A 57,671-nucleotide genomic window follows, 5' to 3' on the forward strand; every position below is an offset into this window, starting at 1 on the left:
CACCTCGTCACGACGGCCGCGATCCAGGCCCTTGGTCGGCTCGTCGGCGATCACGATCGGGGCGTTACCGGTTCTCGCCGCAGCGAAGGCGGCACGCTGGGCCATGCCTCCCGACATCTGCATCGGCAGCCGCGCGTAGCTGTCCTCAAGCCCCAGATGGGCAAGATCTCGACGCGTGGCCTGCTCAGCCTCGACGGTCGTAAGTCCGCCGACGAGCCGATGGCCTTCACCGATCTGCTCGCCAATCGCCATGATCGGATCCAGCGCACTCCAGGGCTCCTGGGGCAGCATGGCTAGCCGACGCCCCCACCAGCGACGCCGCTCGGACAGTGGCAGGCTCAGGACATCCTGCTGATCCACCCACACCTCTCCCGACACCTCGAGACTGCCCGGCAGGTTACCCATCAAGGCCTGGGCCAGCAGGCTCTTGCCTGAACCGGTCTGGCCGATCAAGGTCAATGGCTCGCCGGCCTTCAGCGCAAACGAGATCGGCTCGAGCAGCACTTCCGGGGCATCCCCAGCGGTGGTGACGCACAGCTCCTTGACCGTCATCATGGTGCTCATTTCGGCTCCTCCCCTGCCAGCAGAATGAACCCCAGCACCATCAGGAACAGCGCCAGTACCGGCTGAGCCAGGGCCCAGGGCGCTTCCTGGTAGTACGGAAAGAGCTCGGTCATCATCAGCCCCAGCTCCGCCGTGGGTGGCCGCAGCCCGATGCTGACAAACCCCAGAGACGACACCGCCAGGATCGCGGTGGCAGCACCAAAGGCAGCCAGCGTCATGACCTGAGGCCGCAGTGCAGGCCACAGGTGACGACGGAACAGATACACCCGGCCGAACCCGAGCAGCCGCGAGGCCTGCACCTGCGGCGAGGCCATCAGGCCCTGGGTCACGCTGCGCACCAGGCGAAACACCTCGACCCACAGCACCAGTGAGATCCCCAGGTAAAGGGTCCAGAAGCTGCCAGGAGCAATGGCCGCCAGCATCAGCACCAGCAGCAGGCCAGGCAAGGCCAGCACACAGTCAGCCAGGGCGCCGAGCAGACGATCGCCCCAGCCCCGGCGCCAGCCGGCGGCCACGCCAAGCACCAGCCCAATCGTGACCGCGCTGGCCACGCTCAGAAACGCCAGGCCCAGCGACAGGCGAACCGCCTCGGCCGTGCGTGCCAGCAAGCTTCGCCCAAGGTGGTCCGTACCCAGCGGATGCAGAGCTCCCGGGGCCTCGAGAGTGTGCATCAAATCCTGAGCATAGGGATCAGCACCGCCCAGCAGCGGGACGCCCCAACCGAACAGCATCAGCCCGACCAGCAGGCACAACCCCAACATCCGCGACGCCGGCAAACGACGGCGGAGCGCCAGCAAAGGAGTCATGGGACCTTGTCTCGTCAATGTCTTCATGCCAGCCGCCTCCTCGGGTCCAGCAACAAGGTGGCGATATCCACCAGCGTGTTGAGCAGCACAAAGCCCAGGCCCAGCACCAGAGCGGTACCTTGAATCATCGGCACATCGCGAGCGACCACGGCATGGACCAGCGCATGACCGATGCCGGGCCAGGCAAACAGTGACTCGATCACCACCACGCCTTCGATCAGATACACCAGTTGCACGCCGAGAAACGCCACCACAGGGACACTCAGATTGCGCAGGCCATGCCGGCGCAGGGTCTGCCACCCGGTGAGTCCCTTCAGTCGTGAAAACGCGTAGTAGTCGGAGCCAGCGACATCGGCCATCGCGTTGCGCGCCACCCGGCTCGATACCGCGGCGAGGCCAAGCCCTAGCGCCAACGACGGCAGCCACAGGTGGCTAAGGCTGCCGTGGCCAGCAGCGGGCAACCAGTGCAGGGTCAACGAGAACAGCACCACCAGTGCAATGCCGACGACAAAGGGCGGTAGCGAGCGCAGGCCAAGCGCCAGCGCCAGGCTGACTCGATCGAGCCAGCGCCCGGGGCGCAACCCGCTGGCCAGCCCCAGCGGCAGGCCCAGCACCAACGCCATGACCACCGCCGTCAGGGCTAGGGACAGGGAGTGGCCAAGCTGGTGAGACAGTTCCTGCACAACCGTTTCACCGCTGACCAGAGAGCGGCCAAGATCGAAGGAGGCAAGATCCATGAGCCACTGGAGATAGGCGGCCAGCGGTGACTGATCAAGGCCCAGCTCCTGCTGAACGGCCGCCGCGGCCTCGGCGTTGACCTGCTCATAGCCGTAGCGTCCTGCGGCAATCCGAAAGCTCATGTCGCCAGGCAGAGCCCGCGTCAACAGGTACGTCAGGCTCCCTACGACCCAGGCCACCAGCCCTGCTTGTACCAGTCGCTGTCCCAGCAGCGAGAGAATCGCTCTGCCCATCAAGCACCTCCCCGCAGTGGCCCAGCGAAGCGTATTGGATCGGCGAAGCGTGTCGGTTCGGCGAAGATCGAGACCGGGCCCAGCGACACGGCGGGCAGGTCAAGCGGTTTACTCACTATCACTGCGCCCACTCCAACTCGCTGATGCGATAGCTACGATCAAACGGATCCAGCTCGAACCCTTCAAGAGCTGCGTTGACGGCGGCGGTCTGCACGTACCAGGCGATCGGAATCACTGGCAGCTCCCGATGCAGTACCTCAGCCGCCTGACCGGCAAGCGCTTCCCAGGTAGCGCCATCGGTGGCCGCCTGCATCTCGCCGAGCAGCACGTCAAGGGTACGACTGGACCAATTCATCGCCCCCCAGTCTCCGCCGACTTGGCCTGAACTGTAGTCCTGGAGCATGATGGGCAAGGGATCGGGCACCAGACCGAAGTTGCGTGCCATCAGCCCCATGTCGAGACTGCCGTCATGGTGGCGGGAAGGAATCTCGCTGGAATTGGCGACATCCACGGTCACCTCGATCCCCACCTCTGCGAGCTGAGCCTGCAGCGCCGTAGCGATCAAGGGCAGCTCCGGGCGATCGGAGAAGGTCGTCAGCGTCAGCGCCAGCCTCTCGCCGTCTCGGGTCAGAACGCCATCCTGACCTGGTGTCCAGCCATCCTCCGCCAGCAGCCGTCGCGCCTCGTCCAGGTCCTGCGTCAAGGGGGCAAGTCCGTCCAGATGCCAGCCCGCCACGCCCGGCGGCATCATCTGATTGGCCATGGCATCGTCACTGCGCAGAATGCCCCGAGCAATGCCCTCACGCTGGATCGCCATGCTGACGGCCCGCCGCACCTGCGGGGAATCCAGGCCAGGACGCGCAGCGTTGAGCTTCAACAAAACGGTGCGAGGAATCGGCACCGCCATGACCTCGACGTTGGGCGCACGGCTCAGCCTCGCCTGACTGGCAGCATCCAGGGTCAGCACGATATCCGCGTCGCCCGACTGTGCCATCAGCGAGCGTGTTTCACCTCGTGGCGCCGCCAGATAGCTGGCTTCGGCGATGCTCGGTGGTTCTCCCCAGTACGCGTCAAAGCGAGTCGTGGTCAGGCGCTGTGGTGTCTCGACGGTCGCTACCTGGTAGGGGCCAGTGGCCACGTAGGCCACCACCCGCCCGTCCTGGTCATAGGCAGATGGCGCAAGAATCTGGGTGGAGTAATGACTCAGCAGGGCAGGTAGCGCGCCGTAAGGGGCATCCAACGTCAATACCAGCTCGTCTTCGTCGACAGCCACCTGGCTGATGCTCGCCTGAGACAGCACCCCCGGCTCACCGAGAGTGCGCTCAAGGGACTGGGCCACGGTCTCCGGCGTCATGGGACTGCCATCGTGAAACTCCACCCCCTGGCGCAGACGGAAGCGCCACTCGAGGCCGCTGTCATCGACCTGCCAGTCGGTGGCAAGGCCAGCGATCAACTCACCGTCAAGGGCAACATCAACCAGCGTCTCGCCCACCTCCATGCGGCCAAAGATGTGGCCCGACTGGGTCGGCTCGATGCTGCCCACTTCCCAGGGGGCTACTACATCCACCCGGCCATCGGCCGCTTGAGCCGTGCTCAGCGCAGCCGCAGACAGGCTGGCAGCGAGCAAGCCTGAGGCCTTTCCGGCACCAGCCAGCATCTTGAGAACAGGCGTTCGCCCCTCCTTCGATCGTGAACTCCGCAGCATGAATGCGTCCTCTTCGTGTTTGCAGGCCAAAAATTTTCGCGATGTTATAACATCAAGAGGGTTGGCAGAAGGCCACGGTGACATTTGTCCAAGGGTACATAGCGTCCAACTCAGCAGACGCCCCCTGGCGAACGCCCGAAGCAGCACAAGACACCGCATAGCAAGGCGTCTCGGGGAGCGCTAGGCTGAGGCACTACCCTCAACCATGACGGATAGCACATGAACCCCGGCCAGTTTCCACTGGATCAGTACCTCGACCGAGTGGGACTGGCAGCCAGCGCTTCCCCCACGGAAGACTTCCTGGCCGACATCCAGCGTGCCCAGGTGACCCACCTGCCCTTTGAAAACTTCGATATCTGCCTGGGCCGTGGCGTCGACGTCAGCGCGGACGCCATCGTCCGCAAGCTGGTGCATCAGCCACGGGGAGGTTACTGCTTCGAGCTCAACGGCCTGCTGCTGATGGCACTTCACGCCTGCGGTTTCCGCGCCCGAGCGATACTGGCGCGAGTCCACCTGTCAGGGACTCCGACAGGGCGCAGCCACCAGTTGGCCCTGGTCTCGCTGGGCAAGCAGCAATGGCTGGTGGATACCGGCTTTGGCGCCAACACCCCCAGAGCGCCCATCCGCCTGGAGCCTGGCCTGACCCAACAGCACGGTGACCAGTCTCTGCGCCTGCTTGAGGACCCCCAGTTTGGAGTGATGCTGCAGTCACAGCTCGATGGCCAGTGGGTGGACCTCTACAGTAGCGACCTGTCGACCGTCTGCGCCGGCGATATTCAGATCGCTAATCACTTCACCTCGACCTGGCCGGGACTGCATTTCACCACCTCACGGATGGCGTCCCTTGTCACCCAGGAGGGCTTGGTCACCCTGTCGAACTTCAACCTGCGAGAACATCGACACGGCATCCTTCACGAATCCACCGTGGCGGCTGGCGAGGACTACCTGTCCGCCTTGAGCCAACACTTTGGTATCGAGCTGGACGCTGAATACGAGGCCTTGGCACCGTTACAGCCCTGAACCGACGCTGCCCATGTCCAGCAGGTGCGGTGGCACCCGGCCAAACCTCGCTGTCGTTTCCAACACATTGTCCTTTATTCGGCGCACCTCCCTGTTTTTCATCACGCTGCCCCCTCGCAGCAGTCGCCAACGGGGGGCATTCCGTGTTGAACTATGCCCCGACCCTTTGTTTGCCAATGGATTTGGAAAGGAGCCTGCCTTCTATGTTCAATCGCCTCGCGTCCGGACTGCGTACCGCCGGTGCCCTCAGCCTGATGGCCCTGTCTCCCCTGGCCGCGGCCCAGAGCACCGGTAACGCCGGACCCGCCGTCAACACCGAGACGTTTCAGTCCTGGGAAGTCAATTGCCCGGTCAACCGTGCTGACGGCGCCTGCTCCATGACCCAGCTGGTCGATGGCGCCGACGGGGAGCCCGTCCTGCGCGTTGTTGTGGGTAACCCTGCGCAGCTGGATAGCTCCGCCATGACCTTCCTGGTGCCCCTGGGCGTGCGTCTGGCCCCCGGTCTGCAGCTCCAGGTCGACTCCAACCAGCCCGTTGGCATGCCGTATCAGGTCTGCGTGCCGCAGGGCTGCCGCGCCGATATTCCTCTCCAGCCGCAGCTGCTTAACCAGCTCAAGGCCGGTAACTCGGCGACCGTCAGCATCGTCAACCCGCGTGGACAGCGCCAGGATCTGAACGTGTCGCTGATGGGCTTCAGCGCCGCCAAGGACCGCGTCGACCAGAACTGATTGCCCGCCCCGATCTATGGGGCCAATCGATCGACACGGCACATCACTCTGGTGTCAGGGTGATGTGCCGGGCCACCTTCCCCGCTCGATCACCCCGTCCCGCTACGTCCGCCGCTGAGCGCATGCTTTTCCCCGCCTTGCTCTGACCCCGTCGCGCGCTCGCCTTGCCATCTTCATGGCCCCTCCGCGCCCAGGCTCGTCGAACTTTCCTGAACACGGCGGTCATTGCGCCCTTCTTTTGAGCGAAAGTGGCACAAAACATCAGCGGAATCTTGCCTATCCTGTTCCTCTGGAGGCGTTGTCTGATCCCCTCCGTGACGCCTTAAAGAGGCGCCATTACAAGACGCCATAACAAGACGCCGAGGAGAAGACCGTGATTACCCTGACCATCAATGACGAGCAACACTCGCTGGATCTTCCTGAACAGATGCCTTTGCTGTGGGCGCTGCGCGATGTGGTCGCACTGACCGGCACCAGGTTCGGCTGCGGCATGGGCCTGTGCGGCGCCTGCACCGTACACCTGGATGGGGTGGCGGTGCGCTCCTGCGTCACCCCGTTGTCTGCTGCGGTGGACAAGCAGGTCACCACCATCGAAGCCATGGCCACCGATCCGGTCGGTCGCGAGGTACAGAAGGCATGGCTGGACGCAGGCGTCGCCCAGTGCGGCTATTGTCAGGCAGGCCAGATCATGAGCGCCACCGCGCTGCTCAAGGACAACGCCAGCCCCTCAGACGACGAGATCATCAGCGCCATGGGCGGCAATATCTGTCGTTGCGGTACCTATAACCGCATTCGCACGGCCATTCACCGGGCCGCCGACAGCGGCTCCCCTCAACAAGCAGCCAAGGCGTCTCGCAACGAGAGGGGGCAGGCATGAACCAGACCGCCGCGACCCTGCTACTGGCCAACGTCTCGCGCCGCCGCTTTCTGCAAGGGCTGTCGGCAGGCACCGCCCTGGTACTGGCGGCTCGCTGGGACCTTGCCCTGTCCGCCGACGAGCAGCAGTACGGCGCCGCCGCGATGCCCTACGGCTGGGTCGACAATCCCAATGTGTTTATCCAGATCGATGACGATGGCAGTGTCAGCGTGACCAACCACCGCGCCGAAATGGGACAGGGCATCCGCACCAGCCTGGTGATGGTGGCCGCCGACGAGCTGGGCGCCGACTGGCGCCGGGTCAAGGCCTTGCAGGCCCCGGGGGACTCCGAGCGATTTGGCAACCAGGACACCGACGGCTCGCGGAGCATGCGCCATTGGTTCGACCCCATGCGCCGGGCTGCAGCAGCGGCACGCACCATGCTCGAACAGGCCGCGGCAGCACGCTGGGACGTTCCCCCGGACGAGTGCCGAGCAGGCGTCCATGTCGTGATCCACAGGCCCAGCGGTCGCGAACTTGGCTTCGGCGAGCTGGCCGCCGCCGCCCGCGAGCTGGACATTCCCGCGCGGGATAGCCTCACCCTCAAGCCTGCCAGCGAGTGGCGATGGATAGGCAAGTCGATGGGGCCGAGCCACGATGGTGACCCTGACCAGCTCGAGCGCGCCCCCGCCGTTGACGGAGAAGACATCGTGACCGGCAAGGCCATCTACGGCGGCGATGTCCGGCTGCCCGACATGGCCTATGCGGTGATCGCCCGGCCCGCCGTGCTGGGCGCCAGGGTCGCCAGCGTCGACGACAGCGCCACCCTGGAGATCCCGGGTGTGATCAAGACCGTCACCCTCGACGGTACGTCACAGCCATCGGCCTTCCATCCCCTGGGCGGGGTCGGCGTCATTGCCAGCAACACCTGGGCCGCCATCGAAGGACGCAAGGCGCTCAAGATCGAGTGGGACACCGACGGCGTCGAGGCTAACGCCGGCTACGATACCGATCGCTATCGCGAGATGCTCGAGGAACGAGCCGACTCCCCCGGCAAGGTGCTCAGGGCCAGCGGTGATATCGAGACGGCGCTGACCGACGCCGAGTCGCGCCACACTGCCACCTACTTCATGCCACACCTGGCCCACGCCACCATGGAGCCACCGGTGGCCATCGCCCGGGTCGTCGATGGAGCGGTCGATACCTGGGCTCCGGTACAGGATCCCCAGAGCGCCAGGGACGAAGTGGCCAGGCAGCTCGGCATCGACGGCGCCAACGTCAGTGTGCATCAGACGCTTCTGGGCGGCGGTTTTGGACGCAAGGCAAAGCCAGACTTCGTGGTCGAGGCCGCCCACCTGAGCCGCGCCCTCGACGGCCGCCCGGTGCAGCTCCAGTGGACCCGCGAGGACGATCTGCACCATACCTACTTCCACGCCCTGTCCATCGACCGGCTTGAGGCCGGATTGGACGCCGACGGCAAGGTTCAGGGCTGGCGCCATCGCACGCTGGCGCCAACCATCATGTCGATCTTCAAGGAAGACCCCAAGTACAAGGCGACCTACGAGCTCGGCATGGGCTTGACCCCGCTGCCCTTCGACATCCCCCACCTGTCACTGGAAAACGGTGAAGCGCCGGCCCACAAGCGCATCGGCTGGTTCCGCTCGGTGGTCAACCTGCCCCACGCCTTCGCCATCCAGAGTTTCGTCGCTGAACTGGCCGCCAGTGCGGGTCGTGACCATCGCGATTACCTGCTGGAGTTGCTGGGCCCGGCACGCCAGATCGATCCCATGTCGGTCGGCGCCAGCTGGAACTATGGAGAGGACCCGGAACGCTACACCATCGACGTGGGACGCCTGCGTGGGGTCATTGAACGAGTGACAGAGGAAGCCGATTGGGGCAAGTCACTGCCCGAGGGACGCGGCCAGGGCCTAGCGGTGCACCACAGTTTCTGCTCCTACACGGCCATCGTGCTGGAGGTGGAGGTCAGCGAACAGGGCAGCGTCATCATTCATCAGGCCGACGTGGCCTTCGACTGTGGCCCCAGGGTCAACCCGGAGCGTATCCGCGCCCAGATGGAGGGTTCGGTGGTCATGGGGATAGGCATTGGCCTGCTCAACGAGATCAGCGCCAGGGACGGGCGCATCGAGCAGGACAACTTCCACCAGTATCTGCTGCCGCGCCAGTCCAACGCGCCGCGGGACGTTCGAGTACATCTGGTGGACAACCCCGATGCGCCCATGGGCGGAGTGGGCGAGCCAGGCCTCCCACCGGTGGCTCCGGCGTTGACCAACGCCATCTTCGCCGCCAGCGGAAAGCGCATCAGGACCCTGCCCGTGGGCAACCAGTTGAAGGGCTGACAGCAACCTGGAGCGAGCCCCTTGCGCGGAAACTTCCAGAAAAAAGCGAGCGGCCAGACTACCTTGAAAGGGTCGCCTGGCCGCCTGCTTGCCGTCAACGCCCACCGGATGAAGGAGCGTCTGGATGTCGATCGACTTCCTGCTTACCAGTCTTGTCGTAGTGCTTGTCCCCGGCACAGGGGTCATCTATACCCTGGCGACCGGTCTCGAGCGGGGTGAGAAGGCTAGCCTGGCAGCAGCGCTTGGGTGCACACTCGGCATTGTGCCATCCCTGGTTGCTGCTATCACCGGCGTTGCCGCCATCCTGCATACCAGCGCCCTGGCCTTTTCCGTGCTCAAGATCCTCGGCGTGATCTACCTGCTCTACATGGCCCTTTGCCTGGTGAAACAGGGGGGTGCCCTGGAACTCTCCGGCCAGTCCCCGTGCCAGCTATCGCTTGTCAGAATCGGTATCATCGGTGCCGTGATCAATGTCCTCAACCCCAAACTGTCGGTCTTCTTCCTGGCCTTTCTGCCGCAGTTCATCACCGCTGGAGAGAGGGTGTTCGAACAGATGCTTGGCCTCGGAGGCATCTTCATGCTGATGACCCTTATGGTCTTTTCAGCCTACGGGCTGGGGGCCGCCTGGATCAGACACCATGTCGAGCAACGTCCTGGAGTAATGACCGCCTTTCGGCGGTTGTTCGCGGGGACCTTCGTTGCCTTGAGTGCCAAGCTGGCTCTGGTGGAAAGATAACGGAGAGGCAGCTGCCGCCGCCCTCGCGACTTTTGCCGGAACTGTGTCCCAGGGCTGCCACGAGGGCATCAAGGCCAGGCAGTAGCAAGAGGGCTGTACAGGAGGCGGCGCCCCAGACGTTCTGGGCGCTAGCCTCCTCCATGTCCGAACCGAGCAATCGACGAGCGCAGGCGCTTGCAGGCAGCTCCTCAGAAATACCTCAGCGCGAGCGCACTTCGGTCCATAGCTGTTGCAGCATCGTCAGTGCCTCGCCCTCGATCAAGGGGGTGGTCACGAGGTGGTCGCTGGCCGTCGCATCCAGCTGGGACACCTCGCGCAGCGCTTCATCCACCATCGGCAGCGCGGCTTCATTTGGCGTCCTGTAGTACGCGTAGTTGGCTGCCTTGGCGGCGTTTTCCGGACGCATCATAAAGCTGATGAAGTCCTCGGCAAGCTCGGGATGTGGGGCTCGTGCGGGTACCACGAAGGTATCCACGCCAAGCTGAGCGCCTTCTTCCGGTGCGAAGAAGGCCAGGTCGCCGTAGATCTCGGGGGAGTCCGCCTTGCGGTAATCCACATCCCCACTGTAGGTCACCGCAATGGCGCTGACGCCGCGAGCGACCTGCTCCACTGCCGCCGTGCTATCGACAAAGCCCGTGAAGTTGTCACGCTCAAGGGTCTGACCGGCGAGCTTGGCGGCGTCGATCCAGGCCTCCTTGCCGGTACAGTCAAAACCGGCACCCTGGTAGGCACAGACCATGCCCAACGACACCTGAGGATCGCCGCCCAGCAGGGCGAAAGGCTGATCCGGGTTGACCGCCGGGTCGAACAGCACGCTCCAGGACGTCGGCAGCTCCTCGAACACTCGAGTGTCATAGACGATCCCTGTGACGCCCCACAGGTAGGGCACACTGTAGCGCTCGTCGGGGTCATAGGAGGGGTGACGGAAGGCCTCCATCAAGTGCTCACGTCCCTGGATGCGCTCGTCATCCAACTCCCGCACCAGTCCCGCATCGATCAGTCGCGTCACGTAATAGTCGGTCGGCACCACCACGTCATACTGAGCGTCACCGCCAGCGGCCAGCTTGGAGAACATCTCGGCATTGGAGGTGAAGTAGTTCTGCACGACCTCGACCTCGAACTCCTGCTCAAAGGCCTCGATCAGGGCCGGATCCATGTACTCCGTCCAGTTGAACAGGTACAGCTTGTCATTGTCCTGCGCCATCACTCCAGTACTTGCCAGGCCCAAGGCCGCCAGTGCTATCCATCGCTGCATGATATTGCCTCGTTGTTATTCAAGGTGAGGTGTACAGATCAAGGTGTGGCAGATGGCAGCGTCGAAGATCGAGGACGTCGCCTCATCTCCACTGCATCGTCAACGTTATACTGCACCGCCGACCCCCTGCGGTATATCAGTCTTCATGAATTCTCTGATAACGACAACGGTACTCGGGCACTGGCCTCTCCTTCCCTCTCCTTGCCCGGCCGGATTCGGCCCCTGCTACGCAGCTACATTCAGCAGCTACACTCAGATGGCGGTTGCCGCACGCGGCTGGGCGGCGCTCTCGCGAATGGGCCAGTGCAACGCCATGGCGACAAGGCTCATGGCCACACCACTCCACCACAAGCCTGCATAGCTTCCGGTCGTCTCGTACAGCCACCCGCCCAGCCATACTCCCGAGAAGCTGCCGACCTGATGACCGAGAAAGACCACTCCATACAAGGTAGCCATATATCGGGTACCGAACATGGTCGCCACCAGGCCCGTGGTGGGAGGCACCGTGGCTAGCCACAACAGTCCCATGACGCAGCTGAACACCCACACCGACCCCAAGCTGAGCGGCAGCAGCATAAACGCCGTGATTGCCACCGCTCGACCTGCGTAGATGGCGATCAGCACGCCGCGCATGGTGAACCTGCCCGACAACATGCCCGAGGCCAGCGATCCCACCACATTGCAAAGGCCAATCAGGCCAATGGACCAGGCAGCCACCTCAGGTGCGAAGCCTGCATCGGTCAGGAACGCCGGCATGTGTACCGTAATAAAGGCAACATGGTAGCCGCAGACAAAGAAGCCGATGGTCAGCAACCAGTAGGAAAGGTGGCCCCGCGCCAGCCCCAGGGTGGCGCGGAAGTCACGCTCGGCAAGCTCTGGGCTGACCTGGGCGGCAGCGGACGTGGCCCGGGACGAGGCCAGAGGCATGGCCAGCACCGCCATGGCCAGGGCCATCAGCGCCATGACATGCAGCGCCCCAGCCCAGCCAAAGGCACCGATCAACTGCTGGGCCACCGGTACCAGCAAGAACTGTCCCATGGACCCTGCTGCGGTACCGACGCCCAGCACCAGCTGACGCTGATGGGGAGCCACCGCTCTTGCCAAGGCAGGCAGCACGATACCGAAGGCGGTGCCTGCCACTCCAGCGCCTACCAGCAGCCCGGTACCCGTGTGCAGCGCCCACACCTCGGATACGCCGGCGGTCATCCACATGCCCGCGGCATACAACACGCTGCCGCCGATCAGCACCTTGACGTTGCCAAAACGGTCGGCCAGCCCGCCGGCCAGCACCGCGATGACACCCCAGGCAAGATTCTGAATCGCCAGGGCCAACCCCAGGGTATCTCGGCCCCAACCGTTGGCCTCGGTGATCGGCGAGACGAAGAGTCCAAAACTAGAGCGCAGCCCAAAGGACATCATCAGCAAGACACAGCCGCTGACAATCAACCACAGGCTGGAGGCAGGCAGACGTGGGAAAGACATGAAACAGGACTCGTCGACGGGTGAACCCAGATCATTACCCGTCTAACAAGTCACTGCAATACACCTTTTGCCGAGCCCCGAGAAACGTGGAAACACGCCCAAGGGGCCGGCAACAGACGATGTGTGCGCAGGGCCGCTACAGCACCACCGGAGCATCGAGTGCCGTGACCACTGCACGATCACGATTATAGATATCGGGCCTGAAGGCCAGGTGGCCATCGGCCTCCGGCTGCACGGTCCAGTAATTAAGCACCACGGGAATACGTCGCTGTAACGACACATTGCGGGTCTTGCCATCGCCGATCAGGCGGCTGACGCTAGCCGACGTATTGGAGTCATCAAACAACAGCTGGGCGAGCTCAGCCACCCCTTCCACCCGAATACAGCCGGAGCTCAAGGCCCGCTGGGTACGGTTGAACAGCCCCCGTGAAGGGGTGTCGTGAAGGTAGACCAGATGGTCATTGGGGAAGCGAATCACCACCCGACCCAACGGATTGCGTGGTCCAGCTCCCTGGCGCAGCATCACTCCACCGGGGCTCGACCAGTTCACTGAATAGGGATCAAGGCGCTGGCCGGAGGAAGACAGGGCCACCATGTCCCGGCTCGCCAGATAACCTGGGTCGCGCCGCACCTTGGGCAGGATATCCTCACGATAGATGGTGGGAGGCACTGTCCAGGTCGGATTGAGGGTCAGGTGAGTGATCTCGGAGCGCAGGGTCGGCGTCCGACGATAGGGCTGACCCACGACGATGCGAGATCGCCAGACGTTGCCATCGGGACGAAAGTAACTCAGCCGATACCCAGCGATATCCACCAGCACGAAGGACTCAGGCAAGCCATGCAGCAGCCAGCGTGCCCGTTCCAGGTTGGCGCGAATCTGGTCAATGCGGGTGCCCACGGTCATGTTGAGCGCGGCCTGGGTATTCGGTCCGACCACCCCGTCATCGGTCAGCAGATGACGCCGCTGGAAGCGACGCACCGCTGCGGCCAGGGGCTCATCGTAGACTTCCGCCTCGGGCGCTTGCAGATCAAGCTGCGGGTAGTGGGCAGTATCTGCCGCCATCACTTCCAGTTCACCGATCATGGCCAGGCGCTGCCTCAACAGCGCCACATCGGCGTCCCGGTCTCCCGGACGCAGCGGCGTTTCCCGTGCAGGCAAGAGCGGCCAGCCTCCCAAGCGCTCGATGTTGCGGTAGCGCGCCAGAGCCGAGCGCAGCTGGCGATAGGGCTCGAACGGAGGGCGTGCCATCTCGAGGGCGGCAGCAACATCGCCACGGTCCAGCTCACGGGAAAGCCTCACCAGGTCAAAGGCAGGGGGATCGACGTCCACTTCCCAGTCGTTATCGATCCTCAGCGGATCGACCTTGCCTCGCTGCAGGTGTGCCATGGCTGCCAGCAGCGTCTCGGTTGCCTTGACCTCAAAAGCCCCCGGAGTCGACAGGTCACTGGACTGAGCCTGGCTCAACAATGCCGCCGGCGCATAATCCTGCGGCGTCAGGCCGTCGTCATCCAGGTCTTCCAGCGCCGCGACCAGGGCATCTACCCGCTCCATATCCGTCCACACAGCGCGCTGGCCACGCAGTCCATAGAAGCGCTGGGCCATCTCGGATGCGCCGATCAGGCGGCCCGCAAGTGGGCCTGGCACTACGCCGCCGACATCTTGCAACGCTTCCTCGACGCTTCCCCCTTCCGCCGTGGAGGATGCCGACGAAAGTCCCGTCGCGGCAGGACCCGTCTCGCCGGTGCCATCATCACCGTCTACTGCCGCCCACGCCGGAGACACCAGCATGGCGTAACAAAGTGCTGCGGCAATGCCCTTCCCTGGCATTAGCCGCCGTACCACATTTGGGTTAAACATGACCTGAACTCCCTGCAACTTGACGTCAATACTGGCCATCCCGGGCGGTATTGTCATAATAGAGTCGTCGGTACGGTATTCCACCGACCCGACCTGTTTTACAGCATGTGTCACGACGACAGCGTATCGTCATAAAGTTAAGCGTACCGCTTACACGACCTTACGTCATGACACCTTGCGACGCTGCGACAGCGATGGCGTGTCGCCTTGAGATAGCGCAATGCACCGAGGCCATGGCCGGCCACCGCAGCCTTTGTCTCTTGGCTCCTGTCACGACGCCTGCAGCAGAACAGCGAGCTACGATCACCACCGACGCCACTGTATGTCCTCGGAGCCTTGATGAGCATGTCGACCCATTGTTCAGCCCCCTACCATCGCATGAAGACACGTCTCACCCATGCTCTAGTATTGACCCTGTGCGCCATTTTTGCGGCTCCTGCCAGCGCTCAGGATTTTATTCGCGACGCCACCCGGGAGGACCACTGGAACCACAACTCCCTCGAGCAGACCCTGGCGCGCCTGGCACCCAAGGCCAACCCGGGGGTTCTAAGTCTCGCCGCTCGCGCCATCAACTGCGCTGATCCTGATGCAGAGCGCCTGGCCGTGATCGATTTCTCGCTGCCGTCCACCGAACGCCGACTATGGGTCTTCGACCTGAAGCAGCCCCGCCTGATCTTTCGCGAATGGGTGAGCCACGGCAAGAACTCTGGCGACGCCGTGGCCAGCATGTTCTCGAACATTCCCGAAAGCTATCAGTCGAGCATCGGACTGTTTCGCACCATGAACAGCTATGTCGGCAGCAATGGCTATTCCCTGCGCCTGGAAGGACTGGAGCCGGGGGTCAACGACAACGCCTACGACCGCGCCATCGTCATGCACGGTGCCGACTACGTCAGCCAGGAATTCATTGAGCGAACCGGTCGAATCGGTCGCAGCCACGGCTGCCCGGCAGTCCGCAACGAGGTCGCCGTGCCGCTGATCAACAGTATTCGCGACAACCAGTATCTGTTCACCTACTATCCGGACCAGCGTTGGCTGAACAGCTCCGCCTACCTGCGCTGCCCACGTCAAGATCAGCAAGTCGCTGCGCTGTCGCGCTGATGACGCCTGCCCAGGATGCCAACGGCACGGAGTTTCCGTGCCGTGGCTCTCGATGGCGCACAGGCCCACTTGTCCCGCGTGACACCCACCTCGATCTGAAGCGCTATGCCTCTTCAGCCCTCCCTTCCCTAGCCTCCTTTTCCTCTTCCTTCTCCTTCTCTTCCCCTGCTCTACCTGTTCTACCTCCTCTACCCCACTGCAGCCAACAGCGACCATGGCATCTCGCCGAGCAACATCCACGTCATGGCGAGTGCGGTATAGGCTCGTCTCAAGGCGCCCAGCATCCCGCTGGGGGCACCCGCAAGGCGCACTCCGACCATGCATGGCGGCTAATGATGCACCGCATCGATGCACCGCGGGTCGCCACCCCCTGCACGCCAGCAGCGCAAAAAATCACAAACGACTGATTAGGCTGCGCTTATCCTTCACCGGCATTTCACTTGCTTCGCATCAACCAGTGTGTGCCGGACGTGGACCAGACCCCTCGGGGGTACGAGTGCGTCGGACCCGACCTTCAATGGCGAAGGCCAAACAAGTTCGCGTGTTCGTCCACCCTGGAGGACTGTTCCATGAATCTGCGCCACAAGGCCAACAGGATCCGCCTGTTTTCCTTCTCGACTCCGCAAATGCGAGCCTTCCACTTTTCCTGGTTCGCGTTCCACCTCTGCTTTTTCGGCTGGTTTGGTATCGCCCCGCTGATGGCGGTGGTCAGAGACGACCTCGGCCTGACCAAGACCCAGATAGGCAATACGATCATTGCCTCGGTCGCCATCACGGTCATTGTCCGGCTGGCCATTGGCGTTCTGTGTGATCGCATTGGCCCTAGGCTGGCCTACACCTGGCTGCTATGCCTTGGCGCCCTGCCAGTGATGAGCATTGGTTTCGCCGACAGCTTTGAATCCTTTCTGCTGGCACGACTGGCCATTGGCGCCATCGGCGCCTCCTTTGTCATCACCCAGTACCACACGTCGGTGATGTTCGCTCCCAACGTGGTCGGCACCGCCAATGCCACCTCTGCCGGATGGGGCAACCTGGGGGGCGGCACCACCCAGATCCTGATGCCGCTGATCTTCTCTGGGCTGTTGATGCTGGGGGTCAGCGAGACCCTGGGCTGGCGATTGGCCATGGTCGTTCCCGGGGTAGTGATGTTTATCGCTGGACTCTGCTACTACCGCTTTACCCAGGATGCCCCCGACGGCAATTTCAAGGAGCTGCGTGCCCGCGGTGAACTGGAGGAAGCGTCGGGAGAAGGCAGCATGGCCAGCACCTTCGGCGCCGCCGCTCGAGACATTCGCGTATGGGCACTGTTCGTCGTCTACGCGGCCTGCTTCGGCGTGGAGCTGACCATCAACAACATCGCCGCCATCTACTTCTTCGATAACTTCGACCTGACGCTGGCCACCGCCGGCATGATCGCCGGTCTGTTCGGCTTGATGAACCTGTTCGCACGTACCATGGGCGGTATCTTCTCGGATCTGTTTGCGCGTAACGCTGGCCTCAAGGGCCGCGTTCGCTGGCTTTTCATCGCGCTGCTGTGCGAGGGTGTGGCGCTGATGTTCTTCTCCCAGATGCACGTGCTGGCACTGGCCATCGGCATGATGCTGGTGTTCAGCCTGTTCGTGCAGATGGCCGAGGGTGCCACCTTCGGCGTGGTGCCTTTCATCAATCGGCGTGCTCTTGGCGCAGTGGCGGGGATCGTCGGTGCCGGTGGTAATGCGGGCGCCGTGGCCGCGGGATTCCTGTTTCGCTCCGAGACGATCAGCTATCAGCAGGGCCTGTTTTACCTGGGCGCCGCAGTGATCCTGGCCGCCCTGTGCGCCCTGCTGGTCAGGTTCAGCCCTGAAGTGGAGGCCGAGGAAGCGGCAGCCTACGAGGACGCTGCCCAGGGCGAGCGTGGTAGCGCATTGTCGTTACGCTGAGTCGTCCCGGCCCGCCTGCCTGGAGGCGCGGCCAACGTCACTGCATGACCGCCCGGCCTTGCGCCGGGCTTTTACTGTGTCTCCTGGTCCTTACGCTTGCCCTTGAAAGACGTCCCCTGTGCCCAGAGGTTTGCAACATGCGCCGGAGCCACGCATGCTGAAACGAGCACCGACGCGATTGGAGCCGAGCCACCAGGAGGATGCGATGCGAGAAGGAGTGTTGCTGATCACCGGAGCGTCCAGCGGCATCGGCGCTGCCACCGCACGAGCGGCATCGAGGGAAGGCTACCATCTGGTCCTTGCAGCCCGCTCCCAGGAAAGCCTGACGGCCCTTGCTCAGGAGCTGGGCCCCGAAAATGTATTGACCGTTGGCATGGACGTGACCGATCCCGAGGCCCAGAAGATGATGGTCGAGGAAGCGCTTGAGCGCTTTGGCCGCATCGATGCGGTGTTTGCCAACGCGGGCCGAGGTGGCTCACCTGGCGGCTTCAGCTCGGCAGACCCGGAAACGTGGAAGGCCATGCTGATGACCAACGTGTACGGGCTTGGGCTGACCATACAGTCTTGCCTCCCTGCCCTGCGGCGCAGCCGGGGCCACCTGCTCCTTACCGGCTCTGCGGCAGGCAGAACCACACTTCCTGGCTCCATGTACGGGGCGACCAAGTGGGCCGTTTCAGGCATCGGTTACAACCTGCGCGAGGAGCTTCGCGGCAGCGGTATACGCGTGACGCTGATAGAACCCGGCATGGTCGACACCCCATTTTTCGACGAACCGCCGGAGTACGCGCTGGAAGACCGCGATGTGGCCAACGCCGTGATGTACGCGATCTCCCAGCCGCGCCACGTGGACGTCAACGAGATTCTCGTGCGTCCCACCCCACCTTTGCAGGACGACATCACGGACGCTGATTGACGGTCCCTGCATCCCCCTTTTACTTCCCTGACCTGAGGTACTTTCATGACCATTGCCATCGGCGATCGCCTGCCAGATGTGACGCTCTACACCAACGGCGCCAAGGGGCCGGAAGCCATCTCTACCCGCGACGTGTTTGACGGACGCAAGGTGGTTCTGTTCGCCGTTCCTGGGGCCTTCACGCCCGGGTGCTCCAACACCCATATGCCTGGCTTCGTGGTCAATGCCGACAAGCTGCTGGAGAAGGTGGACGCCGTTGCCTGCCTGTCGGTGAACGACGCCTTCGTCATGGGCGCCTGGCAGCAGGATCAAAATGCCCAGGCGCTGACGATGCTTGCCGACGGCAATGCGGACTTCACCCGAGCCATCGGCATGGACAAGGACGCCAGCGGCGCCGGAATGGGCGTGCGCAGCCTGCGCTACGCCATGATCGCCGACGACGGCGTGGTGCAATATCTGGGCGTGGATACCGAGCGCGGCGTGATTGAGGCGTCGAGCGCGGAGACGGTGCTGGCCTCACTCTAGGACACCGCGACACCAGCGCGACGGGCGCTTGCAGGCCAGCTCTCATGGCCGGTAGGCGTCCGCATTCCGACGTCGGTCCAGACGTGCCCCACCACGCGCTTCTGCTAGGCTTGAGGCATCCCGCCTGCAGGAGCACGCGACATGAATACCGCATCAACGCCATCCCACCGCGTCAGTGGCAGCTGCCTGTGCGGTGCCGTGACTCTCTCGCTGCCACTGGCCTCCTACCAGGTGGCCGCCTGCCACTGCCGGATGTGCAGAGTCTGGGGCGGCGGTCCGTTGTTCGCCGTGGAGCCAGCCGGCCCCATCGAGCTGGAGGGAGAAGACGCCATCACCATCTTTGCCTCCTCGGAGTGGGCCGAGCGCGCCTTCTGTCGGCATTGCGGCACCCACCTCTTCTACCGTTTGAAAGACGGTCAGCACTACGAAATTCCGGCAGGGCTGATCGATCAGGGACAGGACTGGCACTTCGACCACCAGATCTTCATCGACCAGAAGCCAGCCTGGTACCACTTTGGCAACCAGACTCAGGACATGACCGGCCAGGAGGTATTTGACGCCTTCGGCGGCGATGACTGAAGGACACCCCCACCGCGGGGTCCCTTCACGCAAACGGCCAGCAGGGTGCTGGCCGTTGTTGCCGGTCAAACGCCATCCACCCACAGTGCCGTTACAACATCCACTCCACCGGCAAGATCGAGATCAGCGACACTGCCGCACGCCGCAACACCCCGACATTCGGCTCGCCCTCGTAACGCACCACCCCTTCCGGGGTGCGCTCGAGCCAGTACATGCTGCCGTCCTCGTCCAGCTTCACTTCATAGGCGTTGTCCAGCACGTCAGTGTTGAACACGCGCTCCATCTCCTGCGCGAGCTCGGGACTCTCGATGATAAAGCCCAGCTCGGTGTTGAGCCTGGCGGATCGCGGATCGAAATTGAAGGAACCGACGAAAAGACGATTCCCATCTACCGCGAAGGTCTTGGCGTGCAGGCTAGCGCCGGAGCTGCCAAAGGGGCCTGCCGCGTCGCTGCGCCCTGGCGCATCGGGAGCACGCTTCAGCTCAAACAAGCTGACGCCGGCTTCCAGCAGTTCACGACGACGCTTGGCGTATCCCGCGTGCACTGCTGCCACATCAGTGGCCTCCAGCGCATTGGTCAGGATGGTGACCTCTACCCCACGGGCTTCAAGGTCGGCGAACATCTGAGTGCCTTTCTCTACCGGCACGAAATAAGGTGACACCAGGTGCACGGTGTCGCGAGGTGGCCCGAGCAACCCGCGAATGCGCCCTGTCAGCAGGTCCTCGTCATCTGCCAGCCCAAGCCCTTTGGCCGGGTCATCGCTGACCATCAAGGCATTGGCCCACACAAGCTCAAGGCTGCCCTCCCGAATCGACGACATGAACTGGCTGTCATCCAGCAGCTCCCGGTACTCCTTGGAATCGTCTGAGCCCATGGCGACGGCCAGCGACTGCTCGAGCTGCGCCAGCCCTTCACGCCCCACCGAATCGATGACACGACTCGCCGGATAGGATGACTGGCTGGCCCAGTAGCGATCGAAGTCAGCAGACACCTGCTCTACCACCGGGCCAATAGCGACCACATCGAGATCGGCGAACATCACGTTGTCACCCGCGCCAAAATACTCGTCACCGATATTGCGCCCACCGATGATTGTGGCCTGGTTGTCTACGGTCAGCGACTTGTTGTGCATGCGGCGGTTGGCCCGTGAAAAGTCGGTCACGTAGCCAACCAGGCGTGGCGAGCGCACCACAAAGGGATTGAACAGCCGCACTTCGATGCTGGGGTGGGCGTCCAGAGCCGCCAGCTTGTCGTCCAGGCCCGCCGTATTGGTGTCATCCAGCAGTAGTCGGACACGCACACCGCGATTCGCCGCATCCAGCAATGCCTGATACAGCATGGAGCCGGTGATGTCGTCGTGCCAGATGTAGTACTGCACGTCCAGCGTCCGCTCCGCCGACTCCGCCAGCAACAGGCGAGCGGCGAAGGCGTCGTGCGCATTGCGCAACGGATGGATGCCACTCTTGCCGGGATGAGCGTCAACATACGGGGACACCATTTCCCCTAGTGCCGTATGTCGTGCGTCATCAGTGGGCAGATAGCGTGTCTCGCTTCGCCCCTCCAATGGCGGAAGGCCACTGCACGCCGTCAATGTGATGGCCGAAGCCAAGATCAGACCTGCCCTGAACGAGTGAAGCCACGCGCGCATGATGGAATCCGTGTGTCCTGTGTTGATCGGCACAGAATAGCGAAAGTCCTAAAAGAACGCCTCTATATCCCTCTCTCTAGCTCCAATCCACACCTACATCATTGAAAGTTACTTAAGGTCTTAGGACAAACTTAACAAATTCACACATTTGAGAAACCAAAGATAAAGAAAATACCAAAAATTGACTTAGCTCAACACTAATTTACCTGTAGTTAATATTCTTTGACATGTACGACTTCTGAACGCACTGATCCCTCTCTAACGAGGTACATCATGCGCTCCTTCCCTCTCAGGAGATCTCTCATGTCTACCCGCCTGTCGCTCGTCGCTCCCATCAGCCTGGCCGCCCTGCTGGTCACGGGGCTCAACGCCCAGGCAGCCGATGGCACCATTACCTTCAATGGCGAAATCGTCGCTGCCAATTGCACCATTCCTACCGCCGATACCTCGGTCACCCTGCCAAAGATTTCTACCGGAGCCTTTGGCGCCGCCGGCACACGGGCGGGCCAGAAGGCGTTTCAACTGGCGCTGACCTGCACGGCAGGCACGACCGGCGCACAAAAAGTCTCCGTACGCTTTACCGGAGATGACAGCCAGGTTGATCCCACCACCGGCCTGTTCCTGCTGGATGCCACCAGCACGGCCAAGAACGTGGGGATTGCCGTCTATGACGCCAACGATGCCTGGGTCAAAGCCGCCAACAATGACAGCACGCCACCTGTCGATATCGTCGCAGGCACAGGCACGACAGTCATTCCGCTCACCGCCTGGTACCAATCCACGGCTGCTGCCGTTACCGCAGGCACGGTGAAGGCCACTGGTGCTATCGAGATCATCTATCAATGAACGCCATGGGCGTGTTGAGGTCCTGGCGATCTGCACCAAGCGGTCTACTCTGCCTGGCCGTACTTTGCCTGGTGGCACTGTCGACCGCTACGCAGGCCCTGGCCAGCGTCTCCATCAACGGTACCCGCGTGGTCTACAGCGAAGACCTGCACGAGCAGACCATTCGCCTGGACAACAAGGACAGCGTGCCGGTGCTGGTCCAGGCATGGACGGACGAGGTGGCTGGGTCGCGCCCCGCCAGGGACGCCGATTCGCCCTTCCTGGTCACCCCCTCCGTCTTTCGCCTCGATCCTGGCCAAAGCCAGACACTGCGCATTCTGCGCATTCGTCCGGTGACCCAGACCCAGGAGGAATCGCTCTACTGGCTCAATATCAAGGAAGTTCCGCCAATGTCCGAGCAACCCAGCAATCTGCTGCAGCTCGGCATCCTGACGCGCCTGAAGCTGTTCTATCGTCCCGCCGACCTGGAGGTCAGTGCGACAGCAGCGATTGCAGGACTCCAGTGGCGGATCCTGAAACGTGACGGCCAGACCTTGCTGGAATGCACCAATCCCAGCGACGTGCACGTCTCTCTGCTATCGGCATCCTGGCAACAGGATCCAGCGACGACGGATATATCGCTGGACATGATCGCCCCTCACAGCCAGGCCAGCTGGCCAATGACCGCTGCTGACGCTCACCACACATCGCTGTGGTACCAGGCTGTCAATGACTATGGCGCCGTGGTGATTCGTCAGGCGGAGCTCGAATAACACTGATCAGGCGTGTGTTCCATGACAACACGACTCCTGCCGCCTTGGTCACATCTGATTCAGCGGATGCCCATCAAGGCAGCACACTGCCGCGGTCCTCACCGGCAACGGCGGGCACGACCTCTTACCTGCGTGGCACTGGGATTGTGGGTCTTGCCCTGCCTCGCCTTCGCCGACCAGGTGCAGTTCAACCCGGTATTTCTGGAAGATGCCAGCCTGGACATCAGCCGCTTTTCCCAGGCCAACTATATGGTACCGGGAGACTACTCGGTTGAGCTGAGCGTTAACCAGCAATCGCTGGGTCGCCACCTGTTGCGCATAGAGGAAAGTCAAGACGGGCAACAACCGCTTAGCCTGCCTTTGTCGAGCTGGCAACAAGTCCCGCTGAATAGAGAGATTGGCCGAGCCCTCGAGCAGCGCTGCCTATCGAAGCCATTGGATGATTGCTACATCGACGCCGCCTCCGTCGCGTCTGGCATCACCCTGACGCTGGATCGCGGCTCCCTCAGCGCTCGACTCAGCGTGCCCCAGGCCTTGATCCAGCAACGACCTCGGGGCCAGGTAGATGCAGAGCACTGGGCCGTCGGCGAGGCCGCTGTGTTGACCAACTACCATTTCAACAGCTATCGATCCAGCATTGATGGGGAGCACTTCGACAGTACCTTTCTGGGCGCCTCGATTGCTGCCAATCTGGGGCTATGGCAGTACCGCAGCGACTTCAATGCCACCCGGGATGACCAGGGCCATGTCGACTGGGACAGTCTGCACCACTATGTGCAGCGTCCGCTGGCCGACCAGCAACGCCTGCTGCGTCTTGGCGAGGTCAACACCCGGGGCGAGCTATTCGATTCTGTCCCGGTACTGGGCGTCACCCTGACCAGTGAGCCCCGTATGCTGCCCGATAGCCAGCGCGGTTACGCGCCTGTGGTCACAGGAACAGCGCGCACTCAGGCCAAGGTCACCATCACTCAACAAGGCAAGCGCCTGCTCGAAACCAGCGTTCCCCCTGGTCCTTTCGTCATCGACGACCTCTACCCGACCGGGTACGGAGGCGACCTCGACGTTCAAGTGACCGAGGCAGACGGCAGCATAGAGCGCTACAGCGTGCCCTACGCAGCACTGCCGGGACTGCTGCGGCCCGGACACTCCAGGCTCTATCTGGCCGCAGGGCAGCTCAATAGCGACGGTATCGATGATGCTCCACTGCTGGCAGAGGTTGGCTATCGACGTGGGTTGAACAATGCCCTGACCGGTTACACCGGACTGCAAGCCAGCGAGGACTACTGGTCGCCGCTGATTGGCGCGGCCTTCAATACCCGCTTCGGCGCCGTGGGGGTCGATGCCCAGTACTCGGATGCCCGCCTGCGCGATGAGGATCGCCATGGCTGGAGCCTGCAGGCCTCCTACAGTCGGCACCTGATCACCAGCGATACCGATATCAACCTGGCTGCCTATCGCTACTCCAGCTCCGGCTACCTGTCCTTGAGCGACGCCGCCTATCTGAAAGACGCCCCGACCACCTACGGACATGACCAGTACGACGAGCGCGTTTACCACAGCGACGCCAGCCAGCGAAACCGACTGCAGTTCAATATCAGCCAGCCACTGGGTGAGCGCTCCCGCCTGTCATTTACGGGGTCCGTGGCGGACTACTGGCATCGAGACGGATCGGAGTCGACCTATCAACTCGGCCTGACACGCACCTTTGGCAGGGTAAGCGTCAATTTGAGCCTATCGCGCACCGAAAACGGCGATCGCGACAGCGAGAACAGGGCACTGGTCTCCGTTTCTCTGCCGCTATCCAACAACGCCTTTGCCCCTCGCATGACGGTGTCGTCCAGCCATGATTCGGCTAACAACGATACTCACCACCTGAATGTATCCGGCAATCTGGGCGCCGAGAGATCCGTGGCCTACGGAATACACGCTAGCCAGTCCACGGGGAACGGCTACGATCAGCGCTCCTACGGCGCCAACCTGTCCACCAACACGTCGGTGGGACAATACACCTTGTCGGGCTCCCACAGTGATGACTACGAACAGATGTCGTTTGGGGCCAACGGCGCAGTACTGATGCACCGCCATGGCATCACCTTTGGCCAAAGCACCGGCGACACCGTGGGCCTGGTGCGAGCCGAGGGCGGAGCCGGAGCACGGGTGACCAACGCCGCCAATCTTACGCTGGATAGCGACGGAGAGGCCTTGGTGCCGTTCCTGTCGCCCTATCGCATCAACGACGTTCAACTCGACCCTCGCGGTGCTTCTACCGCGGTGGAGTTTCAGCGTACCAACGTTCGTGTTGCCCCCTATGCGGGCGCCATGGTGCCTATCGAGTTTGCCACCCAGTCCGGGCAGCCGGTGGTCGTGGTATTGCAGCAGCAAGGGCGTGGCGTACCACTCGGTTCCCAGGTCAGTACGGCAGGCGGGCGAGCTCTTGGACAAGTCGGCGCTGGCGGCATGCTGCTGGTACGCGACCTTGCTCCGCTAAGCGTGCTGGCGGTCGAGCTTGGCCAGGGCCAGCGCTGCTGGGCCAAGCCCGACTGGGCGATGCCTGCGAAGGGCAGCGCGGACATCCCTATCGTCGAAGTGGAGTGTATGCCCCACCCACCCAACCCGACTCAGGAACTCGTGAGATGATGGCACCTCAACACCGCTACCTGCCTTTCTGCCGTCGCTGGCTTCCAGGACTCTGCCTGCTGCTGGCTCTCTCGTCCGCCCTCTTTTCACCCGGGGCAAGCGCGCACTGCTTCGAAATCATCCCTCCATGGGACAACCGGCCCCTGCCGATCGACTTCGGGTCGGAGATCGTGGTGGACAGCACGACGGCCATTGGCACCCCCATCGGGGTGGGCATACTGCCCGCGTCTCAACTGTATGCCATCAACGGCGGCTGGGTCGCTCGCTGTCTGTACGCACCAGATACCGTGAAGTATTGGCTGTTGTGGCAGCACTACTCCGCGACGACGGGGTACTGGCCGATTCCTGGCATCACCTCGGATGCAGCAGATGAAGGCATGTACGTCATGACCGATAGCGGCACCGGCAATCCCTACGGCGGGGGCGGAAGCGGCAGCGTCGGTTACACCACAGAGTTGATGGTGGAAGGCAAGGCACTGCCCTTCAAGTGGACCAACACCAATCCAGCCTTCAACCTGTTTCCCTTCGACGAGCCCGTGCATGGCATTCCCTGCACAGACGCCAAGGCCGGCACTGGGCTCGCAGCGGGATATCCCCCGATGACCAGCGTGTGTCCAGACGCCGAGTTTGCGGTCAACTGGCGTCAAATGCCGCCGTTCTACGTCAAGGTCACCCTCTACAAGCTGGCGGGCGACCCTGGCGTCAATGGTGTCACCCTCACCCATGCGGCCTGGGAGGGATACAGTCTGCTTTCCCTGATGAATGACCTCAGCACCCCGCCTGCCCACAATGCTGACCTGTTCAGTCTCACTGGCCTGACCTTCGCCCAACCCCTCAAGGTGCGCATGAATCCCTGCCACGGATTCAGCAATGTGACTGTCTCGCTCGGCAAGGTCGGTACCAACCGCTTCACTGAACTCGGGCAGCCCCCGCAAAACGTGCCTGACACACCAGTACACGTCTCAGCCTGGTGCCACACTGACAGTGATATCGAATGGGCGGTGCTGGGCGACATTCATGAGTACGATCCGAGCGGAGATGCGGGCATTCTCGCTTTGGACAGCGGTGCACAGAATGCCAAGGGCGTCGGTATACAACTGCTGCACAGCGGCAGCCTTGCGCCTCTGCCGATCACGCCGGAGGGCAGTGCCTACAGCGCCTACCGCTGGATCGACACCAACCTGAAGGCGGTCAGCGGTGAGGTTCTGATGCTCGATTTTCTGGCACGCTATGTGAAAACCGGTGACGTCGAGCCAGGTACCGCCAACGGCCACGCCACGGTCGTCCTGGCACCAAAGTGATGCCGACATCTCATCCCACATGGCTCTCACGCAGAAACGACCTGGCGCAGCTGACAGTAAGCAGCGCCATCCCCCAGGATTGTGCAAAGAGGACGGCGTCCGGCGGCGGCTACAGGTGATCCGAGATGGCGGACTCAGTGATAGCAGGCTCTGCCACCAGCGCCTCTTTCAGCTTGGCCCGGCTGACCACACTGCCGACGATGATCAGACACGGAGACGGCAGCGGGCTGGCTGCCAGACGGCTGTCGATATCCGCCAACGTACCCACCACTGACGCCATCTCGGGCAGGCTGGCGTTGGCCACCAGCATCACCGGCCAGTCTCGTGGGAGCCCTGCTGTGATGAGGCCTCGACAGATCGCAGTGAGCTTGTTCAGGCCCATGTAGAACACCAGCGTCTCATCCTGGCGCGCCAGTGATCTCCAGTCCGGCTCGCCGCCCTCGCGACACTGCTGGGCGGTCACCAGACGAAGACTCTGGGCATGGCCCCGCTCAGTCAGGGGAATTCCCATGGCGGCAGCGGCACTGGCCGCCGCCGAGATGCCAGGGACAATATCCCAGGGCACCCCTGCTGCCTCCAGCGCATCCAGCTCCTCTCCCAGACGCCCGAAGATACCGGGGTCGCCTCCTTTCAATCGCACTACACGCTTGCCCTGGCGCGCGAGCATGACCAGCATCTGCCCGATGCTGGCCTGGTCGAGGCTATGATGCCCGCGGGCCTTGCCGACATAGTGCCGCTCCACTCCGGCCGGAATCATCGCCAGAACGCCAGGCCCCACCAGCCGGTCGTAGACGACGGCATCAGCGTGCTTGAGTCGCTCCAGCGCCAGCAGCGTCAGTAACTCGCCGGCTCCACTGCCCGCCCCCACCAGCGACACCTGCCCCTGACGTGGGCCAGTGGCCGCTATGGGCACGGACCTGTCGAGGCGATCGGCGCCACGCTGACAGAGCGTCGCCAGCCGCGCCAACAGCAGCGACAGCGCTCGTGCCGGTGTATCGAACATCGCAGATTGACCGCTGCGCCGAAGCCTGCGACGGCTTCCACCGAGGCGCTGCAACAACGGCACGGCTAGCCCTATCCATCGCGGCCAGACAGGGCTGTTGCGCCACGTACCAGCGGTGGACGCCTTGACGCTCGATGCCCCTGGGGACGGGTTCTCAGCATGCAGATACTGGCTGCGGGGGCTTGATGGCGCCACGGCTCTTCTCCTCTTCTACAAGGCTCTTCAATTCCGGCAGACAACTGCCACACTGGGTGCCACACGCCAACCTCGCCCCCAACGCCTCCACCGAGTCGTCTCCGGCACGTATCGCGCGTTGAATCGGGGTGCGGCCAACCTGGTGACAGCTGCACACAATAGGTCCCTGATCGGCGGCACCATCATCGCAACCCGCCAGCACGCGGCGACGATCCTGCTGGGCCATCACCTCGCCCTTCGCTGCTTCCATCAGGCGCTGCGACAACCAGCCCAACCCGGGCAGCTCGGTCATCGGTCCCACCATCAGCCACCAGCACAACCGCCCCTGATCGAACCCGGCCAGGCGCCAGCGGCAGCCTGACGGATCCTGCAGCACCGGGCCCACCTCACCGGGAAGGTGCTGGCGGGCCCAGGCCAGCCAGTCGCGGCTGGCACTCTGCAGTCCCCCCGCCAACTGCCAGCGCTCGCCAGCCGCCATCGGTACTCGCGTCCAGTACTCGGTGCCCTTGACCAGGCTGGCCATCGCGTCTCGTGGTGAATCGCCCATGTTGCGCAAGGCATCGTCACCGAGCACCAGGGTGGCTTCCCAGCTATGCACTAGAGGAGAAACCATCACCGCACCATGCTTGGTTTCCGGCTGCCCGGAGAGCGGATCGGTAACCCCGCCGAACAGTGCGCCAGCCTGCGGCGAGTGGCTGAAGCGCCGGGTCCAGTGAATCGGCACGAACACCTCACCGCGGCGTTGGCCAGGGGCGACCCGCACACGAGCCCGCATTTCTCCAGTGGGTGAACGGATCGACGCCAGTGCCTGATCGACCAGGCCCAGTGCTGCAGCGTCGTCACGATGCACCTCGACGAAGGGCTCGGCACGATGGTTCATCAGCCGGCTGGCTCGGGCGGTGCGGGTCATGGTGTGCCACTGATCACGCACTCGGCCGCTGTTCAAGCGCAGCGGGAACTGCTGGCTGGTGGTCTGATGTGGCGCCTTGGCATAGACCGGCCAGAGCCGCGCTCGGCCGGTCTCGGTGAAGAAGCGACCATCCTCGAACAGCCGCGGTGTGCCCCGCGGAGCGGAGCGGGTGACCGGCCATTGGATGGGTGCCAAGGCGTCGTACTGCTGCCGGGTAAGTCCCGCCAGGCCCGAGATATCGAAAGCGCGCTGACCGTCGTTGTCGAGACCTGACAGTCGCGCATGTTCGTCAAATATCTCGGCCGGATGGGTGTAGGCGAAGGCCTCCCCCAGACCCAGGCGGGCGGCCACCTGACACAGGATCCACCAGTCATGGCGTGCCTCTCCGGGCGGCGGAAGAAGACCACGCTGGCGTGAAATGCGCCGCTCGGAGTTGGTCACGGTGCCGTCCTTCTCCGACCAGCCGCTGGCCGGAAGAACGATGTCCGCCAGCGCCACCAGCTCCGTATCCTCCATGCACTCGGACACGATCACCAGCGGACAGCGGGCGATGGCGGCGCGAACACGATCACTATTGGGAAGGCTGACCAGAGGATTGGTGGCGATAATCCATAGCGCTTGAATCTCTCCCCGCTCCAGCGCCTCGAACAGCTCGATCGCCTTGTAGCCTGGACCTTCGGGCAGCGTGGCGGTCACCGTCTGAGTCGACCAGAAGCGTGCCACCCTCTCCCTCGCGCCCGGCGCGTGGTAATCCATGTGTGCCGCCAACTGGTTGGCCAGGCCACCGACCTCACGCCCGCCCATGGCGTTGGGCTGCCCAGTGATCGAGAACGGTCCCGCCCCGGGCAGCCCAATCTTGCCGCCGGCCAGGTGACAGTTGAGGATGGCCTGGCACTTGTCGGTACCGCTGGTCGACTGGTTGACCCCCTGGGAGTAGAGGGTCACCACATGCAGCTGAGTGGCAAACCAGTAGTAGAAGGTTTCCAGGCGCTCAGGGTCCAGGTCGCACGCCGCCGCGACCGCATCGATATCGGGAGCATCGACCAAGGCCGCTTCCAGCGCCTCGTCACTGCCGTCCGTATGACGCTGCAGGTACACCCTGTCCAGTCGCTGATGGCGCGCCATCCACGCCAGCAGCCCGTTGAACAACGCCGCATCCGAGCCTGGGCGAAGCCCCAGGTAAAGATCGGCGATCTCGCAGCTGTCAGTGACGCGTGGGTCGATGACCACCACCCTCAACAGGGGATTACGCGACTTGGCCAGCCTCAGCCGCTGGTAGAGCACCGGGTGGTTCCAGGCCAGGTTGGACCCCACCAGCACGACCAGCTCCGCCTCCTCGAGATCCTCGTAATTGCAGGGCACCGCATCGGCACCAAAGGTCCGCTTGTAGGAGGCGACAGCAGAGGCCATGCACAGACGCGAGTTGGTATCCAGGTGCGGGGTACCGATGAACCCCTTGAACAACTTGTTGGCGACGTAATAGTCCTCGGTCAACAGCTGTCCCGACAGATAGCCAGCGATGGCACCCGGCCCCGCGGCTTCGCATATCTTGAGCAGGCGCTCGGCGAGCGTATCCAACGCCTGCTCCCAACGGGTCTCGTGACCATCGACCCGCGGCATCGTCAGGCGGCCGTGATGGCCCAATGTCTCTGCCAGCGCGGTTCCCTTGACGCACAGACGCCCGAAGTTGGCGGGGTGAGAGGTATCGCCTTCGACCACGGCGCTCCCCCCCTTTGCACTCAGCGCGACACCGCAGCCAACACCGCAGTAGGGACAGGTGGTCAGCGTGCCTGCCTGTTTGCCGTCGCCATGGTCGAGGATTGGCTGGGCTGGCACGCCGTCATGATCTGTCTGGGTCATCCCCTTCTCCTGTGAGCCATCACGCAAAACGCCCACTCAGCGCCTGACATGGCCAGGAGCTGAATGGGCGTCTTTGCCGAGGAAACCCCACATTGGATTTCCGTTGCGCGCAGACCTGTCGCTGTCCGATGTCTGCGCTTTCCACTACAGAAGCAAACCTCGTGCCATCTTGGCAGGAACCCCCTTCCAGGTTGCCGGCAGCCAGGGCAGGTGCGCCCAGTGACACCGGCTTTCCGCTCCGCCCGAGGGCGACCGCCTGGCTGTTGCGTGAACGCTCACGCTCTGGGCACGCCACGGCATTGCCTGCGGCTGAACGAGGCGGCCATGCACCACGACGTTCACCGCGAAGCGTTGTTTCGCACCCATCCGGTGCAATTCGTGCCCCTTGCCTGCTTGCCCATCCCTTCCCCCCCCGCTGCACCGTAGCCGTGCATCGCTATCACTCTGATTAAAAAAGATAGTTAGCCAGGTGGAACACATATTGCCGCCAGCGAAGCCTAGACGGCGTCCTGAGCTGTCAGCTGACACCAGAGGCAAGTTGCCACTACCCAGTACCTCCAACCACACCGTTACCTTTACCAAGCGCCCGACAAGAGCCATGCCTTCTATGCCGATGCCTGAACCTGACACCTTGAGTGTGCTGCTCGTCGACGATGAGATCGTGCGCGCGGCCATGGTCGAAGAGGCCCTGGCCAACGATGGCCATCGGGTCGTCTGCCGGCTATCGAGTCCGGCAAGCCTGAATGACATGGTGCGCCAGCATCAGCCCGATGTGGTCATTATCGACATGGAATCCCCCGACCGGGACACCCTGGAGAGCATGGCCCTGCTGCAACGGGAAAATCCCAGGCCGGTAGTCTTCTTTGCCGATCAGCATGATCCGCAATCCCTCAAGGCAGCGGTCAAGGCGGGGGTCAGCGCCTACGTCGTCGATGGCCTGGCCGCCAACCGGGTCAAGGCCGTGATCGAGGTTGCCATCGCCCGCTTCGAGGCCTTTCAGGGCATGCGCAGAGACCTCGACAAGGCTCGCAATCAGCTGGCCGACCGCAAGCGCATCGAACAGGCCAAGGGCCTGTTGATGAAGCACCAGAGCTGCGATGAAGAACAGGCCTACCGGATGCTGCGCAAGCTGGCCATGGACCGCGGCCAGCGCATCGCCCAGGTCGCCCAGAACGTCATCGATATTCTCAAACCACTGGAGCAGGGATCATGAGCATAGGGAAGGCCACTCAGGCATCGACCAGCGCACCAGAGCTCGCAGGATTGACCCTTGGCTTCGTCCCGCTGCTGGACGCGGCACTGCTGATCATCGCCAGGGAAGGCGGCTTTTTCAGCGCGCAGGGCCTCGATGTCAGCCTGTCACGAGAGAACGCCTGGTCGACACTGCGCGACAAGGTCGCTGCCGGACTCCTCGATGGAGCCCACATGCTGGCGCCCATGCCCCTGGCCATGAGCCTGGGTCTGTCACGGGCGCCCTGCGAAACGCTGGCCGCGATGGTACTGGGCCGCCAGGGCAATACCCTGGTGCTGTCCCAGCGGCTGGCCAATGCGCTGGATGTGCGCAGCGACCTGCCCCGCCCGCAAGGCTCCGCCTTGGCCCTGCGCGACTGCCTGACCCGGGGTCTGGCCAAGCCTCGGCTGGCCATGGTCTACCCCTACTCCTGCCAGCACCTGTTGCTCCGTGAATGGCTCTCCCTCGGCGCTATCGACAGCGACAGCGAGGTGGAGCTGGTCGCGCTGCCGCCTCCCCGAATGGTGGACGCCTTGCGCGAGGGCGAAATCGATGGGTTCTGTGTGGGCGAGCCCTGGGGAAGCCAGGCCGAATTTCGACAGGTCGGCAAGGTCATCGCCAGCGGCGCGGACATGATGCCGGGCCATCCCGAGAAGGTGCTGGGCGTCACCGCGTCCTGGGCGCGTCGCTACCCCCACACGCTGGCCGCCCTCATCCGTGCGCTGCGGGCCGCCGCCAGTTGGCTGGACAGCGCGGCAGGCGCCCGCCGCCAGGCGCTGGAATGGCTGGCACTGCCCCCCTACCTGGATGAGGCGGTCGCTCATCTCGACGAACTGCCCGTGGGCTGCGCTCCCGGCTATCCTCTGCTGAGTGAAGGCCTGCGCCCTCACCCCAGCGACTTTTACGGCATGGCCGAGCGGCTCCAACCGCTACTGATGGCCAGAGGGCGGGAACTGGACGACGTCACGCTGGAGACCTGCTACAGCAGCGTGCATCACGACGAGGCGTTGCACCAACCAAGTGCCATCACCCCGTAGTACTCTCCGTCGTGGTGTTGCACCACGCACCCTCATCTTTTAGCAAGACGTTGTAAAAAAAGAAGAACCGCGTATCCCGGCACGAAACTTGGATACTCACTGACATGACACCGGCCCTGGCCGGCCGCGATCAACGGCGATCGCATCGACTCAGACAAAGACGTCTCTTCACCCCCCAATGCTGGGGGAGTGAGAGACGTCTTTGGCGTTTTTGGAGCCTTTACCATGTCCAGCGAGACGCAAGCGGATACCGCACACCCGAGCACCGTATCACCTTCGACTGAGGCAAGCCCCACGACAGGTCACCTCGTGATCATCGGCAACGGCATGGCCGCGCATCGGCTGGTATCACGCCTCAAGGGACGTTCCGGGGCACCGAGCCATATCACCCTCATCGGCGCCGAGCCCCACCCCGCCTACAACCGCATACTGCTGTCCAGCTGGCTTGCCGGAGACATCGAGCGCGAAAGCATGGCCCTGTCGCTTGATGACCACCCTTTTCCGATCGTCGGCCAGCGCCTTGGCACCCGGGTGGTAAACATCGACCGTCGACGCCAGCGCGTCGAGTGCGATGATGGTGAAGTACTGTGCTATGACCAGCTGGTGCTGGCCACGGGCTCGCGCAGTGCCATGCCCGAGATTCCCGGCATCGACCTTGAAGGCGTGCATGGCTTCCGTGACCTGGACGATGCTGCCCGGCTGGCGGCCATCGCTGAAGCCGGCGGCACCGCCGTGGTCGTGGGCGGCGGTCTGCTTGGCCTTGAGGCAGCGGCAGGGCTTGCCGGGCGAGGCATGCAGGTTAGCGTTGTGCAGCGCTCATCGCGGGTCATGAACCGCCAGCTGGACGCTGTCGCCGCCAGCATGCTGGCCACCGAACTCGGTCAGCGCGGCATCACGCTGCACACTGAGGCTCGTCTCGACGCCATCATCGGCGATCACGGGGGCAAGGTCAGTGGCGTGCGCCTCAGCGGACAGCCAACGGCACTGGAGGCCGATTGCGTCGTGATTGCGGCAGGCATTACGCCAAACATCGACCTCGGCCAAGCGGCGGGCCTTCACTGCGATCGGGCCATCCATGTGGATGACGGCCTGGCCACATCCGATCCACGCATTTCGGCGGTGGGTGAATGCTGCCAGTTCGGTGACAGCACCTACGGCCTGGTAGAGCCCATCTGGCGCCAGGTCGAGATACTCGCCGCCCGTCTCAGCGGCGAGGCCGCAAATGCCTACAGCGACAAGCCCTGCGCCACCAAGCTGAAGGTGTCGGGCGTCGACCTGTATGCCTTCGGTCCTACCGAGCCAGACAGCGACCACGAAGTGCTGAGCTATCACGATACCGGCGAATATCGTCGCCTGCTGCTGCGCGATGGAAAGCTCGAGGGCGCCGTACTGTACGGCGACACGCGCATGGGTCCATGGCTATTTTCACTGGCCGAACAAGGTACGTGTCTGGACCGCGTGCGTCATTCCCTGCTGCTCGGCCAGGCCGACACCGACGCTCTGCTCAGCGCCCACGCAGCGCCTCACTCCGACTCTTCACACCACCAGGATGCCGCCTGATGACCACACGTTCAGACTCCGCCACCCGTGACACCCGCCCCACCCTGATCGTGGTGGGCAACGGCATGGTCGGCCATCACCTCATCGAACAGCTGGTCGAACGCGGCCAGCACCATCACTACCGCATCACGGTATTCGGCGAAGAACGCCACCTCGCCTATGACCGTGTCCACCTATCCGACTACTTCACCGGTCAAGACGCCGACTCGCTGGCCTTGTCGACCGCGGACTACTACCACGAACACGGCATCGAGCTGCGCCTCGACGAAGCCATCACCGCTATCGATCGCGACTCTCGGCAGGTCCGCACCCCGCAGGGTACACACGCCTATGACCGGCTCGTGCTGGCAACGGGCTCGACCCCTTTCGTGCCGCCCATTGCGGGCAATGACCGGGATGGCTGTCTGGTCTATCGCACCCTGGATGACCTGGATGCGATACGCCATGCCGCCAGCACCGCGACCACTGGCGTGGTGGTCGGAGGGGGCTTGCTCGGGCTGGAAGCGGCCAACGCTCTGCGTGGACTCGACCTGGATACGGCGGTGGTGGAATTCGCCCCCCGCCTGATGCCCATGCAGGTCGATGATCAGGGCGGCGAGCTGTTGCGAGAAAAGATCGAGGGTCTCGGGGTTCAGGTGCTGACCGAACGCGCCACCCGCGAGATCGTGCCTGGCGAGGCCAGCCGCCTGCGCATGGTGTTCCAGGATGACAAGGTGCTGGAGACCGACCTGATCGTGTTCTCCGCGGGCATTCGTCCCCGGGATGAACTGGCCCGGGAGTGTGGACTTGAGATCGGCGAGCGGGGCGGAGTGGTCATCGACGATCACTGCGTCACCAGCGATGCAGCGATTCTCGCAGTGGGTGAGGTGGCCCTGTACCACAACAGCATCTTCGGCCTGGTCGCTCCGGGCTATCAGATGGCCAAGGCGGCTGCAGACACCTTGAGCGGCGGCGAACTGACCTTCACTGGCGCCGACATGAGCACCAAGCTGAAGCTGATGGGCGTCGATGTGGGCGCCATCGGCGACGCCCATGGCAACCGTCACCCCAGCGCCAAGCAGTACCGCTATTTTGACCAGCTGCAGCAGATCTATCGCAAGCTGGTCGTGTCCGCCGATGGCAAGCGCTTGCTGGGGGCCATGCTGGTCGGTGACAACGGCCCCTATGACACCCTGATGCAGTACTACGCCAACGGCCTTGACCTGCCCGTGGACCCGGCCGCACTTATCCTGCCATCCAACGAGGCTGCGCCGGCACTGGGGCCGGATGCATTGCCCCAGGAGGCGACCATCTGCTCCTGCCACAACGTCACCAAGGGAGCGATCAGCGCAGCCGTGGATGCGGGGTGCGAGGACCTGTCAGCGGTCAAGGATGCCACCAAGGCCAGCACCGGCTGCGGAGGATGCGCTGCCCTGCTGAAAAGCGTCTTTGATCATGAGCTGTCAGCTCGCGGCATGGACGTCGATACCTCGCTGTGCGAGCACTTTGCCCACACCCGCCAGCAGCTCTTCGACATCGTCCGGGTGGAAGGCATCAAGACCTTCAGTGAGTTGATGTCACGGCATGGTACGCCGCGCCCGGATGGATCGCCGGGTCTGGGGTGCGACATCTGCAAGCCGGCGGTAGCCTCGATCCTGGCCTCCTGTTTCAACGAGCCGATTACCGACGCAGCACACATCCCCCTGCAGGATACCAATGATACCTTCATGGCCAACATGCAGAAGAACGGTACCTTCTCCGTGGTCCCGCGGATTGCCGGGGGCGAGATCACTCCCGACAAGCTGATTGTGCTGGGGCAGGTGGGCAAGACATACGGTCTCTACACCAAGATCACCGGCGGTCAGCGCATCGACCTGTTCGGGGCTCGCCTGGAGGACCTTCCCGCCATCTGGAGCGAGCTGATCGCGGCCGGTTTCGAGACCGGACACGCCTACGGCAAGTCGCTGCGTACCGTGAAATCCTGCGTCGGCAGCACCTGGTGTCGCTATGGGGTTCAGGACAGCGTCGGCATGGCACTGCGGCTTGAGCACCGCTACAAGGGCCTGCGCTCCCCGCACAAGCTCAAGTTCGCGGTGTCGGGCTGCACACGGGAATGCGCCGAAGCACAGAGCAAGGATATCGGCGTCATCGCCACCGAGCACGGCTGGAACCTGTATGTCTGCGGCAATGGCGGCATGCGTCCACGCCACGCAGAGCTGTTCGCCACTGACCTGGACGACCAGACCTTGATCCAGACCATCGACCGCTTGTTGATGTTCTACGTGCGGACCGCCGATCGACTGCAGCGCACCTCGGTATGGCGGGAGCAGCTGGAAGGCGGGCTCGATTATCTCAAGGCGGTGATCCTGGACGACAGCCTCGGCCTCGGTGCAGAGCTGGAGCGCCAGATGCAACAGGTCATCGACAGCTATCAGTGCGAATGGGCTGGCGCCCTCTCCGACCCGGACAAGCTCAAGCGCTTTCGCAGCTATGTCAACGATCACCGCGCCGACCCCGACATCATCGTCACCCAGGAGCGCGGTCAGCTGCGCCCGGCATGATCCACCCCGCCATCCAGGATACCGAGGACCCACCATGACGCTTTCTTGTCCAAACGCTTCGCTCTCTCCCTCCGCGCACGGGGCTCACTGGACCGTGCTGTGCCAACGCAGCGATCTGGTGGCGTACTCCGGCGTTGCTGCCTGGTGCGATAGCAGTGACGGCGCCCACCAGGTCGCCCTGTTCTATTTGCCGGGCCAACCCACGGAGCTCTTTGCCATCGACCACCACGACCCGGTCGCCCAAGCCAATGTGATCGCTCGCGGTCTGCTGGGCGACCATCAGGGGGAGCCGATGGTGGCCTCCCCGCTTTACAAGCAGCACTACCGACTGGCCGACGGCCAGTGCCTGGAAGATCCCGGTATCCAACTGCGTACCTGGTCGGTGGCCTTCGACCAGGACAGGGTCATGATCGCCACCTGAGTCGTCAGCCTCTGGGCTGGCCAGACTGCCTGGCGGGCTCCGGCAAGGATCGTCGGGGCCGCCGCCAGCAAACCGTCATCAAGCGTTGAACTGTTCGCCCTTGCAGCATTTCTGTCATCGTCCATGCTTAGGTCGAAGGCACCAGTTGAGAACATCACGGTCAAAAGGATGAGCAGGACCGTCTTTGCCGCCCTTCTCAACGACCTTACAGCGACGCCGTCAGCGAGCGGCTGTCGCCCCAGCCACCACAGGAGGACCCCCACGCGAGCAAGCCGACACCTCGGCCTCTGTCACATCTCTGACACGTTGCGCTGAGAGTGTCGACATCGAGGCGTCATGTTGACGCCCAAGGTGATCATCAGGAGAGCTGCGCCGATGGTACGCATCGACAAGAAGGCCACCCGACTGTACGTGCTGGACACCAACGTACTGATCCACGACCCCAGCGCCCTCTACCAGTTCGAAGAGCACGAAGTGGTTATCCCCATGACCGTGCTCGAGGAGCTCGACAAGCACAAGAACGGCATCCGAGAAATTGCTCGCACCGCCCGGCAAGTCAGCCGGACCCTCTCTGACCTCACCGCCAATGTCGATATCGACCAGATTCGCCAGGGCATCCCGATTACCCGCGTCAGCGGCCCGGAAGGCCGACTCCGGCTGCTGTGCTACTCCGACCTGACCCTGCCTGACAACCTGGAGGACAGTCCTGACAACCGGCTGCTGGGAGAAACCTGCCGGCTGCGTCAGGAGCGACCCGATGCATCGGTCGTTCTCGTCACCAAGGACATCAACCTGCGGGTGAAGGCTGCCGCCCTGGGCGTGCCCGTCGAGGACTACCTGACCGACCGTGCCTTTGACGACTCCGACGCCATGACCGATGGCGTGTCTGTCTACCCGGATGCCGGTCATGACCTGTGGGACGCCATGGCTCTGGACGTCAAGGTGGAGCGTGAACAGGACAAGGTGATCTATCGCCTGAGCGGAGAGATCCCCGCCCACTGGCACCTTGGCATGTTGGTCTCCGACGCTGACAGCGAAGCCAGCTTCGAAGCCATCGTGCGCGAACTGGCCCCGCACCAGGCCACCCTGGAGCTATTGACCAACTACCGTCACGGCGCCAGCGTCTGGGGCGTCCATGCCCACGACAGCCGTCAGAACTTTACCCTTAACCTGTTGATGGACGATGCCATCGATCTGGTCACGGTGGCCGGCAGCGCGGGCACCGGCAAGACCTTCATGACCCTGGCGGCAGCCTTTCAACAGACCCTGGACAGCAAACGCTTCGAGCGCGTGGTGTTTACCCGAGCCCCCATTTCCATGAGCGAGGACATCGGCTTTTTGCCAGGGACAGAAGAGGAGAAGATGTCACCCTGGATGGGCGCCTTCCACGACAACATGGACAACCTGCTGAGAGACGAGCACGACGGCAGTTCAACCTGGAACCAGGATGCCACGCGCCAGCTGCTGGCGTCTCGGGTGCAGATTCGTGCGCCGGGCTTTATGCGCGGTCGTACGCTCAACGACACCTTCCTGATCATCGACGAGGCGCAGAACTTCACCCCAAAACAGCTCAAGAGCTTGATCACCCGTGCCGGGCGCAACACCAAGATCGTCTGCCTGGGTAACGTCGGTCAGATCGACACTCCCTACCTGACCGCCAACACCTGCGGCATGGCTGCCGTCGTTCAGAACTTCAAGAACTGGCCCCACGCTGGACACGTGACCTTGAAGAGCGTGGAACGCTCCCGCCTGGCCCTCGCCGGCGAGGAGCTGCTGTAGTGCTCTGTCGTGCTCTGTCGAACACTGTCGTGCGACAGTGACCCGCCCCTAGCGGCACCCTGAACCACCAGCGCCCCCGCCTGCAAAGGCGGGGGCGCTGTCTACATGCTGAACGGCAGCGAAGCGGCGACCCGCCCCACGCCCGGCTTACTTGTCGCGGTTCATCGCCTTCTCGATCAAGGCTTCCTCTTCACTCTTGGGCGTCTTCTCGATCATTTCCGCCGCTTCAGAGTACAGGCACACGTAGCTCTGGCAGGAGGCACAGTGCACCTTCTCATCAGGGTTCTTGGTAGCGGGCACGCGCATGTTATGACTGCCACAGTTAGGACAGGCCTTCGGGATTCGCAGATCTTCGCTCAACGCCATCTTCAACTCCTTGTGAATGCTGGAATACTCACGGGCCTGCTGCGACCCACCGTTGACTTCATCGAAACGTTGCAGGAGGCCACTGAGACGATTGCGCCCAGCTCGCTTCGCCTCGTAGAGCGCTGCGTCCACTCGGCGCATCGCCATGTCGAGACTTTCTTCCTTGCCGACACTGATGGCCCCCATGCTCACTGTTACCTTGAGGGCACGATGGTCCACCTTCAAGGTGGTGGTCTCAACGTTACGCCGCAGACGCTCAAGAATATCCCAGGCATCCTCGGCCACTACATCGGCCAGCAGCACCACGAATTCTTCACCGCCAATCCGCGCCAGCACGTCATAGGGGCGCAGGCTCAGGCGACAGGTATCAGCAAATGCCTTGAGCACCATATCCCCCGCGGAGTGGCCAAAGGCGTCATTGAGTGCCTTGAAATGATCCAGGTCGAGCATGGCCAGCACGGCGGGCTCCTGGCGTCGCCGAAGCCGGGCCAAGGCCCCCGCACCCGCTTCAAAGAACGCCCTGCGGTTCATCACCCCGGTCAGCACGTCGGTACTCACCAGCTTGGCAATGCGCCTTTCCGCTTGCTTGCGTTTGGTGACATCCAGCAGCAGCCCATCCCAGACCACCGCACCATCCTCGAACCGCTGTGGAGTGCCTCTTGCCTCGAACCAGCGCTCGCTTTCGCCACTGTCATCGCCCTGCCGCGCAAGCCTCACATCCAGATGCCACGGCGTCAGGCTGACCAGCGACTGGGCCAGTACCAACGTCAGCTGCTCCCGCGTTTCCTCGGCCAGGCGCGACAGCACCACCTCGGCGTCTTCCAGCGCCTGGGCCCGTGACAGGCCGGTCTGCGCCTCGAAACCGGGTCCTAGATAACCGAACGATAGCTGGCCTGCCGGCGATTGATGCAGGCGAAAGACGACCCCCGGAAGCCGTGCGACGCTGCTCTCGATGGATTCACTCAGGCGTTCTGCCGAGGCGGCCTGGCGCTGCAGCAAGGTGATATCCTGGGACATCAACAGCCAGCAGGCTGGCTCCCGGCGAACGGGATGCAAGGTGCTACTGAGGTGACGCAGTTGCGGCCCCTTGCTGCAGATAACGACTCCCTGCCAGCCCGCTCCGCTGGCGCGGCAGTGGTCCAGGGCCGTTTCCAGTATTTTCGCAGCCTCGGGACAAAACACCTGGGACAGCGATTGCCCGACCAGCGCCTCCAGCGGCAGGCCCAATTGCTGGCACTGGCTGCTATTAGCCCAGACGACCAGACCATCAGCGCCTAGGCTTAGCGCCATCGACGGAGCCTGCCCCAGCAAGGCGTCGAGCTCAGTGCTGAAAGCCGCGCCCGTTGGCGGCTCAAGCACTCCGGCGGACCATCGACGTCGGAAGAATGCCAGCAATGACATACCCATGTTCCCATAGTCAATTTCTTAAAATTTTGTAAGAAAAAGCTTAGAAGAACCGTCCTACCTGTGCTGGATGAAAAATCTCATTACCCGTCGATGGGCCGCCGCAGGAACGGGGCTCAGCGGCTGAGCAGCTCGCTCATCCACTCGCCAATATGGCCGATCTGCTGGGGACATACCGCATGAGCCATGGGGTACTGCCGATACACCGTGTGATAGCCCAGCTCTTCCAACCGTGCGAAGGCTGCCCGACCCAATGATTCGGGTACCACCGGATCCATACTGCCGTGATGCACCTCGACACGCAGGTCGCGGTTGGCGTCATTCAGCTCGATCGAGTTCGCCGTGGCAAAGTAGGTCGACATGGCCAGCAGTCCGCCCAGCGGCTGATCAAAGCTTAGCGCTGCTTCATAGGCCACTGCCCCACCCTGGGAGAAGCCAGCCAACAGGATACGTCGACTATCGATGCCAGCATCAATCTGGGATTGAATCACGCCCTTGATACGCTCGGCCGAAAGACGCAGCTGCATCTCATCGACGCGGCGATCCAGGCTCATCTCGAGAATGTCGTACCAGGCAGGCATGACCATGCCACCATTGATGGTCACCGGTAGACGGGGCGCGTGGGGCAGGATGAAGCGGACCTGGGCATAGTCAGGCCTGGGCAGCATCGGCACGACGGGCTCGAAATCCCGACCGTCGGCGCCAAGGCCATGGAGAATGATCATGCAGGCGTCAGCGGGTGCATCGCCACGCGGTTCGATGACCAACTGGTCGTTATTGCTCATGGGCGGGTCTCTATCTGTGTTTCAGCTCTAAGTGCAGCGCAGGTAGGTGGCAACGCACGCAGCTTTCAGGGAATACGTCGCTACCCTAGCGCACTATACGCTCAGGAACGAGCCTCAAGCTTGGCAACAGCAGCGAGCATAACGAGACGTGGGTCGCAGGGCGCACCGCCCAAGGGCCTGTTTCTTCCTCTGCCGCCACTGCTGCCACTGCCACCACTGCCGCCCCTTCCTGCGACAACGGCGGCTAGAACGGACAGCACTGGGCCACTAAACCGGACAGCTCTGGGCTACTAAACCGGACAGCTCTGGGCTACTAAACCGGACAGCTCTGGGCAGCTAGAACGGCCAGAACAGCGGGGTAAGTCCAAGCACCACGGCAGCGGTCAGCAGGTTGAGAGGCCCCCCCAGGCGCAGATAGTCCCTCAAGCGGTAGCCGCCAGGCCCCATGACCATCAGGTTGGTCTGGTAGCCAATAGGGGTCAGGAAGCTCGCTGAGGCGGCGAACATGACCACCACGACATACGGCAACGGGCTGACGCCAAGGCTGTCTGCACCGGCCATGGCGATGGGGAAAGTGATCACGGCGGCGGCATTGTTGGTCACCAGCGAGGTCAACAAGGCCACCACCACGTAGGTGCCTACTAACAGGGCCCAGGGACTATTGCCCACCAGCTCCAGTAGCCCGGCCGCCACCGCATCGGCGGCGCCGGAGGTGTGCAGTGCCGCCCCCAGGCCAAACGAGGCAGCGATGGTCAACAGTACCTGGGTGTCCATGCCTCGGCGGGCGCTGCGCACACTTACGCAGCCGCTCAAGAGTGCCGCGGCAGCCCCCAGCATGGCCGCATTCATCATGCTCATCAGGCCCGTGGTGGCCACCAGCACCACCGCCGCCAATATGCCCCAGGCGCGCAGAGCGCGGTCGAAGGCGGGGCGCGCCTGACCATTGACCTGACTGATCAACAGAAAGTCCTGGGACTGGCGATGACGCTCCACGAAGGCAGGACGAGCCTCAAGCAGCAGCACATCCGAGGGCTGCAAGCGAATCTGGCCGAGGCTTCCCACCACCCGGCGCCCATTGCGGCAGACCGCCAGCACGGCAGCGCCGTACAGCGTCCTGAAGTGTCCGTCCCGAATCTTCTGGCCGATGAACTGACACTGATCGGAGACCACCGCCTCGACCAGGCGACGCTCTCGAAATTCCTTCTCGAGGTGGGACTCACCCAGCCGAGAGGGGCGCAGGCCACGAATCTGCTGCAATTCCACCGCACCATCGGTGGTCCCGGCGAAGACCAGGTGGTCGCCGCCTTTCAGGGTCTCCCCAGGCCCCACCACGCTGACCACGTTGCCACCGCGCTCGATCTCGACCAGAAAGAGACCGGCCAGGTGGCGCAGCCCGGCGTCTTCTACCGTGCGGTCAACCAACGGCCCCTGCGGGTCTACCTCCATCTCGATGGTGAACTCACGCAGGTTGGCAAAAGCGGCTTCGCTACCGGGATGGCCAGACAGCATGCGCGGCCCCGCCCACAGCAGATAGCCCACACCGGCCAGCGCCATCGGCACGCCCACCAGGGCAATCTCGAACAGTCCCAGGTGCAGGTTCGGAAAGCGCTCCAGCATCAGCGAATGCACCACCAGATTGGTACTGGTCCCCATCAAGGTCACGGTGCCGCCGAGGATGGACGCGAAGCTCAAGGGCATCAGCAGATACTGGGGAGCGATGGAGAAACGACGGCTCCAGCTGATCACGGCAGGAATGAAGGTGGCCACCACCGGGGTATTGTTGAGCACACCGCTGACCGCCGTGACCGGCCAGATCAGCCGCGCCATGGCATGACGCACGCCCTTCGGCCGCCCCAGCACATGCCGAATGATCAGGTCGATACCCCCGGTATCGCGCAAGCTGGCCACCAGCACGTACATGAAAGCCACGGTAAACAGGCCGCTGCTGGAAAATCCGCTCAGCGCCTGCTGGGCATCGATGACACCGAGGCTGAGCAGCACCACCAACGCGCCCATCATGACCATGTCTGGCCCGGCGCGGGTGAGCGCCATCAACGGAAAGACAGCGCAAGCAACAGAGAGAGCGATCCAGGCATCCAGAGACATGGGGTGGCCTTGCTGGTGAGACAGCGCTCATTGTGCCTGCTTTAACTTATGCTAAATAGTTACAATGTATTATTTTTTTATCACTTTCAGGCATATAGAGACTTCTTGTGCACATCTCTCCAGGACAGCTCCCCATCCCTACACACTTTCGTGTCTATCAGCCGCAGCAGCAGAATAGCTCGCCGGCAATATCATCACTCTGAGAAGAGGCTGACAACCAGAAGGCTTTTAAAGGCACAAAAACGCAAAAGGCCCGCCGAAGCGAGCCTTTATCATCGCGTCCTCGAAGGACGCTGCCGCTTACGCGGCCATCAAGCGATCGACTTAGTCGATGACCTTGATGTTGGAGGCCTGGAGGCCTTTCTTGCCCTGGGTCACCTCGAAGGAGACCTTCTGGCCGTCCTGCAGGGACTTGAAGCCGTCAGCCTGAATCTCGGAGAAGTGAGCGAACAGGTCGTCACCGTTGTCGTCCGGAGAAATGAAGCCGTAGCCCTTAGTGTCGTTGAACCACTTGACTGTACCAGTTGCCATGATCGAATCCTCGACTAGCGTGTTTATTGACCGGGAGATACCCGAGTTGCAGTGGGTAAAACAAGAAACCTTTCCCCGGGCAATCGACGCTAGGATGCTTCGATGACCTCTGAGACGTTCAACTTGCTAACCAACTGCCAGCAGCATGCGCCGTCTTGGCGCCAAGGTCAAACACTATTTGCCCTGGATGACGAGAAGATGACGGTGCCGGCTAAATTTACCTAACCCGTCCGGCCCCTCCCGCTCCCGCTGCGTCATGCGGTGTGCCAAGTCGTCACGGCGGGCCCGGCATACTATGCCCAAGCAGGGTTATGTGCTTGCATGGTCGGCATGCGTTTTCCTTCGACCTGAGCTGCAGGGAGCTCTTCATGGCCTCTTTACTGTCACGCCACGCTCCGACTCGCTTCGGCGCGTTCTACCTCGCCCTTGCAGGCCTCATCGTCAGCCTGATCGGCGTCGGAACGTCCTCGGCCTGGTGGCTGGCCGGCGTGCTGGCGTTCGGTGCCCTCACCACACTGGGCATCTACGATATCGTGCAGCGACGTCGCACCGTCAGCCGCAACTACCCTATTCTTGCCCACATCCGCTACTTTCTGGAGTCCATCGGTCCTGAGTTTCGCCAGTACTTCATCGAGTCCGACACCGACGAGGCGCCCTTCTCGCGGGAACAGCGCTCGCTGGTCTATCGCCGTGCCAAGAGCACCAGCGACAAGAAACCCTTCGGTTCACTGAGAGACATGAGTGCCCCGGGATATGAATGGATGGGCCCGTCACTGTCACCCGTGGACATCACCGATCACGACTTTCGCATTGTGGTCGGAGAGCAGCGCGCCCACCCCTACCGGGCCAGCGTGATCAACATTTCCGCCATGAGCTTTGGCGCTCTGTCACCCAACGCCATCAGCGCCCTCAATGAGGGCGCGAAAGAAGGCGGCTTCTATCACACCACCGGCGAAGGAGCCATCTCGCCCTATCACTTGCGTGGTGGCGATCTGGTCTGGCAGATCGGTTCCGGCTATTTCGGCTGCCGCAGGGAAGATGGCGGGTTCGATCCCGAGAAGTTTCGCCACAACGCTCGCCGCGACGAAGTGAAGATGATCGAGATCAAGCTGTCCCAAGGGGCCAAGCCCGGCCACGGCGGCATTCTTCCCGGCGCCAAGGTCACCGCCGAAATCGCCTCCACCCGCGGTGTCCCGGAAGGCCAGGACGTCCTCTCCCCCTCTCGCCACTCGGCGTTCTCTACCCCTTGCGAGATGATTCATTTCATTCAGCAGCTGCGGGAGCTGTCCGGTGACAAACCGGTGGGCATCAAACTGGCGCTGGGACATCCCTGGGAATGGTTTGCCATCGTCAAGGCCATGCTGGAATGTGGCGATCATCCCGACTACATCGTCGTCGACGGAGGACAGGGAGGTACCGGCGCGGCCCCGCTGGAGTTCATCAATCGCCTGGGTATGCCCCTCAACGACGCCCTGATCCTGGTTCACAATACCCTGGTGGGCGCAGGCCTGCGCGACGACATCCGTATCGCCGCCAGCGGCAAGCTGATCAGCGCCTTCGACATCGCACGCACCCTCGCGCTAGGCGCAGACTGGGTCAACATGGCCCGGGGCTTCATGTTCTCGCTCGGCTGTATCCAGGCCCAGAGCTGTCACAACGACCAGTGCCCCAGCGGTATCGCTACCCAGGACAAGGCCCGTGGCAGCCGCCTGGATGTGGATGACAAGGCAGTGCGAGTCAAGAACTTCCATGCCAACACCAAGTTCGCCCTGTGTGAAATGCTGGAAGCCGCTGGCCTTTACCATCCCGACGAACTGGGCCCGGAACATATCATCCGCCGCCTGGATAACGGCAAGGCTCTGCCTTACATCAGCCTGATAGATAGCCTGGCGCCAGGCGAGCTGCTGCGTGGGGGCGCCAAGGACCACCCGCTGTATCGTGAGTTCTGGGACCTGGCGAACGCCAATAGCTTCGATGCACCTGACGCGCTGCAAAGTCTCAGGCAAACCAAGCTGCTTTGATGCCTTACGGGCCTTTCATGACGCGAAAGGCCTGTATACTCCCCGCCGCTGGTCGCACCAGGCCCACTCCCTCACACGGATACCGCGGCGGCCCTTCCTTTATCTACTGTCGCAGCGCTCACGCTGTTGAGCCTGCTCGCGACGCTGCGGATGCAGGGCAGCAGAGAGGCTTCACAGCGCAGGCAGGTGCCGACACATCCCCCGAGCATGGCTAGGCGCTAAAGGGCAGCGACTCGTCCGCGCCGGCATTCGCGCCGGCATTGATGCCTTGTTCACCCGGTGGCGGAACCCCTTTCAGCATATCATGTCCACTCTTAGGCCTCGGCCTGCACCCGTCCGGTGGTCACTAGCACCGACGATCATTATTGCTGCCACCACCACCACCACCACCACGACCACCGCAGCCACAGGAGGCGTGAGCCGGGTTTCAGTGCCGAGCAGCGATGATATTCTTTGCAGTATCTGAACCTCATCATGCTGTTGCCAGCACGACGACATCGACAGGATCGCCATGAACGACACTGGAACGTCAGACCATGACCTGCCCGCTATCCTTGCCGGGCCCATCCTGCGACGCCTGACGCGCGAGAGATTCCGAGCATGGCTGGTCACCAGTCGCGAGCTGACGCTGAAGCTGGAGCTTACGCCGCAGGATGAAGCGCCTCACCGCCGAGTGCTCGGCGACGACGACTACCGCAAGATTCCCCTGGGGCGCCATGCCTGGCTGTATCTCATCGACGCCGCCGTGGATGCCCCGCTTCCGCAGGACACTCTGATCGCCTATGACCTTCAGGTCGTGGAGCAGAATGCCCCGGACAGCCTTGGACAAGGTGCTGCAAGATGGGCCCCTCACCTCTGCCACGACGGCCAGTCCGCCCCCCGCTTCGTCCTGGCCTCCAGTCATCGACGGCTGCTGCATGGCTCCTGTCGCCGCCCCCACTACGATGGCCCCGATGGTCTGGCGCACCTGGACAGCTGGTTGGCCGGGCAGCTTGACCACCCCGAGGCGATGCCCGCCTGGCTACTGATGACCGGGGATCAGGTCTACGCGGATGACGTCGCTGGCCCGATGCTGGTGGCCATCCACGCACTGATCAAGCGCCTGGGGTTATTCGATGAAGTGCTCGAAGGCGCGGTGATCGACGATAGCCCGGCGCTCTATGCAAGCGCTGCCAGCTACTACCGCAGGGAAGAGCTGTTGCCGAACGTCAAGAGCACCGATGACCTCAAGGATCGCTTCTTCGGCGGCGTGCGCAAGCCGGTGTTCACCTCGGCCAGCGCCGCCAATCACTTGATGACCTTCGCCGAAATGATGGCCATGTACCTGCTGGTGTGGTCCCCGACTCCCTGGCGCATCATCGAGCTGACCTGCCCCGAACTCGATGACGAGCATCGCGAACGCTACCAGGAACAGGCCCGTGTCATTGATGACTTTGTCGAGACGCTGCCCGCCGCGGCCAGGGTCATGGCGCATCTGCCCAGCCTGATGATCTTCGACGATCACGACGTCACCGATGACTGGAATCTGACCGCCCAGTGGGAGCAAACGGCCTATGGGCATCCTTTCTCCAAGCGAATCATCGGCAATGCCTTGATGGCCTACCTGCTGTGCCAGGGCTGGGGCAACGATCCAGATCGCCTCAAGACTCCCCTGGACGACGCCCAGGCCTTGCTCGAGGACGCGCGCCAGCGCCAGGGCTGGCTGTCGGCTGCCGATCAGGATGCCTGCCTTGAGCGACTCTTCCGCTTCGAGGGCTGGGAGTTTCAGGTCGAGGGGACGCCCCGCCTGGTGGTCCTGGATACCCGCACGCGCCGCTGGCGCAATGGGCGCAAGCCCCACCGTCCGTCGGGCTTGATGGACTGGGAGGCACTGTCAGAGTTTCAACAGGAACTGATCGATGCCCCATCGGTGGTCATTGTGTCACCGGCCCCGATGTTCGGCGTCAAGCTGATCGAAGCGATCCAGAAGCTCTTCACCCTGGCGGGTAAACCCCTGATGGTGGACGCGGAAAACTGGATGGCCCACCGCGGCGCCGCCAGCGTCATGCTCAACATCTTTCGCCACTCCCGAACCCCGGGGCACTACGTCATTCTCTCCGGCGACGTGCACTACTCCTTTGTCTATGACATTCGGATTCGCCATCGTCGCCAGGGGCCCAAGATCTGGCAGGTGACCTCCAGCGGGATCAAGAACTGCTTTCCCGACACCCTGCTGGATACCTTCGATCGGCTCAACCGCTGGCTGTATTCCCCACGCTCGCCCCTCAACTGGTTTACCCAGCGCCGTCCAATGGCCGTCGAACCGCGCGACCCTGACCACGCCAAGGCAGGCGAGCGGCTATGGAATGGGCCAGGCATCGGTCTGATCACGCTGGCCGAGGACGGAAGCCCGGACGACATTCGCCAGCTCGATGCCCGTGGAATGGAGGTCACCTTTCCTCCGCCCGACAAGGCGCCGTGACCTGCCCGCGCAGGCAGGACCCAGGCGTCTCGGCGCTCGCAGGTCCTGCCTGACGGCTCAGCTATCGTTGGAGCTAGCCTGGTCCTTCGAGGACGGCTCCCGGGACATCAGTCCTCGCACTCCCTTGCGCATGGCCTGGCGGTGCAGCTTGGCCATGCGCACGCGCTCGGCCAGCGGTCGGCTGGCGTCTTCCACCGGCCCCCCCTTGGCCGGGCCGAGCAAGTGTGCGATCCAGCGTGTCTGGGGATGACTGTCCAGGGCAATCTTCAGCGTCATGGTCAGCACCACCGACAGCAACATGCCGGTGACGCCGAAGATCCAGCCCCACACGACCAGCGACAGAAACGCGACGAAGGTAGACAAGCCCAGGGCGCGCCCCATGACCCGCGGCTCGATCAGGTTGCCCATCACGAAGTTGATCGACAGGTAGGCCAGGCTCAGCAGCAAGGCATCACCCAGGCCACCCTCTGGGGAGACCAGTACCAGCAACACCGGGGGGATCGCAGCGATAGCGGAGCCAATGTTAGGGATGTAATTGAGCGCAAAGGCCAACACTGCCCACAACAGCGGGAAGTCTACTCCCACGATCTGGCAGGCGATCCACACCAGAGCACCGGTAATCAGGCTGATCACCGTCTTGACGGCCAGATATCGCTTGAGCGTGTGGCTGAACTCGTTGAACCGCTCGAGACTAGGCGCGGGATTCGCCAGCGCCCGCGACACCTTGTCCCGGAAATTCAGGGTTTCGAACAGCATGAATACCACGAGCAAGGCTACCACCATGCTCTGCATCATCAGGTTGCCCAACTGGCTGAGCAGCGCAGGGATCCACTCGCCCAGCTGCTCGGTATCAAGAAAACCCGCCAGACGCTGGGTATCGATGGCCAGCCCCATGCTCGCCAGACCATCCAGCAGGCGCAGATAATATTCGTAGAGCTTCTCTTCAATGCCGGGCAGCGCTTCGGAGAAGGTGCTGACCGTATTGACCAGCAACAGCGCCAGCAGACTGAGCATGCCCCCGATGACCACCAGCGTCAGCCACACCGAGGAGCGCAGTCCCAGGCCACGCTCGTGCAGCCATTGCACCGGAGCGGTACACACCACGGCAATGAACAGCGACAGCAACACCGGCACCAGCAGATCGGAGCCGGCCCGCATCCCCGCGACAATGACCACCAGCGCCGCCAGCGCCAGGGTCAAGTTGAGGGGAAGTCTGCGCTCTTCCTGCGCATTGACATCGTCTTCCATGCACCTGTACTCCTCTGTCAGGTAGGTCAGGTCGTCCTTGACTGGGGTGGCAGCGACTCAACGTATGCCGTGGGCTTGCTGACGGGCCTACACGCCACCGAGACAATGACGTCCTCGGCCACACTCCCGTCCAGGCCGCATCCGGCTCGCACGACATACTGCCCTGCCAATCATTTCAGCACAAAGTAACATGACCGCTACCACAATACGTTGCAGGCCCGGGCCCTTGGGCCCAGGTACGTAAACTCAAGGCCTTGGGCTCTGAGCGGGAGGCCCATGTCCATCGCCCTCGGCCATGCCGTCATTGAACGCGACTGCAACCATGCAACTATCATGGACGTTCTTGCCAGGCCAGGAACGCATCGCCATTGGCGACGTCGAAGGACTGAATCGCCGGGGCCGGCGGAAGGCCAGTCTCACCGTGCGGGTCGAGCCACAACCGTCGCACCAAGGCTGTCTCTCGGATAGCTGCCACCCGGCACACAAGACCATAGGAAAGGGAACACCCAAGGAGCACATCATGGCACTGACCCATCCCCGCCGCCGCTTTTCCCCTGCCGCCCTGCTGGGGCTCGGGCTTGGCCTGGCACTTGCCAGCGGTCCCCTGCTGGCCAGCGAACCGGCGCCGCAGCGCTACCTGGATATTCAGGCGCAGTCAGAGCTCCAGGTGGCTCCCGACAAGGCGACCTTGAGCGCACGGCTATGGGAGCTGACCCCCGCTATTGCCCAGGAGAAAGACAGTGGCGATCACGCAGAGGCCCTCGGTCAGGCCCGCTCCAAGCTGGAGTCCAGGGCCGCTGAGCTGATCGCCGCGCTGGAGGACGCCGGGCTTGAGCGTGATGCCATCAACGCCGGATCGCTGCGTGTGCAGCAGGAAATGCTGCATCGCGCGAGCCAGAATGGCGACAACCCGACCCCCATGGTACGCACCCGCCTCGAACGACCGATCCGTCTTTCCATCAGCGACCTGGACAGCCTGCCCACCCTGCTTGACGCGCTGACGTCTGCAGGCGTCAACGCTCTGGATGGGGTCAGCTACGACCTCGCCGATCGCGATGCTGCCAGCGATCAGGCACTAACTCAGGCGCTGGAGCGTGCTCGTGCCAAGGCCGAACTGATGGCCGATACCCTGGGCGTTACCTTGGGTGACGTGGTTCAGGTCAGCGAGACCAACGCCCCGGTGTTCCAGCCACGCATGATGGCCATGCGCGCCGACATGGCGGAAAGCGGCGGTGCGGCAGACTACAGCCCCGGCAACATTACCATCGACGCTGGCGTCCAGGTGCGCTGGGCCTTGGCAGGACAGGAAAGCCCGTCGGCCGATCACCCGGACAGTCAGGCGGCAACCGCGTCCAGTCCCTGAAGGCAGCGACCAAGCCGCCAGCCACATGGCTTGACGGCAAGCGGCGGGTGGACCACCCGCGCTCAACACGACAAAGCCCCCGGTAGTGGTCCCTACCGGGGGCTTTGTTGCAGCGCTGGAATCACCGCTGCTGCCGGGCTTTCTAGATGTTGATGCGCTCGACGCCACCCATATACGGCCTGAGTACCTCGGGCACGGTGATCGAGCCGTCTTCATTCTGATGATTTTCCATCACGGCAATCAGGCAGCGGCCCACGGCCAGGCCTGAGCCGTTCAGGGTATGCAAAAGCTGGGGTTTCTTTTCCCCCTGGGCACGGAAACGAGCCTGCAGGCGTCGTGCCTGGAAATCCTCACAGTTGGATACCGAAGAAATTTCACGATAAGTGGCCTGGCTGGGCAGCCAGACTTCAAGGTCGTAGGTCTTGGCCGCGGAGAAGCCCATATCGCCGGTGCACAGAGTCACCACACGGTACGGCAATTCCAGCGCCTGCAGGATGGCCTCGGCGTGGCCGCGCATCTCTTCCAGGGCGTCATAACTGGTCGCAGGATCCACTAGCTGAACCATTTCGACCTTGTCGAACTGATGCTGACGAATCATGCCGCGAGTATCACGACCATGAGAGCCCGCCTCGCTGCGGAAGCACGGTGTATGCGCCGTCAGCTTCAGCGGCAGCGACTTGGCATCGACGATTTCATTGCGCAGCAGATTGGTCAGCGGCACTTCGGCGGTGGGGATAAGGTGGAACTCACGCTCGTCATCGAGCTTGAACAGGTCCTCGCCGAATTTCGGCAACTGGCCGGTACCGTACAGCGAATCGCGGTTGACCATATAGGGCACGTAGCACTCTTCATAGCCGTGCTCCAGCGTCTGCTTGTCGAGCATGAACTGGGTCAGAGCACGGTGCAGCCGAGCGATGGGGCCTCGCATGACGGCAAAGCGAGCGCCTGTGAGCTTGGCGGCCACCTCGAAGTCCAGGTCGCCCTTCTTGGCGCCCAGGTCGACGTGATCCTGCACCTCGAAGGCGTACTCAGCCGGGGTTCCCCAGCGGGACACCTCGACATTGTCACTTTCATCCTTGCCCGCGGGCACGCTGTCGTGGGGCAGATTGGGAATGCCCGCCACGATATCGTCCCACTCCCCCTGGACGCCGCCCAGGGCATGTTTTGCCGCGTCCAGGCGCTCGCCCAGATCACTCACCTCATCAAGCAGCGGTTGAATATCTTCTCCCGCCGCCTTGGCCTTGCCGATAGCCTTCGAGCGTGTATTACGCTCGTTCTGCAGGCGCTCGGTCTCGGCCTGCAGCTCACGGCGCCGGGCCTCCAGCGATGACAGCGCTGAACTGTCGAGGGTATATCCGCGGGTGGCCAGTCGTGTCGCGACCGTGTCGAGGTCGCCGCGCAGCAGTTTCGGATCGAGCATGGAATCGGGTCCGTCGGCTATGTAGGAAATGGAGATGACGTATCAGTCTGGTGCGGAGGCGCCGTGGGCCGACATACTGCATCGCCAACGAGCCATGACTCACCACAGGTGGAGGCATTCGGCTCGGGCGCCCTCCGCGCAGGCCAGTCATTGTAGGCAAATCCCGCAGGCGACGCCATTGGCCCGGGCTGACATCACCGGCCTGGCAGATGCTGGCGTTACCGGACACGAGGGACAGCCGGGTTCAGGATGTATCGCAGCCAAAGTCGCGGTAAAGTAGGCACACCTCATTCTTCCGCCCTGTCGCGAGCGCTACAACTCGCCAACGCGGGGCCAGCTTCGACCGAGACCATGATCGCTTCCCTGCCTCTTGTTGACACCGCGACCGACCTTGACCAGCACTATGTCACCTTCCTCACGACATTGAAGAACGAAGGCTTCGAGGGCGAGATGGCTCCCGACTATGCCAGTCGGACGGTGCTGGCCACTGACAATTCCCTTTACCAGCGCCTGCCCCAGGCCGCGGTCTTTCCACGCCACGCTGACGATCTGGTGCTGCTGGGGCGGCTGGCCGGGCGCGATGAATTCCGCCAGGTGACGCTGACGCCGCGTGGGGGCGGTACCGGCACCAATGGACAATCCTTGAGCGACGGCCTGGTGGTGGATGTCTCCCGCCACATGAACCAGATTCTCGAGATCGACGTGGAAAACCGCCGCGTGCGGGTTCAGGCAGGTGTGGTCAAGGATCAGCTGAATGCTGCCCTGAGGCCCCACGGCCTGTTCTTTGCCCCTGAGCTATCCACCTCCAATCGGGCGACCATCGGCGGCATGATCGCCACCGATGCCAGTGGCCAGGGCAGCTGCACCTACGGCAAGACGCGTGATCACGTACTCGAACTGGACAGCATCCTGATCGGTGGGGAGCGGCTGGTCACGGGACCCGTGGACGAGAGCGAACTGGCCGCACTGTGCCAGGAACAGACCGCCAGGGGACGTGCTTACCGGGTGGCTCGAGAGATCATCGATCACCAGCGCGCTCAGATTGACGCCATCTTTCCACCGCTCAACCGCTGCCTGACGGGCTATGACCTGGCTCATCTGCGCAGCGAAGACGGTCGACTGAACCTGAATAGCGTGCTGTGCGGCGCAGAAGGCTCCTTGGCGCTGACCAATGAAGCGGTGCTCAACGTGCTGCCGATTCCTCGCCACGCGGTGCTGGTCAACATCCGCTACCCAAGCTTCATGGATGCCTTGGCCGATGCCAAGGCGCTGATGGCCGGTGGCGCTTCACCGGACTCGCAGCAGGCGCTGCGTCCCACGTCGATCGAGACGGTGGACGACAAGGTGTTGAGCCTGGCCATGGAAGACTTCGTCTGGGACGCGGTCGCTGAGTTCTTCCCGGTGGAAGCGGGCATGACCATCGAAGGCATCAATCTGGTGGAGTTCAACGACGACGACGCGGATCGCCTGAGCGCCAGGGTCGCCGAGTTCTGCCAGGCTCTGGACAGCGATACCAGCGTCACAAGGCTGGGCTACACCCGTGCAGAGGGCCGCGAGGCGATTGGTCGCGTCTATGCCATGCGCAAGCGCTCCGTGGGTCTGCTGGGCAACGTGCAGGGCGAGAAACGGCCCCTGCCCTTTGTCGAGGATACCGCCGTTCCGCCAGAGCACCTGGCCGACTACATTGCCGAATTCCGTACCTTGCTCGACGCCCGGGGTCTCGACTACGGCATGTTCGGCCATGTCGATGCCGGCGTGCTGCATGTGCGCCCGGCCCTGGACATGAAAGACCCGCAGCAGCAGGCCATGATCCGGGAGATCTCCGACGAGGTGGCCGCCCTCACCCAGCGCTATCATGGCCTGCTGTGGGGCGAGCACGGCAAGGGGGTTCGCTCAGAGTATGCGCCGGCCTTTTTCGGTGAGCTGTACCCCAGCCTGCGCCGACTGAAGGGTGCCTTCGATCCCCACAACCAGCTCAACCCCGGCAAGATTGCCACGCCCCTCGGGGCTGACCGCGTCGACGACTCCAGCAGCGACACCACGGTGACGGCCACCGATCCGGGCCTGCTGGCGATTGACAAGGTGCCCATGCGTGGGGACTTCGATCGCCAGATCGATGAGCGGGTCTGGCAGGCCCACGCAGATGCGGTCTACTGCAACGGCAACGGCGCCTGCTACAACTATGACCCTAATGACGCCATGTGCCCGTCCTGGAAAGCCACGCGGGACCGGGTGCACTCCCCCAAGGGGCGAGCCAGCCTGATGCGCGAGTGGCTGCGCCTGCAGGGCCAGGCCGGCATCGATGTGGTCGAGGAAGCGCAACGCAAGAGAGAAGAAACGCTGCTGGGATGGCTCAAGCACCTGCCCGGACGGGCGCGCAACAGTCTGCGCGGCAAGGACGATTTCTCCCACCAGGTCTACGACGCCATGGCCGGCTGCCTGGCCTGCAAGTCCTGTGCTGGCCAATGTCCGGTCAAGGTCAATGTCCCCGCCTTCCGTTCGCAGTTTCTCGAGGTCTATCACGGTCGCTATCTGCGTCCGCTACGGGACTACCTGATCGGCGGACTGGAGTTCATGCTGCCGGCACTGGCTCCCTTGGCGCCCGCCTATAACACCGCGCTGAACCATCGACTGGTGGATCGGCTGCTGCGCAACGGCTTGGGCATGGTCGACAGTCCGCGCCTGTCGCAAGCACGCCTTTGCAAGCAGCTCAAGGCCTGGGGCGTGCCACAGGCGACGCCGTTGACCCTTGGCCGGCTCAGCGAGCGCCAGAAGGCACGCAGTGTGATCCTGGTACAGGACGCCTTTACCAGCCACTTCGAAGCCAGGCTGGTCGCCGATGTGGTGGAGCTACTGTCACGACTGGATATCCGCGTCTTCGTGGCGCCCTTCAAGCCCAACGGCAAGCCGCTCAATGTGCAGGGTTTCCTGGGGGCCTTCGAGCGCACCGCCCGACGCCGTGCTCGGGAACTCAGGGCGCTGGCCAGCAGTGGCGTCGCCCTGGTCGGCATCGACCCCGCCATGACCCTGACTTACCGCCAGGAGTACGTGAAGACACTGGGGGCGGACGCGGTTCCCGAGGTGCTGATGCTGCAGGAATGGTTGCTCAGCCTTGGCAATGGCCTGGTCCCCAGCGGACTGGACCTGAGCCAGGAGGCGCCCTTCCAGCTGCTGTCGCACTGCACCGAGAAGACCCAGGCGCCCGGCAGCCCCAAGGCCTGGCAACAGCTGTTCGAGCGCTTCGGGCTGGACCTGGCACCGCTGGCATCCGGCTGCTGTGGCATGTCCGGCACCTACGGGCATGAAGCCCGCAACCTGGCGACGTCACGCACCATCTATGCTCAGTCGTGGGAGCCCGTCGTGCAGCAACATGGCGCCCAGGGGCGACTGCTGGCCACCGGCTATTCCTGCCGCAGCCAGACCAAGCGTTTCTCGGACCTGCAGTTGCCCCACCCGCTGCAGGCTCTGCTGGAGGCCCTGCGCCGCGCCAGCTGAGGCGCTGCCCCGGGAGCAGAGAGAACCCGCGGCAGCGAGATGCGGTGGCTCCCATCGAGCAACAGTCAGACCATCGTTGACGTCTATAAGGCGAATGCATTGCATGATGGACGCCGCGCCGCTAGTCTGCGCGGCTTTTCTCTTTTCGGAGTCAACCGATCATGGAGCATGCCGGACTCACCTTGGCCAGCGTGGGCCTGCTGGCACTGGGGTCACAGTGGCTGGCCTGGCGTCTCAAGGTTCCCGCCATCCTGACCCTGTTGATTGCAGGCATCGCCGCCGGCCCTGTCACGGGCCTGCTGGACCCCGACGCGCTGTTCGGCGACCTGCTGTTTCCGCTGGTGTCGCTGGCGGTGGCGGTGATCCTGTTCGAAGGCAGCCTGACCCTGAACTTTCGCGAGCTCGGCGGCCATGGCCGCACGGTGCGACGACTGGTGACCTGGGGCGCCCTGATCACTGCGGTGTGCGGTGCATTGGCGGCACACTGGCTGTTGCAGCTGAGCTGGGAGATGGCGAGTCTGCTTGGTGCGCTGCTGGTCGTGACGGGACCGACGGTCATCCTGCCGCTACTGCAGACGCTGCGGGCCCGTGAACACCTGACCCAGATCCTGCGCTGGGAAGGTATTCTGATCGACCCGGTGGGCGCCATCGGTGCCGTACTGGTGTATGAATTCGTGGCACTGGGTTCCGGCACCCAGGCGCTACCGCATACCTTGGCGCTGTTCGCCCAGACGGCGCTGGTCGGTTTCGGGCTCGGTGTGGCCGGCGGCTACCTGTGGGGCCAGGTGCTGCGCCAGCACTTGCTGCCACAGCGCCTGCACAGCTTTGGCACTCTGATGACCATGCTGGGGCTCTTCACGGTATCCAACGCCCTGTTCCATGAATCGGGGCTGCTGACCGTTACCGTGATGGGGGCCTGGCTTGCCAACATGCGCGGGGTGCCGACACGGCCGATCATCGAGTTCAAGGAAACGCTGTCAGTACTGCTGATCTCTGGCCTGTTCATCCTGTTGGCAGCGCGCCTGACCGTGGAGCAGCTGGCATTGCTGGGATGGCCTGCTTGGGCCTTCCTGGCGGTGTTGCTGCTGCTGGTCCGTCCGTTGGCGGTATGGTTATGCACTATTGGCAGTGGCCTGGACTGGCGCGAGAAAGGCTTGCTGGCGTTCATTGCTCCTCGCGGTATCGTCGCCGCCGCCGTGGCATCGCTATTCGCCCTGCGTCTCGAAGAGATCGGAGTGCCCGGCGCCGATCGGCTGGTGCCGGTGACCTTTCTGGTCATCATCGCAACAGTGGTGTCACAGAGCCTGCTCGCTCGACCGGTGGGAGACTGGCTCAAGGTGCGCCGCCCTTCCGCCCATGGCGTACTGATCATTGGC

General features: G+C 63.1%; 41 protein-coding genes (2 of these 41 only partly in view). 25 read left to right on the forward strand and 16 right to left on the reverse strand.

Annotated elements, in window-relative coordinates; genetic code table 11:
• The 4 genes from JF545_RS13620 to JF545_RS13635 form a co-directional block, all read right to left on the reverse strand.
• Nucleotides 1–564: the 5' end (the start) of an ABC transporter ATP-binding protein gene (locus JF545_RS13620; RefSeq protein ID WP_206942916.1), read on the reverse strand. It extends 897 nt beyond the left edge of the window; only the first 564 of its 1,461 coding nucleotides appear in the window; the start codon lies at nt 562–564; the stop codon falls past the left edge of the window.
• Entirely contained in the window at nt 561–1,397 is an 837-nt protein-coding gene (locus JF545_RS13625; protein ID WP_224908205.1) for an ABC transporter permease, read from the reverse strand. Before JF545_RS13625 ends, JF545_RS13620 begins: the two co-directional genes overlap by 4 nt.
• Complete coding sequence (locus JF545_RS13630; protein WP_206942917.1) at nt 1,394–2,341, reverse strand: ABC transporter permease; 948 nt, start codon at nt 2,339–2,341, stop codon at nt 1,394–1,396. Before JF545_RS13630 ends, JF545_RS13625 begins: the two co-directional genes overlap by 4 nt.
• A gap of 118 nt (nt 2,342–2,459) precedes the next feature.
• A complete protein-coding gene (locus JF545_RS13635; RefSeq protein ID WP_242520865.1) occupies nt 2,460–4,046 on the reverse strand; it encodes an ABC transporter substrate-binding protein in 1,587 nt (528 codons plus the stop codon).
• A 219-nt stretch (nt 4,047–4,265) separates the two neighbouring features.
• On the opposite strand from JF545_RS13635, the gene JF545_RS13640 reads away from it, so the two are divergent.
• The 5 genes from JF545_RS13640 (at nt 4,266) to JF545_RS13660 (ending at nt 9,743) form a co-directional block, all read left to right on the forward strand.
• Nucleotides 4,266–5,066: an arylamine N-acetyltransferase family protein gene (locus JF545_RS13640; RefSeq protein ID WP_206942919.1), complete on the forward strand. Its 801-nt coding sequence runs from the start codon at nt 4,266–4,268 to the stop codon at nt 5,064–5,066.
• Between the two features lie 203 nt (nt 5,067–5,269).
• On the forward strand, nt 5,270–5,794 hold the full coding sequence (locus JF545_RS13645) for an invasion associated locus B family protein (RefSeq protein WP_206942921.1): 525 nt from the start codon (nt 5,270–5,272) through the stop codon (nt 5,792–5,794).
• Nucleotides 5,795–6,167: 373 nt separating this feature from the next.
• Nucleotides 6,168–6,671 (forward strand): (2Fe-2S)-binding protein, encoded by a 504-nt coding sequence (locus JF545_RS13650; protein ID WP_206942923.1) that lies wholly within the window; start codon nt 6,168–6,170, stop codon nt 6,669–6,671.
• A complete protein-coding gene (locus JF545_RS13655) occupies nt 6,668–9,007 on the forward strand; it encodes a xanthine dehydrogenase family protein molybdopterin-binding subunit (protein WP_206942925.1) in 2,340 nt (779 codons plus the stop codon). Before JF545_RS13650 ends, JF545_RS13655 begins: the two co-directional genes overlap by 4 nt.
• 124 nt (nt 9,008–9,131) lie before the next feature.
• On the forward strand, nt 9,132–9,743 hold the full coding sequence (locus JF545_RS13660) for a LysE family translocator (protein ID WP_206942927.1): 612 nt from the start codon (nt 9,132–9,134) through the stop codon (nt 9,741–9,743).
• A 199-nt stretch (nt 9,744–9,942) separates the two neighbouring features.
• On the opposite strand, the gene JF545_RS13665 is transcribed toward JF545_RS13660, so the two are convergent.
• The 3 genes from JF545_RS13665 to JF545_RS13675 form a co-directional block, all read right to left on the reverse strand.
• On the reverse strand, nt 9,943–10,998 hold the full coding sequence (locus JF545_RS13665) for a polyamine ABC transporter substrate-binding protein (RefSeq protein WP_206942929.1): 1,056 nt from the start codon (nt 10,996–10,998) through the stop codon (nt 9,943–9,945).
• Between the two features lie 252 nt (nt 10,999–11,250).
• On the reverse strand, nt 11,251–12,480 hold the full coding sequence (locus JF545_RS13670; protein WP_206942931.1) for an MFS transporter: 1,230 nt from the start codon (nt 12,478–12,480) through the stop codon (nt 11,251–11,253).
• Nucleotides 12,481–12,616: 136 nt separating this feature from the next.
• Nucleotides 12,617–14,338 carry a L,D-transpeptidase family protein gene (locus JF545_RS13675; protein ID WP_242520866.1) on the reverse strand — a complete coding sequence of 574 codons (1,722 nt, stop codon included), beginning with the start codon at nt 14,336–14,338 and terminating at the stop codon, nt 12,617–12,619.
• 345 nt (nt 14,339–14,683) lie between these two features.
• Here JF545_RS13675 and JF545_RS13680 point away from each other — a divergent pair, with 345 nt between their 5' ends.
• The 5 genes from JF545_RS13680 to JF545_RS13700 all read left to right on the forward strand — a co-directional run bounded on the left by JF545_RS13680 (nt 14,684) and on the right by JF545_RS13700 (nt 19,375).
• Complete coding sequence (locus JF545_RS13680) at nt 14,684–15,439, forward strand: murein L,D-transpeptidase catalytic domain family protein (protein ID WP_374107041.1); 756 nt, start codon at nt 14,684–14,686, stop codon at nt 15,437–15,439.
• A gap of 569 nt (nt 15,440–16,008) precedes the next feature.
• Complete coding sequence (locus JF545_RS13685) at nt 16,009–17,358, forward strand: MFS transporter (RefSeq protein WP_206942933.1); 1,350 nt, start codon at nt 16,009–16,011, stop codon at nt 17,356–17,358.
• 205 nt (nt 17,359–17,563) lie between these two features.
• A complete protein-coding gene (locus JF545_RS13690; protein ID WP_206942935.1) occupies nt 17,564–18,271 on the forward strand; it encodes an SDR family oxidoreductase in 708 nt (235 codons plus the stop codon).
• 45 nt (nt 18,272–18,316) lie between these two features.
• The gene (locus tag JF545_RS13695) at nt 18,317–18,796 is read left to right on the forward strand and encodes a peroxiredoxin (protein WP_206942937.1); all 480 of its coding nucleotides are present in this window, start codon (nt 18,317–18,319) and stop codon (nt 18,794–18,796) included.
• A gap of 141 nt (nt 18,797–18,937) precedes the next feature.
• The gene (locus tag JF545_RS13700) at nt 18,938–19,375 is read left to right on the forward strand and encodes a GFA family protein (RefSeq protein WP_206942939.1); all 438 of its coding nucleotides are present in this window, start codon (nt 18,938–18,940) and stop codon (nt 19,373–19,375) included.
• Nucleotides 19,376–19,466: 91 nt separating this feature from the next.
• On the opposite strand, the gene JF545_RS13705 is transcribed toward JF545_RS13700, so the two are convergent.
• Entirely contained in the window at nt 19,467–20,873 is a 1,407-nt protein-coding gene (locus JF545_RS13705; RefSeq protein WP_224908199.1) for a phospholipase D family protein, read from the reverse strand.
• A gap of 453 nt (nt 20,874–21,326) precedes the next feature.
• On the opposite strand from JF545_RS13705, the gene JF545_RS13710 reads away from it, so the two are divergent.
• The 4 genes from JF545_RS13710 to JF545_RS13725 are packed head-to-tail and all read left to right on the forward strand — an operon-like array spanning nt 21,327 to nt 26,559.
• Nucleotides 21,327–21,869 (forward strand): fimbrial protein, encoded by a 543-nt coding sequence (locus tag JF545_RS13710; protein ID WP_206942944.1) that lies wholly within the window; start codon nt 21,327–21,329, stop codon nt 21,867–21,869.
• Nucleotides 21,866–22,621 carry a fimbrial biogenesis chaperone gene (locus JF545_RS13715; protein ID WP_206942946.1) on the forward strand — a complete coding sequence of 252 codons (756 nt, stop codon included), beginning with the start codon at nt 21,866–21,868 and terminating at the stop codon, nt 22,619–22,621. Before JF545_RS13710 ends, JF545_RS13715 begins: the two co-directional genes overlap by 4 nt.
• A 21-nt stretch (nt 22,622–22,642) precedes the next feature.
• On the forward strand, nt 22,643–25,258 hold the full coding sequence (locus JF545_RS13720) for a fimbria/pilus outer membrane usher protein (RefSeq protein ID WP_206942947.1): 2,616 nt from the start codon (nt 22,643–22,645) through the stop codon (nt 25,256–25,258).
• Nucleotides 25,255–26,559 (forward strand): fimbrial protein, encoded by a 1,305-nt coding sequence (locus JF545_RS13725; protein ID WP_206942958.1) that lies wholly within the window; start codon nt 25,255–25,257, stop codon nt 26,557–26,559. The genes JF545_RS13720 and JF545_RS13725 overlap by 4 nt, the downstream gene beginning before the upstream one ends.
• Nucleotides 26,560–26,668: 109 nt before the next feature.
• Here the strand turns inward: JF545_RS13725 and cobA are convergent, their stop codons facing one another.
• Both cobA and JF545_RS13735 read right to left on the reverse strand, forming a co-directional pair.
• Nucleotides 26,669–27,562 carry a uroporphyrinogen-III C-methyltransferase gene (gene cobA / locus JF545_RS13730; RefSeq protein ID WP_206942960.1) on the reverse strand — a complete coding sequence of 298 codons (894 nt, stop codon included), beginning with the start codon at nt 27,560–27,562 and terminating at the stop codon, nt 26,669–26,671.
• Between the two features lie 154 nt (nt 27,563–27,716).
• Nucleotides 27,717–30,527 carry a nitrate reductase gene (locus JF545_RS13735; protein WP_206942962.1) on the reverse strand — a complete coding sequence of 937 codons (2,811 nt, stop codon included), beginning with the start codon at nt 30,525–30,527 and terminating at the stop codon, nt 27,717–27,719.
• Nucleotides 30,528–31,134: 607 nt separating this feature from the next.
• On the opposite strand from JF545_RS13735, the gene JF545_RS13740 reads away from it, so the two are divergent.
• The 6 genes from JF545_RS13740 (at nt 31,135) to JF545_RS13765 (ending at nt 39,095) form a co-directional block, all read left to right on the forward strand.
• On the forward strand, nt 31,135–31,740 hold the full coding sequence (locus tag JF545_RS13740; RefSeq protein ID WP_315900247.1) for an ANTAR domain-containing response regulator: 606 nt from the start codon (nt 31,135–31,137) through the stop codon (nt 31,738–31,740).
• Nucleotides 31,737–32,795, forward strand: coding sequence for a CmpA/NrtA family ABC transporter substrate-binding protein (locus tag JF545_RS13745; protein ID WP_206942964.1), 1,059 nt, complete (start codon nt 31,737–31,739; stop codon nt 32,793–32,795). The genes JF545_RS13740 and JF545_RS13745 overlap by 4 nt, the downstream gene beginning before the upstream one ends.
• A 225-nt stretch (nt 32,796–33,020) precedes the next feature.
• Nucleotides 33,021–34,355, forward strand: a complete 1,335-nt coding sequence (locus JF545_RS13750; RefSeq protein WP_206942966.1) for an NAD(P)/FAD-dependent oxidoreductase — start codon at nt 33,021–33,023, stop codon at nt 34,353–34,355.
• Complete coding sequence (gene nirB / locus JF545_RS13755) at nt 34,355–36,895, forward strand: nitrite reductase large subunit NirB (protein WP_206942968.1); 2,541 nt, start codon at nt 34,355–34,357, stop codon at nt 36,893–36,895. The genes JF545_RS13750 and nirB overlap by 1 nt, the downstream gene beginning before the upstream one ends.
• 34 nt (nt 36,896–36,929) lie before the next feature.
• Nucleotides 36,930–37,316 (forward strand): nitrite reductase small subunit NirD, encoded by a 387-nt coding sequence (gene nirD, locus JF545_RS13760; protein WP_206942970.1) that lies wholly within the window; start codon nt 36,930–36,932, stop codon nt 37,314–37,316.
• Between the two features lie 375 nt (nt 37,317–37,691).
• Nucleotides 37,692–39,095: a PhoH family protein gene (locus tag JF545_RS13765; protein WP_206943184.1), complete on the forward strand. Its 1,404-nt coding sequence runs from the start codon at nt 37,692–37,694 to the stop codon at nt 39,093–39,095.
• A 147-nt stretch (nt 39,096–39,242) separates the two neighbouring features.
• On the opposite strand, the gene JF545_RS13770 is transcribed toward JF545_RS13765, so the two are convergent.
• The 4 genes from JF545_RS13770 to JF545_RS13785 all read right to left on the reverse strand — a co-directional run bounded on the left by JF545_RS13770 (nt 39,243) and on the right by JF545_RS13785 (nt 44,287).
• Nucleotides 39,243–40,862 (reverse strand): sensor domain-containing diguanylate cyclase, encoded by a 1,620-nt coding sequence (locus JF545_RS13770; protein WP_206942981.1) that lies wholly within the window; start codon nt 40,860–40,862, stop codon nt 39,243–39,245.
• A 119-nt stretch (nt 40,863–40,981) separates the two neighbouring features.
• Nucleotides 40,982–41,650 carry an alpha/beta hydrolase gene (locus JF545_RS13775; protein WP_206942982.1) on the reverse strand — a complete coding sequence of 223 codons (669 nt, stop codon included), beginning with the start codon at nt 41,648–41,650 and terminating at the stop codon, nt 40,982–40,984.
• A 336-nt stretch (nt 41,651–41,986) separates the two neighbouring features.
• Nucleotides 41,987–43,756, reverse strand: a complete 1,770-nt coding sequence (locus JF545_RS13780) for an SLC13 family permease (protein ID WP_206942984.1) — start codon at nt 43,754–43,756, stop codon at nt 41,987–41,989.
• A gap of 324 nt (nt 43,757–44,080) precedes the next feature.
• A complete protein-coding gene (locus JF545_RS13785; RefSeq protein ID WP_045994373.1) occupies nt 44,081–44,287 on the reverse strand; it encodes a cold-shock protein in 207 nt (68 codons plus the stop codon).
• Nucleotides 44,288–44,655: 368 nt separating this feature from the next.
• On the opposite strand from JF545_RS13785, the gene JF545_RS13790 reads away from it, so the two are divergent.
• Nucleotides 44,656–46,308 (forward strand): FMN-binding glutamate synthase family protein, encoded by a 1,653-nt coding sequence (locus JF545_RS13790; protein WP_206942986.1) that lies wholly within the window; start codon nt 44,656–44,658, stop codon nt 46,306–46,308.
• 511 nt (nt 46,309–46,819) lie between these two features.
• Nucleotides 46,820–48,769, forward strand: a complete 1,950-nt coding sequence (locus tag JF545_RS13795) for an alkaline phosphatase D family protein (protein WP_206942988.1) — start codon at nt 46,820–46,822, stop codon at nt 48,767–48,769.
• A gap of 57 nt (nt 48,770–48,826) precedes the next feature.
• On the opposite strand, the gene JF545_RS13800 is transcribed toward JF545_RS13795, so the two are convergent.
• Nucleotides 48,827–50,017, reverse strand: a complete 1,191-nt coding sequence (locus tag JF545_RS13800; protein ID WP_206942990.1) for an AI-2E family transporter — start codon at nt 50,015–50,017, stop codon at nt 48,827–48,829.
• A gap of 520 nt (nt 50,018–50,537) precedes the next feature.
• On the opposite strand from JF545_RS13800, the gene JF545_RS13805 reads away from it, so the two are divergent.
• A complete protein-coding gene (locus tag JF545_RS13805; protein WP_206942992.1) occupies nt 50,538–51,380 on the forward strand; it encodes an SIMPL domain-containing protein in 843 nt (280 codons plus the stop codon).
• A gap of 142 nt (nt 51,381–51,522) precedes the next feature.
• Here the strand turns inward: JF545_RS13805 and serS are convergent, their stop codons facing one another.
• Complete coding sequence (gene serS, locus JF545_RS13810; RefSeq protein ID WP_206942994.1) at nt 51,523–52,800, reverse strand: serine--tRNA ligase; 1,278 nt, start codon at nt 52,798–52,800, stop codon at nt 51,523–51,525.
• Between the two features lie 351 nt (nt 52,801–53,151).
• Here serS and ydiJ point away from each other — a divergent pair, with 351 nt between their 5' ends.
• Nucleotides 53,152–56,295, forward strand: a complete 3,144-nt coding sequence (gene ydiJ / locus JF545_RS13815) for a D-2-hydroxyglutarate dehydrogenase YdiJ (RefSeq protein ID WP_206942996.1) — start codon at nt 53,152–53,154, stop codon at nt 56,293–56,295.
• Nucleotides 56,296–56,456: 161 nt separating this feature from the next.
• A protein-coding gene (locus tag JF545_RS13820; protein ID WP_206942998.1) for a cation:proton antiporter crosses the window boundary here: on the forward strand, nt 56,457–57,671 show its 5' portion. Its footprint extends 618 nt past the window's final position; 1,215 of the gene's 1,833 nt are visible here — the first part of the coding sequence; the start codon lies at nt 56,457–56,459; the stop codon falls past the right edge of the window.

The sequence above is a fragment of the Halomonas litopenaei genome (assembly GCF_017303055.1).
Classification (GTDB): Bacteria; Pseudomonadota; Gammaproteobacteria; order Pseudomonadales; family Halomonadaceae; genus Halomonas; species Halomonas litopenaei_A.

Bases quoted from the DNA above. Each gene is read 5' to 3' on its own strand.
- ydiJ (WP_206942996.1), top strand. From the start codon at position 53,152: ATGATCGCTTCCCTGCCTCTTGTTGACACCGCGACCGACCTTGACCAG.
- JF545_RS13735 (WP_206942962.1), bottom strand. From the start codon at position 30,527: ATGACCCAGACAGATCATGACGGCGTGCCAGCCCAGCCAATCCTCGAC.
- JF545_RS13805 (WP_206942992.1), top strand. From the start codon at position 50,538: ATGGCACTGACCCATCCCCGCCGCCGCTTTTCCCCTGCCGCCCTGCTG.
- JF545_RS13795 (WP_206942988.1), top strand. From the start codon at position 46,820: ATGAACGACACTGGAACGTCAGACCATGACCTGCCCGCTATCCTTGCC.
- JF545_RS13675 (WP_242520866.1), bottom strand. From the start codon at position 14,338: ATGTTTAACCCAAATGTGGTACGGCGGCTAATGCCAGGGAAGGGCATT.
- JF545_RS13645 (WP_206942921.1), top strand. From the start codon at position 5,270: ATGTTCAATCGCCTCGCGTCCGGACTGCGTACCGCCGGTGCCCTCAGC.
- JF545_RS13740 (WP_315900247.1), top strand. From the start codon at position 31,135: ATGCCGATGCCTGAACCTGACACCTTGAGTGTGCTGCTCGTCGACGAT.
- JF545_RS13720 (WP_206942947.1), top strand. From the start codon at position 22,643: ATGACAACACGACTCCTGCCGCCTTGGTCACATCTGATTCAGCGGATG.
- JF545_RS13700 (WP_206942939.1), top strand. From the start codon at position 18,938: ATGAATACCGCATCAACGCCATCCCACCGCGTCAGTGGCAGCTGCCTG.
- JF545_RS13640 (WP_206942919.1), top strand. From the start codon at position 4,266: ATGAACCCCGGCCAGTTTCCACTGGATCAGTACCTCGACCGAGTGGGA.
- JF545_RS13630 (WP_206942917.1), bottom strand. From the start codon at position 2,341: ATGGGCAGAGCGATTCTCTCGCTGCTGGGACAGCGACTGGTACAAGCA.
- JF545_RS13635 (WP_242520865.1), bottom strand. From the start codon at position 4,046: ATGCTGCGGAGTTCACGATCGAAGGAGGGGCGAACGCCTGTTCTCAAG.
- JF545_RS13705 (WP_224908199.1), bottom strand. From the start codon at position 20,873: ATGGTGTCCCCGTATGTTGACGCTCATCCCGGCAAGAGTGGCATCCAT.
- JF545_RS13655 (WP_206942925.1), top strand. From the start codon at position 6,668: ATGAACCAGACCGCCGCGACCCTGCTACTGGCCAACGTCTCGCGCCGC.
- JF545_RS13695 (WP_206942937.1), top strand. From the start codon at position 18,317: ATGACCATTGCCATCGGCGATCGCCTGCCAGATGTGACGCTCTACACC.
- nirD (WP_206942970.1), top strand. From the start codon at position 36,930: ATGACGCTTTCTTGTCCAAACGCTTCGCTCTCTCCCTCCGCGCACGGG.
- serS (WP_206942994.1), bottom strand. From the start codon at position 52,800: ATGCTCGATCCGAAACTGCTGCGCGGCGACCTCGACACGGTCGCGACA.
- JF545_RS13685 (WP_206942933.1), top strand. From the start codon at position 16,009: ATGAATCTGCGCCACAAGGCCAACAGGATCCGCCTGTTTTCCTTCTCG.
- JF545_RS13690 (WP_206942935.1), top strand. From the start codon at position 17,564: ATGCGAGAAGGAGTGTTGCTGATCACCGGAGCGTCCAGCGGCATCGGC.
- JF545_RS13725 (WP_206942958.1), top strand. From the start codon at position 25,255: ATGATGGCACCTCAACACCGCTACCTGCCTTTCTGCCGTCGCTGGCTT.
- JF545_RS13715 (WP_206942946.1), top strand. From the start codon at position 21,866: ATGAACGCCATGGGCGTGTTGAGGTCCTGGCGATCTGCACCAAGCGGT.
- JF545_RS13775 (WP_206942982.1), bottom strand. From the start codon at position 41,650: ATGAGCAATAACGACCAGTTGGTCATCGAACCGCGTGGCGATGCACCC.
- JF545_RS13660 (WP_206942927.1), top strand. From the start codon at position 9,132: ATGTCGATCGACTTCCTGCTTACCAGTCTTGTCGTAGTGCTTGTCCCC.
- JF545_RS13665 (WP_206942929.1), bottom strand. From the start codon at position 10,998: ATGCAGCGATGGATAGCACTGGCGGCCTTGGGCCTGGCAAGTACTGGA.
- JF545_RS13670 (WP_206942931.1), bottom strand. From the start codon at position 12,480: ATGTCTTTCCCACGTCTGCCTGCCTCCAGCCTGTGGTTGATTGTCAGC.
- JF545_RS13800 (WP_206942990.1), bottom strand. From the start codon at position 50,017: ATGGAAGACGATGTCAATGCGCAGGAAGAGCGCAGACTTCCCCTCAAC.
- JF545_RS13625 (WP_224908205.1), bottom strand. From the start codon at position 1,397: ATGAAGACATTGACGAGACAAGGTCCCATGACTCCTTTGCTGGCGCTC.
- cobA (WP_206942960.1), bottom strand. From the start codon at position 27,562: ATGTTCGATACACCGGCACGAGCGCTGTCGCTGCTGTTGGCGCGGCTG.
- JF545_RS13785 (WP_045994373.1), bottom strand. From the start codon at position 44,287: ATGGCAACTGGTACAGTCAAGTGGTTCAACGACACTAAGGGCTACGGC.
- JF545_RS13710 (WP_206942944.1), top strand. From the start codon at position 21,327: ATGTCTACCCGCCTGTCGCTCGTCGCTCCCATCAGCCTGGCCGCCCTG.
- JF545_RS13770 (WP_206942981.1), bottom strand. From the start codon at position 40,862: ATGTCATTGCTGGCATTCTTCCGACGTCGATGGTCCGCCGGAGTGCTT.
- JF545_RS13750 (WP_206942966.1), top strand. From the start codon at position 33,021: ATGTCCAGCGAGACGCAAGCGGATACCGCACACCCGAGCACCGTATCA.
- JF545_RS13780 (WP_206942984.1), bottom strand. From the start codon at position 43,756: ATGTCTCTGGATGCCTGGATCGCTCTCTCTGTTGCTTGCGCTGTCTTT.
- nirB (WP_206942968.1), top strand. From the start codon at position 34,355: ATGACCACACGTTCAGACTCCGCCACCCGTGACACCCGCCCCACCCTG.
- JF545_RS13745 (WP_206942964.1), top strand. From the start codon at position 31,737: ATGAGCATAGGGAAGGCCACTCAGGCATCGACCAGCGCACCAGAGCTC.
- JF545_RS13790 (WP_206942986.1), top strand. From the start codon at position 44,656: ATGGCCTCTTTACTGTCACGCCACGCTCCGACTCGCTTCGGCGCGTTC.
- JF545_RS13765 (WP_206943184.1), top strand. From the start codon at position 37,692: ATGGTACGCATCGACAAGAAGGCCACCCGACTGTACGTGCTGGACACC.
- JF545_RS13680 (WP_374107041.1), top strand. From the start codon at position 14,684: ATGTCGACCCATTGTTCAGCCCCCTACCATCGCATGAAGACACGTCTC.